We start from the raw sequence: 57,671 nt of genomic DNA, 5'->3' as shown, positions 1-57,671 counted from the left end.
GGAGCTCTGCAGTTCTCGCAGTGTGCCGAGCTCGGTGATCTGCCCGCCATCGAGTACCGCGACTCGATCCGCCAGCGCGAGCGTCGAAATACGGTGCGCCACAACGATGGTGGTGCGCCGCTGCACTTCGGCGGCGATGCGGCCGAAGATCAGCTCCTCCACCTGCGCGTCGATGGCGGAGGTGGCGTCATCGAGCACCAGGATCGGTGCGTCGGTGATGAGTGCCCGCGCCAACGCCAGACGCTGGCGCTGCCCACCGGATAGCCGCTGCCCGCGTTCTCCGATGACGGTGTCGAGGCCTTCGGGCAGTGCGGCGACGAATTCGTCGGCAGCGGCCAGGCGCAACGCGTGCCACACCTGGCCGTCGGTGGCGTCGGGGCGGCCGTAGGACACGTTGGCGCGCACCGTATCCGCCATAAGCGCAGTGTCCTCGAACACCATCGCCACCTGGCCGCGCAGGCCGGGAAATTCCCGGATATCGGTGCCGTCCACAAGGATTCGCCCGGCATCCGGATCGAACAGTCGCGGCAGCAACTGCACGAGAATCGATTTACCGGAGCCTGCCGCGCCGGCGATCGCCAGGGTTTCGCCGGGTTCGACGACGAGATCCAGCCCATCGAGGACGGCCGGTTGCCCGCCGAAACTGAAACGAACGCCCTGGAATTCGATGCGCCCCTCCGCCATTCCGGCATGCTTTCGGCCGGAATCCACCCAATTCGCGGCCGCGTCGCTTCCGGCGGCAGTGGCCTCGGCCGGAACGGGGGCCTCGACCACCTCCCGTACCCGGTCGAGCGATGCTTTCCCTTGCTGGCTCACCGTGAGCAGCATGGAGAACATGCGGATCGGATGGACAAACGACCCGAGATAGGTCATGAACGCCAGAAACGTCCCGAGCGTAATGGACTGCCGCAGCGCGAGTAGCCCACCGACGATCAGCACCAGTGCCTGCCCTGCCGCCGGAATCGCCTGCATAGTCGGAGTGAACCGGCTGGTGATCCTGGCTATCCGCAGCCGTGACCGATACAGGTCCCGCGCCGTGGCCTCCAGCCCACTCAGCTCGTGGGATTCCTGGCCGAATCCCTTCACCACCCGCACGCCGGTCACCGCGGCCTCCACTCGCATGGCGACCTCGGCGGCCCGAGCCTGGGCATCCCAGTTGGCCGGGAACAGTTCCCGCTGGCTGCGCACGGTGACCACCCACAGCGCCGGTATCACCAGCAGCGCGATCGCGGTGAGCAAAGGCGACATGGTCGCCATCAGTGCCAACGACACCACCAGCAGCACAATGTTTCCGGCAACCAGCGGAACCAGTTGCAGGAACATCTGAATCAGCGTCACATCGGTGATGGCGCGGCTGACCACCTGCCCGGTGTAGAGACTCGCTCGCTGCCGCCCGTTCAGCCGCAGCAGCGCGGCGAACAGGTCGCGACGCAGATCGTGCTGGACGTCGAGGGATAAGCGCGAGGAGGCGGTGCGGCGAGAGAATCCCGCCCCGAACCGAATGCCGCCCATCACGAGAAGCAGTGCCACCCAGGGCAGTACCGATGCCGCGGTAATGGTGAGCGTGTCGACCACATGCCGCACGATCAGCGGCAGCACTGCGGTCAGCGCCGAAGCCAGTACCGAGGCGACGGCGGCAATAATCACCGTCCGCCGATGGACGACGCAGCGGCGCACGAGATATCGAATCCACCCGGCGGATGGGGCGGAAGCCGGCGGCACCACCCCATCCGAGGTGGTGCCGCCTGAACAGCCGGAGTTCGAACTCATCCGGCGGTCACCAGCGCTGGCGCGTACTGGTTGGCGGGACGCGCGAGCCCGTAATGCCCACGCAGCGTGGCCTCGGTGTAGTCGGTGCGGAACAGCCCGCGCCGCTGCAGAATCGGCACCACCTCGTCGACGAACCTTTCCAGACCCGACGGCAGCACGGCGGGCATGATGTTGAACCCGTCGGCCGCACCGCGGGTGAACCACAACTCGATCTCGTCGGCCACCTGCTCGGCGGTGCCCGCGAAGGTGTGGTGGCCGCGTCCGCCGCCCAGCCGCCCGATCAGCTGGCGCAGCGTAAGCCGCTCGTGCCGAGCGAGATTCACGATGAGGGTGAATCGGCTCTTGGCGCCTTCGATCTCGTCCTCGGTGGGCAGATCGTCGGGCAGTTCGCTGTCCAGGTCGAGATCCTCCACCGGAAGGCCCCAGGTGCGCGCCAGTTGACGCTTGGCGTACTCGGGGGAAATCAGCCGTTCCAATTCTGCGTCCAGCTCCCGGGCATGCTCCTGCGTGTCACCGATGACGGGCACGATACCGGGCAGAACCTTCACGGTCTCCGGGTCTCGTCCCAGCTCGACCGCTCGCCGCTTGACGTCGTTGTAGAACTCGATGCCTGCCTCGATGGTCTGCTGCGCGGTGAAGATGGCCTCGGCGTAGCGAGCCGCGAACGCCTTACCGTCCTCCGACGAACCGGCCTGCACCAGAACGGGATACGCCTGCGGCGAACGCGGCACATTCAGCGGACCCTGCACTTTGAAGAACTGGCCCTCGTGGTCGATCTTGCGGACCTTGTCCGGATCGGTGTGTACACCGCCCTCCTTGTCGGCCAGCACCGCGTCGTCATCCCAGCTGTCCCAGAGTTTCGTTGCGACCTCCACGAATTCAGCGGCCTTCTCATACCGCACTTTGTGATCGGGAGTGTCGTCGAGACCGAAATTGCGGGCCGCGTCCGCGCCCGCGGTGGTGACGATATTCCAGCCGACCCGGCCGTCGGACACCCAGTCGATGGAGGAGAACCGGCGCGCCAGATTGAACGGTGAGTTGTAGCTGGTGGAGGCGGTGGCGATGAGACCGATGCGGGAGGTCTGCACGGCAATGGCCGACAGCAGCACCAGCGGGTCCAGTTTTCCGGCGGGGCGGCGGCCGGTGTCGCCGAAAAGCACTGGGCCGTCGGCGAAGAAGATGGAATCCAACTTGCCGCGTTCGGCGATCTGGGCCAGCCGGACGTAGTTGCCGATCTTGATGTTCGCGTGCGGATCCGATTCCGGTAGGCGCCAGGACGCCTCATGGTGCCCTGTGGACATCAGAAAGGCGTTGAGGTGCAGTTGTTTCGACATCAGTGTTCCTTTCAGGCAGCGGCCGGGAGAACGCCGAGCGCGCTGAGCAGAGTGCGGCGGATGTGCTGGAATTCCGGGTCGCCCGGATCTCGCTGCGCGGGTAGTTCGATCGGAAGGTCGACGGTGAGGCGGCCCTCATCCAGGACAAGCACCCGCTGGGCCAGGGTGATCGCCTCGTCCACGTCATGGGTGACGAGCAGGACAGTCGGGGTGTGCCGGGCGATCAGATCGCGTAGCAGCTCATGCATTTTGATGCGGGTCAGTGCGTCCAGCGCGCCGAAGGGTTCGTCGGCCAGCAGCAGATCGGGTTCGTCGACCAGGGATCTGGCCAGCGCGACCCGCCGCTGTTCACCGCCGGACAGCTCCGACGGCCAGGCGCGCTCACGCCCCGCCAGCCCGACCTCGGCCAGCCGGGCCTGTCCGGCCTCGCGCAGAGCCCGGGGTTGCCCGAACAGGACGTTGGCCAGCACCCGCTGCCACGGCAGCAGCCGTGAATCCTGGAATACCACAGCGGTTTTCGCGGGCACCCGAAGTGTGCCCGAGCCGTCCACAGTGTGGTCCAGCCCCGCGAGCGCCCGCAGCAGGGTGCTCTTACCGGAACCGCTGCGGCCGAGCAGGGCCACGAACTGTCCCGCCGGAATGTCCAGGGTGATCGAGTCCAGAATGGTGCGTTCGCCGAAGGATCGGACGAGATCCTTGGTCTGGACGCCTAATTCGCGATGGTCCGACGCCATGACAGCACCTTGCGCTCGAGCAGACGAATACCGGCATCGGAGGACAGCCCGAAAATGCCGTAGATGACCAGGCCGACCAGTATCACATCGGCCTGCCCGTAGTTCTGAGCGCTGCTCATCATCTTGCCGAGACCGTCGATGGCATTGACGGATTCGACGACGATGAGCAGCAGCCACGAATTGGTGACCGACAACCGCAAGCCGAGGAAGAAGCCGGGCAGCGAGCCGGGGATGACCACCCGGCGAATGAAGTCCGGTCGCGAGACACCTTGTACTTCCGCCAGTTCCACGAACCGCTTGTCGATGGCGACGAGTGCGGCGTGGAACTGCATATACATAGTGACGATGACACCGAGGGCGATCACCACGACCTTGAACGTCTCACCGATGCCCAGCCACAGGATCAGCAGCGGGATCAAACCCAGCGAGGGGACGGCGCGTTTGACCTGCAATGGACCGTCGACCAGCGATTCACCCAGCCGGGAAAGCCCCGCGATGAGCGCGAGCGCCGTGCCGACAGCGATGCCGATGGCGAGGCCGAGCAGTGACCGATTCAGCGAGGCGCCGACATTTTCGACGAGGGTGCCTGCACGGAACAGATCCCATCCGGTGTGCACCACCGTCCACGGCGCGGACAGTTTACGTTCGTCCAGCAGGCCGAATTCGACGGCACCGGCCCAGGCCACCAGGAGGAGCACCACGCCGAGCAGCCGGGCGAACGGCACGGGCTTACGCAGTCCGAGGCGGCGCAGGTGGCGGCGATCGGCGAAGCCGCCGACGGGCAGCGTTACCGCGGGGCGCGGCAGTGCGAGCGTCATGACTTCTCCTTGGCCCGGTACGACGCGGGGACCGCCTCGGAGGCCAGCTTTTCGAAGCGCCGGTCGAACAGGGTGGCGGCGTCGAAACTATTACCGAAATAGCCGGATTTGGTAACCAGGTCGATAGTTTCCTGTTCCCATTGGATGGCCTCGTCCCAATTCGGCGGATAGTAGGGCTTTTCCAAGGTCTTCAGAATGCGCTGGGCATCCTCGGGTGAAACCTTCTGATCCTTCACGTAATACGCGTCGGCCCATTCCTGTGGATGCTCCCAGGCCCAGATGTCGTTACGCGACCAGATCTTCACGAATTCGGCCACGGCGGCGAGTTTCGCGGAATCCTGCAGGACCGCGGTCGGCGCCCACAGGATGGTCAGCGCGTCGACGGCGGTGGTGTCGATGGCCTTGGCGCCCTGATCACGGTACTGGGCAAGGTATTTCGAGATGACCGGCTCGCCCGACGGGGCGGCGTCGATCTGACCGCCCTGCAACGCGGTCAGGAACTGCGTACTGCTGAGATCCACGAGCTTCACCTGATCGAGGCCGATCCCGGCCTCCTTCAGCGTGCGAAGCACGATCACGCCCTGCGCCTGGCCAGGAGAGAAGCCGATGCGCTTACCACGCAGATCGGCAATGGAGTTGATGTTGGAGCCCGGTGCGGTGAGGAATTTGTACAGCGGAGTCGTGCGTACCTTGACGCCGACGATCTTGGCGTCGACACCCGTCGCTCGGGCGTGGATCGGCGGGATACCGGCGTTGGTAGCGACATCGAGGGCGCCGCCGCGGAATGCCTGCACGACATCCGGGCCTGCCGAGACCACCGGCCAGTCGGAGACGGTGAACGGCAAGGCATTCAGTTGCCCGGTGGCCTGCAACTGCACGCGTGTCGTGTTCACCGAAATCGACAGCTTCGCGCCCGGCGGTACCGAAGTCGGCAGGGCGGCCGAAAGATCGGTATCTCCCCCACTGGTGGCGCAGCCGGTGAGCACCAGCGCCGAAGCCGCCGCGGCAATCGCTAGCCGGTGAAAATTGGTTCGCATAGAGCGGTCCCTATCGGAAAGTGTCGGAGACTGATTCGGAAATCCGGATAAGGGTGACAGGCAAGGTTTTCGCACCGGATCGTCGCGGCGTGAGATTTCATATACAGACTGTCCTGGACGACCTCGCGTCAAGGCAACATTCGTTCGAATTAAAATTACTCGGAATCAAATTCCGGTGGCCAGGACTGCGACCGGGTCGGTGTAGAGCTGCTGTAATACCACGGTGCCCGCGGCCGTCTCGAGTGCGCGCCCGATGAACGAGGATCCGGTGATGATCTCCTCGGGCCGTTCGCAGGCGGAGTAACGGCGCACCACATCGAGGTAGGCCGCGCGCACACCGGGTACCCGCACCAGCCCCGGATCGACGATCACGACGGAATCCGGGTCGAGCAGATCGATGAGTACCGCGACCGTCCGGCCCAGCACCATGGCCCGGGCGGTGAACAACCCTCGTGCCCGCTCATCCCGCGTGGCGAGTTCGATAAGCTCCACGATGCTGTGCGCCGCAAGGGATTCCCGCTCGGCGCGGTGGACGAGCGCGCGATCAGTGCATTCGGCCAGCGCCGCCCCCGCCGCCTCATCCCCCGCCAGCCGGGTGATCGCCCCCGCCGCCGATCGAGGGCCATAGTGCACTCGCCCATGCACCGCGACCGCAACGTCGATCACGTTCCCGGCGAACAGCACAACCGTCGCCGCGTCATCCCGCGCGCGCCCGAACAGCTGCTCTGCGTGCAGCAGCGCCCGAGTGTGGCTGTCCACACTCACCGGCAATCCAATGCGCTCAGAAAAGTACTGTCGCACATCGATATTGCGCCAACCCAGGGTCGGATGCTCGACGATGACGCCCGCCGCGCTGTCGACCCAGCCCCCGACCGCGACGCCGAGCCCGATAACCCGTTCGGTCAGCTCTGCCCGCAACCGCAGCACCTCGGCGGCCGCGTCACCGAGAACCTCGTCCGGCTCCGCGCTGCGGTGCGGCAACCTATGCGAAAGCCGCACCGCCCCAGTGATATCGAGGACTGCGACGGTAGCGTGCTCGGCCGCGATGTGCACCCCGATCACTACATTGCCCGCGCCGTTCAACCCCAGCGGCGAATGCGGCCGCCCCATGCCGTGTGGTCCGGCCGTCTCCGGATATTCGACCAGCAACCCGAGCTGCGCAAGCGCCCGCACCTGCGCGGTCACTGTCGCGGGCGACAGCCCCGCGAACCGCGCGATCGCGCTTCGCACCGTCACCCCCTCGGCCAGCACCGCCCGCAACACCGCCCCCGCACTATTACTGGTCACCGCACGCTCCTCCGCTACAGGGCCCGACCCGGGAACGCTAGCCAGCCACACAACCCCGGACACGGGTTGCGCTCACCGCGATCGGTTATTCCCGCGTCTGCGGTCCAGGCTCTCGTCGAGCGCTTCCTCGATTCATGGGTGGGCTCGCAAGACGCCCACCTCGGCGTATTCGGCGCGGAAACCAGACGACGATGCGGGGGGTGGCCCCTCCAGCCGTGACGAGCCTGCCCTCGTGGGCAGCGGCGTCCTCAGGGTCTATCCGAAGTAGACGTCAAATGCACCTGTTCGCGATGCTCAACCCAGGGACGCTGCCGCTCCTCCCCAGCCGATACCGCGGCGCGACGACGACTGCTCAGGCCATCGACCCGGGCAATCAACGAATCCAACTCGGCCACAATGCGATCCAATACCACAAGTCAGATCTACCAGCACGGACTCAGCCGAGTGCCGTTGCAGCACCAGCCCCCAACCTTGATCAACTTCTACGCGCCCGGGACGCACCTGATCGGCTCGACCACGTTCCGGACGAGCTTGCCCTCCTTGGCCGCCATCGCAAGCGCGGCCCGGAGCCGACAGGCTCGATCAGCCGATCGGTGGTGCGAGGTATTCCAGCGCATAACCATCGCCGGAGGGGGTTACGCGGGCGATGCCGGGTGAGTCGAGGTGGGCGCCGGCTACGAAGTGGTGTGGTTGGGTCAGCTGTTCGAGGAGGGCCGCTCGCGCCGCGCGGGCCTGGGACTGGTTGCCGTCGAACTCCCAAGACACGTTCGGCCGATCGAATTGGAGCGTGGGAACGTGAACGGTGTCGCCCCAGACGAGAAGGTGGCCGGCGCCGCTCCTGACGTCGTAGACGGTGTGACCGGGTGTGTGGCCCGGTGTCGGGATCGCGGTGGTCCAGTCGTTGATCGCGACCTTCTCCGACACGGGAACGACCCGGTCGCGGATCGGCTCGAGCCGCCCCGTGAATACCGAGGTGTCGCCCGCGCCGATCCACACGCGCTCGAGTTTGGTGAACGCCTCTGAGCCGTCCGGCGCGATCAGGCCGCTCACGTGGTCTTCGTGCCTGTGGGTGATGGCCACATCGGTGACATGCGCGCGGTCGATTCCCGCTTCGTCGAGCGCATCGTAGATCAATCCCATGGTGGGGTCGTGCCAGGCGTTGGACGCGCCGGTGTCGATGAGAACCGACCGCGTGCCATCGGTGACGAAGAAGGCGTTGACCGACAGCCGCAAGTTGTCGCCGGCCAGCGGCACGGCGGCTGGCAGCTCATCGAGCGTGCGCCCATCCTCGTCGCGGAGCCGTGTCGGCGGCATGTCGATGTACCCGTCTCGCAACGAGATCACCTGCAGATCGCCGAATTCGAACGTGGCATGGTGCTGGCCACTCGAGATCAAACGCATGGAACCTCCGTCGTGTTGGGCGCATATCGCGCGTCTCCGATAGAAGACTATATCTTCTTTAGGAGATAGTTACACTGTGGGCAGCGAGGTACTCATCGATCGAGGAGCACGGTGGTCGAGCAAGACGGAAACGCGGCCGAACCACAGCACGGTGACGACCTGGCCGGCGCGTTCGGCGGTAACGTGCGGCGACGCCGCGAGGAGGCGGGCCTGACGCTGGAGCAACTCTCCACACAGTCGTCTGTCAGCCGGGCGATGCTGTCCAAGGTCGAACGCGGTGAGAAGAGCCCGACGATCGGCGTCGCGTCCAGGATCGCCCACGCGCTCGACGCGTCGCTCTCGGACCTGATCGGTGGGGCAGCTGCTGCCGCGTCTGGTGTGGCCGTCGTCATGCGCAAGAACGATCGCCCCGTTTTCCGTGACCCGGAAACCGGCTTCGAACGCCACATGGCGTCAGCGGCCCCGGGCGCGGGAGGAGCCGAGATGGTCGTCCACTACCTCCCCGCACAGGTCTCTACCGGGCTGCTGCCCGCGTATCCGCCGGGTACGGAGAAACAACTCGTGGTGCTCGAAGGCACCCTCACCGTCGCGATCGGCGGAATCAGCGAGACCCTGAACACAGGCGACTCTCTGTTCTTCCAGGCCGACGCGGACCACGGCTTCGCCAACCGAACGACCGCTCCCTGCGAATACATCATGGTCATCTCGCGCAGAACCTGATCGGCCGCAGCCATCACCCAAGGAGCACGACGGAGAACGCAAGATCGTCAAAGGAGAAGCGAGCTCGACCACTACCAGGTCCGCAGCTACCGGCCTGGTACGCCCACATCACGCTGCCCATGCTCGCGCCGGCGCGGCTGGCAGCATCGAAAACACTTGCCGCAAAAGGGGACCCGGCGACCACGCTGAGATAGGATCGCTCTAACCCTACCGGAGATCCGGCGCCCCGCCGTCGCATTCGTCCTCACCGCCTCTCATACCGCCGACCACATCTGGGCCTGGTCCCGCTGGCGACGCCGCCGCCAGCACCAAGCCCGCCTCAGCCACTACCGCCGCCGCGGCCACCCACTCGACTGACCAGCGAGTGCCGTTGCAGTCGTAGTACGAGCCGAATGCACCGTAGTGCACTACGAGTTCACGACACGAGGTTCGAAGCCCTCCGCGCACACCACCAAATCACCGGGTCGCCCACGCAGCCCACTTCGAACATTCACAGCCGCACGGTGTCTCGCGAACCTTCGTTTGGTGAGACGTGAAGGTATGCTCTCCTCGACCCAGATCGCTACGGGCCATATATGTTCCGGTGACCCACCGATTCGTTTCCTGCTTGTGTCCTACTCGCCATTGGGGAGGTCGTCGTGTGTGCTGGACGGTTGTGGTCGACCATCGCCGCCACGTTACTCGCCGTGCTCATCGCTGGTGCGGGGCCTGCAGTCGGGCAGGCCGAGTTCCCGCAGTTCGCGCAGGCCGGACTCGAAGCGCACAACACGCACCGGGACCGCCATGGTTCACCGCGGATGACCTTGGTCCGGGATCTGGTCGCCGAGGCCCGACAATGCGCCGAGTACTACGCCGAGAAGGGCACGATCGATCACTCGTGCCCGTACAAGAACGGGGCTGGGGAGAACCTCTTCATGGCAGTGGGCGGCACCCCGGACGCTGTGCACAATGCCGAGGCAGCGACGCAGGTCTGGTACGACGAGATCAGGGACTACGACTACAACAACCCTGGCTTCTCTATGGAGACCGGCCATTTCACCCAGGTCGTGTGGAAGGCCAGCACGCAACTCGGTGTCGGGTTCGCCACAACGAACAACCGGCACGTCGTCGTCGCCCTCTACATGCAGCCCGGCAACGTCTCCGGGCGCAGCAACTTCGAGGAGAACGTGCCCCGACCGCGCTGAGATGTGCCCGTTGCCGGGTCGATGGACGCTGGGGAGAACCGCCCGTTTCCGAACGTTGGCAACCACGACGAGCTGCCGCCGTTCGGCCGGAGGTTTGGTGCTCGCTCGAACGGAGACGGTGACAGTTCGCGCCACTCCGACCATCTCACCGTAGTCGTGAACTCTTTGTTTCGCTGTCGACCTACAGTGGTGCTCAACTCGAGGATTCGCGCGCTGCGGGCGCCGCATACGGGCCACGCTACCGCTTTGACAGGTCCAGGGCCGTCATTTCGTTCTCGATCGCGATCGCGGCGAAATTCATTCCCATGGAACGTAATTCGTACACACGCCGATGCAGCGCCTGAATGCCTCCCGATTGGGCTGCGATATCGGCCACGCTGACCGGTCCCTCGGTGGAAGCCCTTGCCGACAGAAGCTCCATACCTTCTCTCCTTCCTGCCATTCCGCTCGCGTGCAACCAGATGCTTCGGGATCAGGATGCCCCGGTAGGTAGACGCCCGACATCGGTAGTCACCCGGCGCTACCGATGTCAGGCACCTACCTATTGGACAACTCTTACGGCTACCCGCCTCGTGCTCATGCGGCATCGCCAGCGTTCGGAGTGACGAATTTGACCACGCCCCAGCCCACTTCCCCATCGCGGACTTGCCCGGTTGCGCATCACACTTCGCCCGTCGGTACCGATGGCGACCTGGTTCCGCTGTATTCGCCGGAATTCGCCGCGGATCCGCACCGCTTCTACCGGGAGATGCGCCGCCGGTACGGTGCCGTCGCGCCGGTGGAACTCGCACCAGGAGTGCCCGCGACCCTGGTGATCGGATACCGCGACGCGGTGCGAATCCTCAATGATCCCGAACATTTCCCGGCCGACCCCCGTACCTGGCAGCAGACCATTTCCGCCGAATGCCCGGTGCTACCGATACTCGAGTGGCGGCCGAATGCGCTGCGCAGCGCCGGAGCGGAGCATGCCCGTTACCGCCAGGTCATCGCCGACAGCATCAACGGCGTCGACCTGCACGCGCTGCACGCCACCATGGAGGGAATAGCGATACCGCTGATCGATGCGTTCTGCGTGGCCGGTTCGGCCGATCTGATCAGTCAATACGCATTCCCGCTCGCCTTCGATGCGATCAATGCGATGCTGGGCTGCCCATCGGATATCGGACAGCGGGTCGCGAGTGCCACCGCCGCGATATTCGAGGGCAGCGATGCCGCGCGGGGCAACAGGATGTTGTCAGAGGCGTTGCGGGAGTTGATCACTCTCAAACGAGTCGAACCCGGCGACGACATCACCACGCGGCTACTTCAGCATCCGACCGAGCTCGACGAATCGGAATTGATCCATCAGCTTGTCATCCTCTACGGCGCGGGGATCGAGCCGCAGCAGAATCTGATTGCCAACACGCTGCTGCTGATGCTCATCGACACCCGGTTCGCCGGCGATGTCCTCGGTGGCAGTCTGTCGACGCGCGATGCCCTCGACGAGGTCTTGTTCACCGACCCACCCATGGCGAACTTTTGCGTCACTTATCCCCGGCAGCCGATTCTGCTCGACGACATCTGGCTGCCCGCCAACGAACCCGTGGTGGTCAGCATGTCCGCCTGCAACAACGACCCCGCGATCAGCGCAGGCGCACTGACCGGCAACCGCTCGCACCTGGCGTGGAGCGCCGGACCGCACGCGTGCCCTGCCAGATCCGCGGCATACCTGATCGCCCAGGCCGCCATCGACCAGCTCCTCGACGTCTTGCCCGACGTGCGGTTGGCCGTCCCCGCTGAGGAGTTGGCGTGGCGACCCGGCCCGTTCCATCGCGCTCTCACCGCCCTGCCCGTCGTTTTCCCCGGCTCCCCGCCGCAGCACGCGTCGTCCGCGGGGAGATAGTCGTGGTCCTCGACGACGCGGCTACGGGGCGGCAGCTCGGGAGTCTTGTTCGCCGCCAAGGTGTTCCGATTGCGCCACCCGTGAACCAGCCGTGAATCGGGACATATCCGACGGCCGGGCGAAGGTGTCGGCCAGGGCATCCGCCAGCGCGGGGTCATCCTGTGCGGCGACCATCAGCGCCTGCATCTCGGGGGGCGGGGCGAGCAACGCCATCGTCCAGCGTGCGGCGGGGTGAGCGATGTCGGCGAGCCAAGGCTGTGCTGTCGCTTCCATCCAGGCGCGGTCGTAGGGGCCGGCGGGGTCGCCCACAATTGCTTCGCTGTAACGGAAAGCGCAGTGGACAGCGTTGTTGGCGCCTTGCGCGCCGCCCGGGTCCATCCGGCACACGACATCACCGCCACCGAGCACCGGCATGCCGGAGGGCAGGGTGCCGACCGGCTGCCGCATCCTCGGCGCGACCGCGCCGACCAGAGTTGCCCCGCTGTCGGTCACTTCAGCAGCACGGTATCGATCGGCGAGTGCTGCAGGCAGATAGCGCTCGAGCAGCTGCGCGGCCTGCTGCCACCGCTCTGTGGCTGTGCCGTGCGGGTTGAACACGTCGATTTCGCCACCGGGCAGTGCCTCGAAAAGTAGTATTTCGCAGCATCTTTCCTGCCCTGGCGGTCCGGTAAGTGCCGGATAGGCGATCACCTCGCCGATTCCTGGCAGCGACACGTAGGTTCCCACGTTGTCCGGGTCCGGTGTCACCCCGTCGAGGTAGAGCACTGCCAGCCTGCGCTGTGGAGCGTTCGGAACGGTCCACGCGGGGTCAGTGGGGAAGCACGCGGCGAGTTCGGTTGATGCTCGGGTCACGATCGTCAGGTCGTAGTCCGCGCTCCGCCGGTCGAGTTCCGGCAGCGAGAGGTCGGTGATCTCCAGATCGCCACCGGCGGTGAGGAAGTCGGTGAGCCGGCGGGCGAATACAGTCCGCTGGTCGACGCTGCGAGCGGGGCGGCTCAAGCGCCCGGTCCAGCCCGCGACCACAGCGCGGTCGAGCGCGACCGCGAAGCGGATGCCCTCGATCTCGGGGGCTGTGGAATCCCACATGCCCAGGCCGGCTCGAGTTTCGAGGTCCAGTGTCCGAGGGAACTTGATCTGTGTACTCGTCACAGTCCCGGATAGGACCGCTTGGGCGCTGCGATCGGTCACCAGAGTGACCGATGTGCCGTTGTCGCGTAGCAATTGATGGGCAAGTGGTAGTCCGCATTCACCAGCACCGACTATCTGTACTCGTGGCACGTTGGGCTCCTTCCGGTCGGAATCGCTTGTCGATGGGGCAATGTTCGAGCGATAGGTAGGGGGTGCACATCGGTGGGTGCCGTGCAATGTCTTCCGAGGTGGCGCACGCCGTCGACACTCGGCGACTACGCTGCATCAATGTGTCTGTGCGACGGTCATCGAGCATTGGTGCGCTGCCAGCGGCTGCCAGTGATTTCGTCGGGCGAGAACGCGAGCTGGAAAAGATCGCGACGCTGCTGCTCGATTCAGCACGCCTGATCACGCTGATCGGTTCGGGTGGGATCGGTAAAACCCGCCTCGCCACCGAGGCCGTGCACCGCTATCACCGGGCTCGGCGGGTGCCGGTCTATTGGGTGCGGCTGGCCCGACTGACCAAGGGAGCCGACGCGACGGCGATCGAGGACGAGGCCGCGCAGGCGATCGTCGATGCCGACTTCTCCGGGCGCTCGGCGTGGGCCGCGCTGGTAGACACACTTACCCGCTCGGATGCTGTCGGCCGCAAGTGGCAGACGATTCTGGTGATGGACAATTGCGAGCACGTCCTGGACGGGGTCGGCGGATTGATCGCCGACCTGCTCGACGCGGTGCCCGGCCTGACTGTGCTGGCGACCAGCCGTGAGGCGATCGGCTGGGTCGACGAGCAACTGGTGCCTGTCGGTGCGCTGCCCAGGGAGCAGGCGCTGACATTGTTCCGCAAACGAGCGGAGCTGACCGGTCACGCCATCAGGGATGACCAACTCGCGCTTGCGGATTCGATCTGCCGTCATATGCACAACCATCCGCTCTACATCCGGCTGGCCGCGGGCAGGCTGCTGCGCCAACCGCTGCCGACGATCCTGCGCGATCTCAGCGGAGAGGTGACCGATCGACGGCTGCGATGGTCCCACGGTCCTCGAGTCGGCGCCGATGAGCGGCATCAGGGTATTCGCGATGTCATCGCCTGGTCGTTCGATCTGTGCCGAGACGAGGAACGTCTGCTCTTCGAGCGGATGTCGGTGTTCGCCGCGGGCTATGACGTCGATCCGGACGACGAAGGCGGCGCGTCCGCTCTCGATGTGGGCGCCGAGCGAGAGGCAATCGAGGAAGTCTGCGCCGACCTCGACATCGTGGTGAGCGGCGCTCAGGTACACATCGCGAGGGACGAGGTCGAGGATCTGCTGGAGCGTCTGGTCGATCAGTCGCTGGTCTCGGTCCACCTGACGCCGACCGCAGTACGTTATTCGTTGGTGGAGAGTTTCCGGGTGTTCGCTCAGCAACGACTGCGCGAGCGGTCGCAGGGCGCGGAGTGGGTACGGCTGACCGGCCGACATCGTCGCTACTACCGGGACAGGGTCGCCCGAGCGCAGGCCGAGTGGTTCGGCCCGTCGGAGCAGGATCTGCTGGACTGGGCACGCGCGGAATGGGACAACTTGCTCTGCGCAATCGACAGCAGCCTCGAGATACCCGGCGAAGCCGCGATCGGTCTGGAGATCGCTATCGGACTGATCGCCCTGCGTGTTCCGTTCTTCCGAGGCTCGCTGCGTGAGTCCCGCCGCTGGGCCGAGCGCACGCTGGCGGCCACTCGCGACCTCGATCCGCAGCCTGTCGAGCTCCAGATTTCGGCAATGGCTTTGATCGGCTGGATCAGCATGTGCCAGGGCGTACACGACGACGCCGAACGGATGCTCGATGACTGTGTCGCCGCCTGTATCGAGGACCCGGAAGTCAGGGAAAACTGGCGGAACACTCCCGAGCGCGATCTCGATCTTCCCGCGCCGGTGGAGTTCACGCGAGGTGGCGAGCTGCTGCTGGTGCAGTGTGACCCGCGCGCGGTGGCGGTACTGGGACACGCGCGCGAGAAGTTCACCGCCCGAGGCGATCTCGGCGGTGCGGCGATGAGTGAGTTGTTCGAAGCGCTGGCGGCAGGCTTTTGCGGCACCGCAGACCAGGCTATGGACATCGCGCGACGACATCTCGACAACGCCACCGCGTCGGGTGCGGTCTGGGCGAAGTCCTGGGCTGAACTGGCGTGGGCGCTTGCACTGACCAAACATGGTGATCCGCGGGAAGCACTGATGGTAGGGCGTACCGCACTTGCCGATCAGCTCTCGATGCGTGATCAATGGGGTGTCATCTGGGCGGTGCATATTCGGACGTGGACGCTGGCACGAATGCTCGAGGACGCCGAGTCGGCGAACGGCGCCGCATCGGATCGGATCGGATGGGCAGCGGAAATCGCGCAGCTCATCGGTGGGGCATCTACAGTGCGGCAGCGGTTGGGGGTGAACATCGCGAACTTGGGGCCCTTCGATGTCGAGACCGCCAAGGCGATCGAAATAGCCCGTGAGGTGCTCGGGCACAAGGACTTTGCCGCTGCCGAGCGCGAGGGCTCGATGCTGCGCCCTGAACACGACGAGGTAGCCCGGCTGGCATTGGGGACTTTGTCGTTGGACAAGTTGACGGTGGATCATCCGGTCCGGCAAAAGCGCCGGTCGCCATGGCACGAGCTGTCGACCGCCGAGCAGGAGGTCGCCAGGTTCGCCGCGGCAGGCTGGACCAATACCGCGATCGCCGCCCGTCGCGGGAGTTCGTTCAAAACGGTGGACGCCCAGATGGTCGCGATCTTCCAGAAGTTGATGATCACCTCCCGTTCCGACATCGTCGGGCTAGTTCCCGCCGACCAGCGCGCCGAGGTAGCACGGGCAGCCGCGCGTCGACCGGCGGATCAGCGGCAGCGCAAACATCGGCCGTGAGAAGGCGTTTGCAGGCTTCGGCTTGCGCGCCTCATACCTGCGAAGCGATGAGACACTGCGCAGAACTCCCTGCGCAGGTCTCATTCGATGACTGCGTGATGTCGGCTATGCGCCCGTCAGGAACACTGGCAGTTTTCCGTGTCCGTTCGAGATGAAGCTGTTCACCGTGCCCAATTCCGCCGGATCCGCGGCCAAACGCAGGTTCGGGAAACGTTCGAAGAAGGCGGGCAGCGCGACGGTGGCTTCCAACCGGGCAAGCGGGGCGCCCAAGCAGTGGTGGGCACCGTAGCCGAAAGCCAAGTGCTCCTTGGAGGCTCGGGTGATGTCAAAGGTGTCCGCGGTGTCACCGTGCAACTTCGGGTGACGGTTTGCACCGGCGTAGGAGGCAAGGATCGCGTCACCCTTGGAGATATGGACGTCGTCGATGTCGATGTCGTCCACGGCGTATCGCAGCGGCAGGTGCGCTACCGGCGCCTCGAACCGCAATGATTCCTCGACGACGTCCGACCAAGCCGCCCGGCCCTCTACTACCGCGGCGAGCTGCTCGGGGTTGGTCAGCAGCGCGAAGATGGCCTGGTCGAGCAGATTGACCGTCGTCTCGTGACCAGCGCTGATGACCAGGAGCAGCGTGTCGATGAGTTCCTGCTCGGTGAGCCGCGAGCCGTCCTCCTCGTCCACGTGCGAGATCAGCAGGCTCGTCATATCGTCGCCGGGTTCGCTGCGACGGAACTCGACCAGCTCGCCGAGAATCTGGTACATCTCCAGGTAATTGGCGTGCGACTCCTCCGGGCCGAGAGAGGTGTCGAAGATTCCGTCGACACACGCGCGCAGGCCGTCGTTGAGCGACTCCGGAACTCCCATCAGCTCGCTGATGACCTGGATCGGCAGCGGATAGGCGAAACTCTCACGCAGATCGACCGCCTCACCTGCGGGGGTCTGTTCGAGCTTGTCCAGCAGGTTCGCGGTTATGCGGTCGATGAGCGGGCGCATCGCTTTGGTGCGGCGATCGGTGAACGCGGGTGCGACCAGTTTGCGCAATCGCTTATGGTCGGGGCCGTACGCGGTGAACATGTTGTTCGCCACCACCCACAGAAGAAGCGACCAATCCTCCGGCACTTCACCATTGATGAGCGCAGGCCAATGCTGTCTGGCGTCCTTGGACACTCTCTTGTCAACGAGCAGGCGCATGAGTAACTCGGGATCAGTAACCGACCATGCTGTGACACCGCCGGGCAGCTCAACCAAGACAGCAGGTCCAAGTGCTCGAAGGTCCGCGGACTCCCTTTGGATGTCAGTCCCTGTCGGGTTGAGGACGATCAATTGTTGGTCCATCGTTATCTCCTTAGAACACTGGCAACGGTGGTGATGCGGGGAAGAAGACGGGCAGCGAGGCCAGTGCCCGGTGGAAGGGTCCTGGTCGCCACGCCAGGTCTTCGACGGCGGCAGCCAGTTGCAGTTCAGGGAGCGCGTCGAGCAGTTGGTCGATGGCTTCCTGCACGATCAGGTACGCGACGGACTTCGCAGGGCAGGCGTGCGGCCCGAGACCCCACGCCAGATGTGAGCGATTATCGGTGTATTCACCACTGCCGATTGCGGGGTCGTTGTTGCAGCCGGCCATGCTGATAACGACGGGCTGGTTGGCCGGCAGCCACACTCCATCGATCAGGATCGGCTGACGCGGGTAGGACACGCAGTAGTTCGCCAGCGGCGGGTCGGTGAACAGGACCTCGTCGAGGGCGTCGCGAGTGGACCGCGTGCCACCGTGCACACTGTCCGCGAACCGGTCGTCGGTCATCATCAGCAGCAGCGTGTTGACGATCAAATTCAGCTGTGGCTCGATGCCCGCGCCGTACAGGGTGACCAGTTGGTGGATCATTTCCTCGTCATCGAGCGCGGCTGGATCCTCGATCAGCCGCGTGGCGAGGTCGGCACCGGGTTCATCTCGCTTGAGCCTGACCAATTCCAGCAGGCCTTCGGTGAGCATCGCATTGCCCTCGGCCGCGTTGATGCCCTCGAAGATCGCGGCCATGCCGGTGGCGACCTTGCGCCCGATCTCTGGTGTGCAGCCGAGGATCGTATTGAGGACTTCGAAGACGAGGGGATATGTGTACTGCCTGATCAGATCAGCTGCGCCGTCCTCGCAGAACGTGTTGACCAACCGGATGGCGTGCTTCTCTACAATGGTGTGGAGTGCGTGGCCATCAATCTCGGCGATGCCCGCCGTGTTCGCCTGCCGGTAGCGCTGATGTTCGAGGCCAGCGTTGCGCAGCGCGTTCGGCCGCCATCCCAGCATCGGCAGAATCGGGCACTCACTTGGCACATTCTTCTGCCAGCCACGCGGATCGGCGGGGAAGTGATCCGGATCGTTGAGAATCCTCAGGGCGGTGTGATATCCGATCACCAGGGTGGCTGGGATGCCCGGCGACAGTTCTATCGGCACCAGGGAGCCGAACTCCTCGCGCATCTCGCGGTAGGCGCGATGTGGATCTCTTGCGAACTCTTCGGAATACAGGGAGATGCGGGGTCCACGGGCATCGAGTGGTGATCCGTGCACAACCGGGCAGCCGCTGCCTGATGGCTGCAACGCTTCCGGCGGCTGAGGGTGAGTCACAGGCACTCCGAACGATTGAAGTAGGTGAGGAAAGGACCAGGCGAACTGGTGGGCGCCACCGATTCTGGTGAGGAATTGCTTCGGTGGAGATCTGCCTGTTCGACGGACACGGTGCCGATGACCCGGGTGCATGTACTGCGGTGGCGGTGGCCCGAACCGCGAGTCTGTTGCTGCCTGATGTCGGCAACCGGAAATGCGTGGTGACCGCGCCGCGCATCGTGGAATCGGACGAGCAGATCGCGGTCGCGACTGTCACGTTTTCCTCCCCTGTAGCTCGAAGTGTGTCTAACAGGTTGGGCCAGAGCATATTTCGAGCACGGCGCTCGATGATACCTGCCGACCCGAGGAAGCGCAGGTTGACGGATATGGCCGGAGGCCGCTGAGCCGAACAATTACAGCGCACAAAACGATGAGCGGAGCTAGGTCCTGGTGTTCGAGTCACAGTGGCCGGTGTCGGTTGTTCTCGCTACGGCGACCGGCCGTTGAATGCCATTCCGGCAAGAACGCCGAGCGCGAGGAACTGCGGGCGTGCCTGCGCGAATGCGCATATCGCGGTACACATGGTCGGTTGACCGGTAAACCTCGTCAGGTGTCGCGGAGAGCGTGGCGACGACCTCCGGTGCCGGATCCAGCACGTGACGTTGGCTAGCCACTGCCGGGGTGCTCTCTTGACCTGCGTGCGACGATCATGCGCAAGCACCGGTGTCGGCCCCTCAGAGGTTGCGCCTCGCGCCGCAGGCCGGGCCGACGACTGCGGGGATACCACGGCACCTGCAATGCGAAGCCGCACCGGATGCGCCGCCTTCATCATCAACGGCACCGAGCGCGCGCAGCGGCGAGGCGTGCGCCTACCAATCTTTTGCCCATCGGCGAGGTATGGAAACGCACTGGGGGTGGCCCGAACACCTTCACAGAGTGTATTCGAGTGTGAGGATCTCTCGTTGTGCCTCTTCGGCGCGGCCGGAGATGGCGGTGAGTTCACCCGTCCCCGAGCCTGGGACGATAGTGCCGAATGTGCGTTGGGTGGCGCCCTCGGCCAAGCCGCCGTGCTGGATGACGAAAGTGCCGCGGCGTCCGTCCAAGGTTCCCTCGACGCGCTCGCTGGCGACATATCCGGCGCCATCGTGGCCTTGTGCGGTGAGCACGTCGACCACACCGGCGCCGTCGATCACCCCGCGGTAGCGCTTGTGGATGCGGACCCGGGTCAGCGTGGGGCCCTCGGCGGGTTCGTCGTAGACGGTCTCGTCGAATTCGGTGATCTCGAAATGTGCGTCGATAGTGTGGGTTTGCTGTTGATCGTCCATCGGTGGTTCCGGGTCTGCGGTCCAGATCCCTTGTCTTCCTTTCAATTTCGTTAGGCTGCGAGGCGTGCGAGGGTGCCGATTTCCAATGCTGCCCATATCGCGCCGTCCGGGCCCTTGGTGATGCCGTGGGGTTCTGCCCGGGCGGTCGGCAGCTCGTGTGTGGTGATTACGCCGTCGATGGTGATGGCGCTGATGCGGTTGGCGCCCCACTCGGTGAACCAGAGGGTGCCGTCGTCACCGGCTGTGATGGCGTGCGGTCGGGCGGCTCGGTCGGGCAGCGGGAATTCGGTGATCACACCGTCGGTGTCGATGCGGCCGATCTGGCCTGCGCCGATCTCGACGAACCATATTGCGCCGTCCGGTCCGGCGGTGACGCCGACCGGTGCCGCGGCTTCGGTCGGTAGTGGGTACAGGGAGATGGCCGGGTTCGTGCCCACGGATATGCGGCCGATCGCGTTGCCGGCGTTCAGGGTGAACCACAGTGCGCCATCGGCACCGGCGGCAATCGCGGCGGGAAACATGCCCAGGGTGGGGAGCGGGAACTCGGTCACCTGGCCTTGCGGAGTGATCCTGCCGACCCTGTCGGAATTGGTCTGGGTGAACCACAGGGCACCGTCGGGTCCTGCGGCGATGCCGAACGGCCCGCACTCGGCCGTGGGCAGCGCGAACTCCCGCACCGAGCCGTCTGTAGTGATCCGGCCGATCCTGTGGGCCCGGTTTTCGGTGAACCACAACGCATCGTCAGGTCCGACGGCGATGATCGTCGGGCCGCAGTCCGGGTCGAGTTGGTGGATTGTGGGCTGCCGGCCAGGAATCAGTCGCCCGATCCGGCCGCTGTGGACCAGCGTGTACCACAGTGCGCCATCGGGGCCTGTGACGATGGCGTACGGACCCTCGTCGGCGCCGGATACCGGATTTTCTTCGACGGTCGTCATCGGCCGCTCGCTCCACGATGCTCGGAGGCGATGCGTTCGATGTCGGCCGGGGCGCCGGCCATGATCGTGCGGGCGTGCTCGGTGACCAGCTCGACCGGCCAATCCCACCAGGCCGCATGCAGCAAGCGGTCGACGTCGGCAGGGTCGAAACGACGGCGGATCGGCGTCGCCGGATTACCACCAACGATGGTGTAGGGCGGAACGTCCGCGGTGACCAGCGCACCGGCCGCGATAATCGCACCGTCACCGATACGCACCCCGGGTAGCACGGTCGCGCCGTGACCGAACCACACATCGTTGCCGACGACGGTGTCACCCCGGCTGGGCATCCCGGTGACAATATCCAGAGTCTGCTCGGCCCACCGGCCGCCGAACATCGTGAATGGGAACGTCGAGACGCCCATCGTCGGATGTTCCGCCCCTGCCATCAGGAACCGGGTTCCCGCCGCGATGGCGCAGTACTTGCCGATGATCAGCCGTTCCGGCCCGAAGGCGTAGAGCACGTTGCGCTGCTCGAAACCGGTCGCACCGTTGGGATCGTCGTAGTAGGTGTAGTCCCCCACAACGATTTTCGGCGAGCTGATCAGCGGCCTGAGGAACACCACGCGGTCATGAGCGGGCAGTGGGTGCACGGTCATCGGATCGGGCGACAAACCAAAAGTCCTTTCCTGATACCGCCGGAGAGCAGCGGCCCAGCAATTATGCATGCGCCGCAGGTGCAGGGCGGCATCGAGCCGGCTCGGTAACTCTCAGCCCAACCGCAGCCGCCCGGACCACTACAACCTGGGAGCACCAGGGACGGCACACAAATGTTCGGAGGCTCGAACAGCCGAGAAGCTCGAGAAAATGCAGGAGCAGGTCGGGCACGCGCATGCGGCGACGACCGCGATCAGCCGGCTGCGGGATCTGATGGCCGATCAGTAGATGTTCCAGACCTTAACCTGGTGCTGCTGGCCGAAAGCGGCATTACCTTTGTCGCGAGAACAGGTCTATCGGCTGGTGACCCAGCTGCCGCAACGGCTCAGCAGTCGCTACGCCCCATTTCGAGCGACCTGCAAGCGCCCGCCAGCGCCTCATTTCGAGCCATGGCAAGCGGTCGCCATCGCCAGTGTTTGTCAATACCCTTTCGGCGCGCTCGGCAACGGTTCAGACTGAACTTGCCGTCGCGTGTGTGCAGCGGCGAGTACTACCCCACCGGTAGCTACACCGACGGTCGGATGCACGCCGAACCCAGCGCCGATTCGTCAGGACACAGGTCTGCTTATGCATGAGCCATCCGCGCCATACGCTGTCACCGGTAGCACCGCGCCCGACGGCGCGTTCCCGCTCTCGGCCGCCCAGCGCGGTATCTGGTTCGCCCAGCACATTGCGGGCGACACTCCCATCTCGATCGCGCAATATGTCGAACTGATCGGCCCGCTCGATCTCGATACATTGGCCGACGCCGCCCGCCGGACCGGGCGCGAATTCGGCACCGGCTACCTCCGTCTGCTCGACGTCGACGGTCAGCCGTTCCAGTTCGTCGACACTACGCTCGACGATGACCTGGTCATCATCGATTTCCGCGGCAAATCCGATCCAGAGGCCGCCGCGCACGCCTGGATGCGCGCGGAGTATTCGGCGCCGCTGGATCTGTTGCGAGACCGGCTGGTCGCGGTGACCATGCTGCAACTCGCCGATGATCGCTGGTTCTGGTACTCGCGCATGCACCACATCGTGCTGGACGGCATGGGCGCGCTAGCCCTGGTGCAACGCACCGGCGAGCTCTACAATGCGGCCGTCGAGGGTCGGGAGGCGCCCGCCGGCAAGGCCGAACCATTGCAGAAGATCGTCGACGCCGATCTGGCCTACCGCAGCTCGGACCGTTTCGAAGCCGACCGCGAATATTGGCGCGGCCATCTCGCCGGGATGGCCGACCCGGTGAATCTCGCGGGCCGCGATGCCGAGGTCGACGCGCATCCGAACCGTGTTTCGGGCGCGCTGCCCGCGACCACGACAGAGTTGCTCGACACCGTCGCGAAGGCGGCCTCCTCGGGCGCCGCGCCGACGGTCGTCGCCGCGTTCGGCGCCTATCTCGCCGCGATGACCGGTGCCCCCGAGGTGATCTTGAGCCTGCCTGTCTCGGCGCGCACGACGGCGTCGCTGCGCCGCTCCGGCGGCATGGTCGCCAATGTCGTCCCGCTCCGCCTTACTCTGGATCCGACCACCACGGTCGGTGACGTGATCCGGGCCGCACAGAGTGAACTGACCGGTGCGCTCCGGCGGCAGCGCTACCGGCAGGAGGATATCGTCCGCGATCTCGGCTGGGCGATGGATGAGGCCGCATCGTTCGGTCCGGCCGTGAACTTGATGATGGTGGACACCAGGATTCAGCTCGGCTCGGTCACCGGACGACTGCACGTGCTGACCTCCGGGCTGATCGATGATCTGTTCGTCAACCTGTATCCCGGCGTGGGCGGTGAGAGCACCCATATCGATCTGCAGGGCAACGGAAACCTCTACAGCAATACTGAATTGGCAGCGCACCACACCCGGTTCCTGTTGTTCCTGCATCGTTTCCTCGCCGCCGGACCGGATGCGCCGCTCTCCACCGTGCAGGTCGTATCCGAGGACGAACGCATCCAGCTGGTACCGGCGCAGGGACCGACGGGCGTACTCCCACACACACTTCCCGAAATACTCAGCGCCGGTGCGGCAATCAACCCGGGCGCCATGGCATTGCAGTGGGGTGATACCAGCCGCACATACCGCGAGCTCGACGAATATTCGAACCGGCTTGCCAGGGTACTGATCGTCGCGGGCGCCGGACCGGAACGGACCGTGGCGATTTCGATCCCGCGCTCGGCCGAGTCCGTGCTGGCGATGCTCGCGGTGGCGAAAACAGGTGCGGCATTCGTGCCGATCGACCCGACCTATCCCGCAGACCGGATCGAGCACATGGTGGGCGACAGCGGTGTCGTCATCGGCTTGACTGTGTTGGAGGCGCGAAAGTCGTTGCCGGAGTCGGTGAACTGGCTGCTCATCGACGACGAGACGATCGGCGGGACGATAGCCGCGCAGGAGGCGGCGCCGGTCACCGATGCCGACCGGCGCTCACCCATATACCTGGACCAAATCGCGTACATCATCTACACCTCTGGGTCGACGGGTCTGCCCAAGGGCGTGCTGGTGTCGCATCGAGGACTGGCGAACCTGGTCGCGAGTTCCGGCGGCGGGTTCGGCGTCGATGCCGATTCCATTGTGGCACATGCTGTGTCGCCGAGCTTCGACATCTCCGTCGAGGAAATTCTCGTCACGCTCGCGGCGGGTGCGACGCTCGCTGTGGTGCCACCGGCGGCGTATGCGGGCGAGGAGCTGGCAGCGGTCCTGCGCGCACAACGGGTCACCCATCTCAATGTGACGCCGACAGTCGTCGGCTCGCTCGACCCGGCAACACTGCCGGACCTGCGCACGATCGTCGTCGGCGGTGACGCGTGCCCGCCCGAACTGGTGGCGAAATGGTCCGATCGCACCCTGCTGAACGGCTACGGGCCTACCGAAACCACCGTCACCGTGACCCTGAGCGGCCCCATGACCCCTGGTGGTCCGGTCACGATCGGCAGCCTCGTCCGCGGCGTCAGCGCCGTCGTGCTCGACCCCTGGCTGCGCCCGGTTGCCACGGGCGCCGTCGGTGAGCTGTACCTCGCGGGCACGGGGGTAGCGCGCGGGTATCACCAGCGCAACGGGCTGACCGCAAGTCGATTCGTCGCGAACCCGTATGCGCCTGGTGCGCGGATGTACCGCACCGGCGATCTCGTGCGCTGGACCGCGAGCAATGAGCTGGAGTACCAGGGCCGCAGCGACTTCCAGGTGAAGGTGCGCGGCTTCCGCATCGAGCTCGGCGAAATCGACGCCGCGCTGCAACGACACCCGGACGTCGACTTCGCACTCACCATCGGCGCCGAAACCGGTACCGGTGTCACCGCGCTGGTGTCGTACGTGCTGTCCAAGCCCGGGGGCGAGGTGCACCCCGAGGCGCTCAAAGCGGCTGCCGGGGAGACACTTCCGGCTTACATGGTGCCCGCCGTCGTCATGATGCTGGACAGCATCCCGCTGACGCCCCTCGGCAAGGTGGATCGAAAGGCATTGCCCGCACCAGATTTCAGCGCCAGAACCATTCTGAGCAGGCCGCCGTCTACGCCGCGTGAAGCGGCGCTTGCCGCATTGTTCGCCGAGGTGCTCGGACTGGATGCGGTCGGCGTCGACGAGAGCTTCTTCGCGCTCGGCGGCGACAGCATCGTTTCCATCCAGTTGGTGGCCAGGGCGAAGGCCGCGGGGATTCGCATCAGCGCGCGGGATGTGTTCGAGCGCAAGACCGTTGCCGCGCTGGCGGCGGTCGCCACTGACGTGAACACCCACGTGGTGCATGAACTGCCCGGTGGCGGTATCGGTTCCGTAGAGTTGACGCCCGCGGCGCACGCGATACTGGACCAAGGCGATACCTGGCGTCGGGTCGGCCGTGCGGCGTTGATCGCGCTGCCCACGGGCTTCGAGCAGGCTCGGCTCGGCGCTGCCGTGCAGGCATTGATTGATCACCACGATCTGCTGCGCTCCTCGCTGCGACGCGCGGATTCCGGCTGGGAATGGGTTGTCGCCGAACATGGTTCGATCAATGCCGATACCCTGCTGCACGCGGTGTCGGCTGGTTCCGAAGACGTGGACGCGATCTGTGCACAGGAACTGCGGCGCGCCCGCGACCTGCTCGATCCGGAGAACGGTGTCGTCGCGCGCTTCGTACTGATCGAACGGGTGGACGCCGATCCACTGTGCTGGCTTGTGCTGCACCAGTTGGTGATCGATGACGCCTCCTGCCACATCCTGCTCACGGATCTGGCCACCTCGGCTGCGGGCGATCCGCTCGAACCGGTCGGAACCTCGTTCCGGCGCTGGGCGCACGGCCAGCTCGAACAGGCGCCCGAACGCGGTACTGAACTGCCTGTCTGGCAACAGATCCTGTCCACGCCGGACTCGCCGATCGGGTCCGGCACCCTCGATCCAGCCGAGGACATCGCGTCGACCGGCGCGAGCTCGCGGACCGTCATCCCGCCGGACGTGGTGGCGGCCGTACTCACCACGACACCAGATCGATTCCATTGCAGCGGCGACGATGTGCTGATCGCTGGGCTCGCCATGGCGGTAAGTCGTTGGCGCGACCGGAAATCCACTGTGCTGACATTGACCGGCAACGGTCGCGCGGCCGCGACCCTGCCCGGCGCTGATATCGCACGCACCGTAGGCCGGTTCGCGAGCGCGTATCCAGCGGCCCTCGACCTCGACGGCATCGACCTCGACGACGCGTTCGCCGGCGGCGCCGCGGCAGGCACCGCGATCAAGACCACGAAAGAGCAGTTGCGGGCGCTGCCGGACCGGGGAGTCGGCTTCGGCATCCTGCGGTATCTGAACGCCGACGGCATCGTCGCGCTCGCCGACGCGCCCACTCCGCAGATCACCTTCACCTATCACGACCGGACGGCGTCGGTGCACGGCGAAACCTGTCCGACGCAGAGCTTCTCGGCACTCATCGATGATCTTGCGCCGCTGGCCGCTGTCGTCGACATCGACGCCACCCTGACCGACACCGGCCTGGAGGTGAGCTGGGGCTATGCTTCCCGCCTGCTCGGCGCCGCCGACATCGGCGAGCTCGCCGCACTCTGGGCGGACGCATTGGGCGCAATCGCCGGCCATATCCGGTCGGCCGAGGCGGGCGGCCACACGCCGTCCGACTTCGACCTCGTCCCGGTGACCCAGCCCCAGATCGACAACTGGGAGCGGACCTACCCGAACCTCATCGACGTCTGGCCGCTCTCGCCGCTGCAATACGGCATGTTCTTCCACGCGCTATACGACTCCGACACCGCGGACGGTTACACGGTGCAGTCACTGCTCACGCTGGCAGGCACCGTCGATGCCGCCCGATTGCGCACCGCGGCAAAGACATTGGTGGCACGGCAGGAGAACCTGCGGGTCGCGTTCGCGGAGACCGACGACGGTCCCCGCCAGCTCGTCCTGGGCGACGTCGAAATCCCTTGGCAGGAGGTCGATCTGACCGGCATCGCCGACGTGGAGGCACGCGGGCGCGAACTCGACCGCATGCTCGCGCTCGACGCGCGGACCCGCTTCGAGCTCGCCCGTCCCCCGTTGCTGCGCTGCACGCTCATCCGGATCACGCCCGACGAATACCGTTTGGTGCTCACCAACCACCACATCGTGCTGGACGGCTGGTCCGGGCCGCTGCTGGTGCGCGAATTGCTGGCACTGTACGTCACTTCGGGCGACGACAGCGCGCTCCCGCCGGTGCACTCCTATCGCCGATTCCTGGGCTGGCTGGGTGAACAGGACGACGCCGCGTCGATAGCGGCGTGGCGGCAATCCCTGGCCGGCATCGATACCGCGACCCGGGCGATACCGACGCTGGCCGATATCGAATCGACCGAGACCGGCACGATCTCCGTCGACCTGTCTCGCGATACGGTCGCCCGATTGGAGACGGCCGCACGCGAATCCGGCGCGACGGTCAACACCATGGTGCAGGCGGGCTGGGCGATGCTGCTGGCCATGCTCACCGGCCGCACCGATGTGGTCTTCGGCGGGACGGTCTCGGGCCGGCCGCCAGAGCTGGCAGGTGTCGAAGAGATGATCGGGCTGTTCATCAATACGCTGCCGGTGCGTGTACACCTCGATCCCACCGAGAATGTGACCGACCTGCTCGCCCGCGTGCAGTCCGAGCAGGCACGGCTGATGGACCATCAGCATGTCGGGCTGGCCGCCATCCATCAGGCCATCGGCCTCGCCGAATTGTTCGACACACTCACCGTATTCGAGTCGTTCCCGATCGACCGCGAAGCGTTGTCGCAAGCACTCGACATCGCGGGCATGCGGGTACTCGACGTCGACACCACCGACGCCACGCCATATCCGTTGAGCCTCATCGTCATTCCCCTGCGCGGTAGTGACGGACAGGACACGCTGCGAATCACTCTGAAGTTCATGGCAGACCAGCTGGAAACAGCTGCGGCGCAACCCTTCCTGAATCGCTTCGTCAGACTGCTCACGCAGCTCGCCGAGAACCCGAACGCCCTGGTTTCGCAGCTGCAGTACTGCGACGACACCGAACGCGCCGCGCTGCTTCCGGTGCGCGGACCCGCGTCGGTGCCACTGCGCACCCTGCCCGAAATCCTCGCCGCCGGCGCGGCTATCGACAGGGACGCCATCGCGGTCAGCGCGGGCGAACTCACCATGTCCTACGGCGAACTGGACGCCTGGTCCAACCGCTTCGCCCGGATACTACTCGGCCGCGGTGTAGGCCGTGAGATCTTCGTCATCCTGGCCCTCACCCGGTCGCTCGAGTCCGTGGTGGCGCTGTGGGCGCTGGCCAAGACGGGTGCGGCCTTCGCGCCGCTGGATCCCAACTATCCGGTGGAACGGATCGAGCACATGCTCAGCGATTCGAAGGCGCCGATCGGGGTGACGGTCACCGCGACCGGTGAGACGCTGCCCGGCAGTATCGACTGGCTGCTGCTCGACGACCTCAACACCATTCGCCGGGTCATGATGGTCTCCGATGCCCCCATCACCGATGAGGAGCGCGGCGGACCGATCGATATCGACCAGACCGCCTATTTGATCTACACCTCGGGCTCCACCGGCAAGCCGAAGGCCGTACTGCTCAGCCATCGTGGTGTGGCGAATCTGGTCACCTCCCAGCAGGAGACCCTCGCGCTCGACCACACCGCACGGACCTTGCAGGTGGCCTCGCCGAGCTTCGACGCCTCGGTGTTCGAACTACTGACGGCGCATGGGATGGGCGGCAGGCTTATCGTCTCACCGCCCGACGTCTACGGCGGCACCGAATTGGAGCGGCTGCTGCGCACGGAACGGGTCACGCACGCCGTGATCACACCGTCCGCGCTGGCCACCATGGATGCGACGGACCTCGAGCACCTGCGCGTGCTCGCGGTCGCGGGTGAGGCCGCGACACCGGAGTTGATCGAGCGTTGGTCGGCGGGGCGCCGGATGGTGAATCTCTACGGTCCGACAGAATTCAGCATCTGGGCGAGCGGGCCCGGCGAACTCGTCGCGGACGAACCGATCACGATGGGCGGGCCGATTCGCGGCGCCGCGAATATGGTGCTCGACAGCTGGCTGCGCGCGGTACCAGTGGGCGTGCCGGGTGAGCTGTACCTGGCGGGTCCCGCGCTCGCACGTGGCTACTTCAACCGGTTCGAGATGACCGCGGGGCGTTTCGTCGCCAACCCGCACGGCGAACCCGGTGAGCGGATGTACCGGACCGGGGACATGGTGCGCTGGGTCCTCGGGCACGACTCCGGATATGAGTTGGAGTACCTGGGCCGCAGCGACTTCCAGGTCAAGATTCGCGGACTGCGGATCGAACTCGGCGAGATCGACGCGGTGTTGTCCCGGGACGTGGAGGTCGAATACGCGGTCACGATCGGCCGCGCCGGACCGGCGGGCGCGACGGTGCTGGTGTCCTATGTCCTGCCCCCCGAGGGCGTGCGGCTCGATACCGAACGGCTGCGTGCGCAGGTGGCCGCGGAGCTGCCCGGGTACATGGTGCCCGGCTACCTCATCGTGTTGGACTCCATCCCGCTCACCCCGGTCGGCAAGCTGGACCGCAAAGCCCTTCCGATCCCGGACTTCTCGGATACCGGGCGGCCGTATCTCGCCCCGCGCACGGCCGTCGAGCAAGCCGTCGCCGAGGTATTCGCCGAGGTGCTCGGCACTGCGCGGGTGAGTGTCGATCAATCGTTCTTCGAACTCGGGGGAAATTCGCTCAGCGCCACAAAGGTTGTCGCCCGGGTCAATTCGGCCCTGGGGTCGACCATCGCGCTGCGCGACCTGTTCGACGCGCCTACCGTCGCACAGCTGTCCGCACGCGTCGTCCCGGCCACCGACGACAAACCGGGACGCTTCGCGCTCGCCCGGCGGATCCGGCCGGACCGAGTTCCGTTGTCTCCCGCGCAACAACGGATGTGGGTGCTCAACCGGATGGATCCGACCTCGCCGGCGTACAACATCGCCGTCGCGCTGCGGCTCACCGGAGACCTCGATGTCGACGCCATGCGGCTGGCATTGGCCGATGTCGTCGATCGACACGAAAGTCTGCGCACCCTCTATCCGGTGGATGCGGAGGGGCCACGCCAGGTGGTGATCGGCACCGCGACGGCCGCGCCGCCGATGCCGCTGATCGACACCGAAGACGGTGCGCCGCTGCGGGATCGGATCAATGATCTGGCCGGCACGGGATTTGACCTCGTGACGGAACCGCCGCTGCGTGTCGGGCTGTTGCGGCTCGACGGTTCCGCTCCGGTTCATATCGTGGTGCTGGTGGTGCATCACATCAGCGCCGACGGCGCGTCGATGGCGCCGCTCGCCGCCGATCTGGTTGCCGCGTATTCCGAGCGCGCCACCGGCGCCGACACCACCCGTGTCCCGCTCGCCGTCCAGTACGCCGATTTCGCGCTCTGGCATCGGGAACTGCTCGGCAGCGAATCCGATCCGGAATCGACCGCCGCACAGCAGATTCGATTCTGGACCGACTCACTCACCGGTGCGCCGGACGTGCTGGAATTGCCGGCCGACCGGCCACGCCCGGCCGTGCAGACAATGCGCAGCACCGAATTCGAATTCCATATCGAAGCCGAAATGCACCGGGCCCTGATCGAATTCGCTGCCGCACACAATGTCAGCCTGTTCATGGTGGTGCACGCCGCGCTCGCGGTGCTGCTGGCCCGGCTCGCAGGCACCGACGATGTCGTCATCGGCACCCCGATCGCGGGCCGCGGCGAGGAGGCGCTCGACGAACTCGTCGGCATGTTCGTCAATACGCTCGCGCTGCGCACCCCGGTCGACCCGGGTGGCGCATTCGCCGAGTTTCTCACCGCGGTGCGGTCGGCGGATCTGGACGCGTTCGCCAACTCCGATGTCCCCTTCGAGCGGCTGGTCCAGGTTTTGAACCCGAGCCGGTCCACCGCGCATCACCCGCTGTTCCAGGTGTCGCTGTCGCTGCAGAACTTCGCCGAGCCGGTGCTGGAGCTGCCCGGATTGCGCTTCGAAGTAGAGGACTTCGACCGTGACGCATCGCAATTCGATCTGATGCTGGACCTGCGTGAACGTTTCACCGACACCGGACCGGCCGGGCTGGACGGTGTGCTGACCTACGCGACGGACCTCTTCGACGTGGCGACGGTCGCATCGTTCGCGACCCGGTGGCGGCGGGTGCTCACGGCGGTCCTGGCGCAGTCCGATGTGTGCCTGACTGATATCGACATCCTCGACGATGCCGAGCGCGCGGCGCTCGTTCCGGTGCGTGGTCCCGAAACCAGTGGCACGACAACGCTTCCGCAACTCCTCGCCGACTCTGTCGCGCGGTATCCGGAGCATCCCGCGCTGGTCGTCGATGGAAAGACCACGACCTACCGAGAACTCGATATGCACGCCAACCGACTGGCACGGCTGCTGCTCGAGGCGGGCGCCGGCGCGGAAACGGTGGTTGCGCTCGGCCTGCCCCGGTCCGCCGAACTGCTCACCGGGATGTGGGCCGCCGCCAAGATCGGGGCGGCCTTCCTGCCCGTCGACCCGAAGCATCCGGTGGACCGCATCGATCACATGCTCACCGATTCCGGTGCCCGCGTCGGCCTCACCATCGGCGCTTATCGCCCGACACTGCCCGACAGCACGCACTGGCTAGTCCTCGACGACCTCGCCTTCGTCGAACGCTGGTGTCACGCGGGTGGTCGAGGACTGCGCGACCAGGAACTGCCGAGCCCGATCCGGCCGGACAGTCCGGCATGGATGATCTACACCTCCGGGTCGACCGGAACGCCCAAGGGCGTCACCGTTTCCCACCGCGGCATCGCCGATCTCGTGGCGGCACAACGCGAGTTGCTCGGGATGGATGCGACGTCGCGGGTATTGCAGGTGGCCTCGCCGAGTTTCGACGCGTCGGTATTCGAGGCGCTGATGGCGTTCGGGTCCGGCGGCGCCTCGGTGGTCGCACCGCCCGAGGTATTCGGCGGCAGCGCGCTGGCCGAGTTGATCGACGCCGAACAAGTCACCCACATGGTGATCACCCCGTCGGCGCTGGCCACCATCGATCCCGCCGAGGTGTCGAGCGTGCGGGTGCTGGCGGTGGCAGGCGAGGCCGTCGGCGCCGAACTCGTCGACCGGTGGGCCGCGGATCGGACGATGATCAACCTGTACGGTCCGACCGAATTCACCATCTGGGCAACGGCTTCCACGCCACTTGTCGTTGGCGAGTCGGTCGCTATCGGCAAGCCCGTCCGCGGCGCATCCGCCCTGGTGCTCGACGATCGGTTGCGTCCGGTGCCCGTCGGCGTCGCGGGCGAACTCTACCTCGCCGGGCCCGCCCTGGCGCGCGGTTATCACGCCCGGCCGAGCTTGACCGCCGCCCGCTTCATTGCGAATCCCTTCGGCGGACCGGGCGAGTCCATGTACCGCACCGGCGATCTGGTCCGCTGGACGCGCACGGTGTCGGGGCTGGAGCTGGAGTACCTCGGCCGCACCGATTTTCAGGTCAAGGTGCGCGGACAGCGCATCGAGCTCGGCGAGATCGACGCCGTGCTCGGTCGCGCCGAGGGCGTCGATTTCGCGGTGACGCTGGGCGTACCCGGCCCCGCCGGATCGACCGCGCTGGCGGCATATCTGGTGCGCGCCTCCGACGTCGAACTCGACCTCGCGCAAGTGCGTGCCGTCGCGGCAGACACCTTGCCCGCGTATATGGTTCCGGCCGCCTTCGTCGTCCTGGACTCGATCCCGCTCAACGCCGTCGGCAAACTCGACCGCAAGGCCCTGCCCGCGCCGGAATTCACCACCGATCGCACCGAATACCGGGCGCCGTCGACCCCGACCGAGGAGACATTCGCGCAGATCTTCGCCGAGCTGCTCGGTATCGACAAGGTCGGCGCCGATGATTCGTTCTTCGCGCTCGGCGGTGACAGCATCCTGGCGATCCAGCTGGTGTCGCGGGCGAAACAGCAGGGCCTCAATTGCACGCCGCTGCAGGTTTTCGAGCACCGCACCGTTGCCGCGTTGGCCGCGGCGACCGATGCCGCGGGCACCGTGGTGACGCTCGACGAACTGCCCGGCGGTGGCACCGGCGATATGCCGTTGCCGCCGATCGTGCACTACATGCTCGAGCGTGGCGGCAACTACAACCGATTCGCCCAGACCGCCGTGTTGGAACTTCCGCTGGGCATCGACCGGGGCCGAATCGTGGCGACCCTGGCGGCCGTCCTCGACCGACACGACATTCTGCGTGCCCGGCTGACGCAGGCCGAGGACGGCGAATGGCGGCTGCTGGTAAGCGAACCGGGCTCCGTCGAGGTAGACACGCTGCTGCATCGCATCGAATTCGACGCGGCCGCCGACTCTGTCGACCTGCGTGAGTTCGCGGTGACCGTCTTGGATTCCGCGGCGAACCGGCTGGACCCGGCGAACGGAATTGTGCTGCAGTTCATCTGGCTCGACCCGATCGGCGATGCCGGAGCCAGAGCGCGGCCGGGTCGGCTGATCGTACTCGCGCACCACCTGGTGATCGACGGCGTCTCGTGGCGCGTCCTGGTACCGGATCTGGTCGCCGCCTGGGCACAGGTGTCCGTCGGCAACAGCCCGGTGCTCGCCGAGACGGGCACCTCGATGCGACGGTGGGCGTACGCGCTCGCCGAGGAATCCCGCACGGATCGACGGGTTTCCGAACTCGGATACTGGCAGGGCGTGCTCGAGGGCCCGGATCCGCTGATCGGTGCCCGTGAGCTGGACTCGGCGATCGATCAGGCACACACGTTGCGCATGATCGACCGCCAGGTATCCGCGGAAGTCACCAACACACTGCTCACCACGCTCCCTGGCCTCTTCCAGGGCGGCGTCAACGACGCCTTGCTCACCACGCTGGCGCTCGCGCTGGTGCGCTGGCGGGCACGCCGGAGTATCGCCGAGGCGACCGCGCTGGTGCGGCTGGAAGGCCATGGCAGACAAGAGGAAGTGGTCCCCGGCGCTGACCTTTCCAGGACGCTGGGCTGGTTTACCAGCATCTATCCGGTGCGATTGAACCTCGATGGAATCGATGTCGACAATGCGCTCGCCGCCGGCCCGGCCATGGGCATGGCGATCCGTGCGGTGAAACATCAACTGCTCGCGGTGCCGGACAAGGGCATCGGGTTCGGTCTGCTGCGCTATCTCAATCCCGATACGGCAGCGCAACTTCCGCGGCGGCTGCCCGGTCGAATCAGCTTCAATTACCTGGGCCGGTACTCCGCCGGCGCCGGCCCGGCTGGGCTGGAGGGCCTCGGCTGGCTGCCGACCGACGAGTTCGGCGAACTCAACGCGGCCGAAAGCCCGGACGTGCCACTGCAGTCCGCGATCGATGTGAACGCGGTGGTCGTCGGTGACCGGCTGGAAGCAAGTTTCGGCTTCCCCGAAGCACTGCTGCATCACGACGATGTGACCGAGCTGGCCGACCTCTGGGTCGAGGCGCTCGGTGCGGCCGCGGAATTCGCCCGTACGCCGGCCGCGCAGGCCGCCGCCGACGAGGAGGCCGTGACCATCGCCGCGCAAGTAGCTGCGGCCGAGATCACCACCGCTCCAACGGGACTCGGACTGGATGTGCTGTTGCCGATCCGGCTCGGCGGCACCGAACCCGCGTTGTTCTGCATCCACCCGTCGTCCGGAATCTCCTGGACCTACCTGGGATTCGCGGACGCACTGCAGCCGGGACGACCGATCTACGGACTGCAAGCACCGGATCTCGGTGGCCACGAACCACCGGTGCGTTCGATCGAGGAGTTCGCCGACCGGTACATCCGCGAGATGCGCGCGGTACAGCCGACCGGGCCGTACCACCTGCTCGGTTGGTCGTTCGGTGGGCTCATCGCACACGCGATCGCGACCAAACTTCAGCAGGCCGGTGACACCGTCGGTGTCGTCGCACTACTCGACGCCGATACCACCGATATCGATGGCGACAGCATCGAGCGGCTCACCGCGGGCGGCTTCGTCAACGCCTTCGGCTCGGTCTTCGGTATCGACGACGTGCCGGCCGACGCCACCGCTGAAGCCGCCGCCGAGCTGATTCGCGAACGGCTGGGCGGTGTTTCGCTCATCGACGCGGACACCATCGAGCGGATGGCCGGATCGTTCAACGCATCGGCGCAGACCAGAACCGGCTACCAGCGCCCGGTATTCGACGGCGACGTCGTGTATTTCAGCGCAACCGTCGACGCCTCCGACATCTTCGGCCCCGGCGGCTGGCGGCCCTATGTGACCGGCCATATCACCAACCACGACATCGAGGTCACGCACCTCGAGCTGACCGGACCACATGCGTTGCCCATCATCGCGCGCGTGCTCGACGCAGAATATCTGGGAGCAAACCGATGAGTCGTTCGGCGCCGTAACGGCCTTGCGCGGCGTCGATTCGCGGCAGCCATGCTCGCGGTCGTGTCGTGGCCGAGGTTACGCCGGAGGTGTCTGTGTGAGCGCTCGGACGTGGCCGAGGACATCGGGGCGGCCGCTGCGTCCCAGGGGAGTGTTTTCCAGGTAGTCCTCGGTCAGGCCCGGCACCAGTGCGATTCCGGCTACCAGGGGTGTGTCCACCAGCCCCGGAGAGATCTTGGCTACCTCGACCGTGTTGGCGAACTGTTCGGCATCGCGCTTGCGTTCGAAACCTTCTTTGTCCGTTTGTTTTCCGTCCGGTTTGCGATCCACGCGAAATGTCGCGGCGTGCTCACGAAACCTGACCCACACACGCTCGTCGCGAGTGGCGAAGCCTTTCAGGATCCGCCCGGCCCGGCGAAGCCGCCGATCAGCCATGTCGAGCCGCGCAGCGTGCGGTAGGTATCGGTGAGTCCGAGGTCGTGGAACATCGCACCGACATAAAGCAATTCGGGGTCGGGGATGACGATGCCTGCGATTTGATCGTTCATGACGCGCGGACCTCCTGCTCAATGCGGTCGCCGAGGTCTTTGTCGACGTTGCACCAGTACTCGAAGGCGCGTTGTAGGGCCGGCTCGGTGACGCCGTCGCGGAGGTGGCCGACGATATTGCCGACCAGCCGGGCGCGTGCCGCGACGTCCAAGACGTCGGGCATGAGGGTGCCCGCTTGCACCCAAACCGATTGAGTTTCCGTCATTTTCATGCCTTTCGGTTGCGGACGCGGATGGTTCATTTGTCGTCGGGATCGAGAGCGAGGAAGACGACGCCAGCCGCCGCGCCCGCGACAAGTTGAGCGGCCGGATACACCCACAGCGTCGGCCAAGCGAACATCCCCATTACGGCGGCGCCCACGGCCACCGATGGATTGAAAGCGCCGCTCGAAATCGCACCTACCGCGAAAGCTACTGCCACGACGGTGAATCCGATGGCCAGCCCGTAGACCGGGTTGTCCGGATGACTCTTACTGGTGGCCACCTTGAGCACCACATAGCAGAGGGCGAACGTGAACAGGGCCTCCACGACGAGGACGGCCCCCACGGTGCGACCGCTCAGCGTCAGTGTCGACGTGGTCCCCGCCCGCGCCGGATCGATGATCTCGCGGACCACTACCGCGGCCAGTAACCCGGCAACTACTTGCGCGACCCGGTACCCGATGGCGGTGCGCACTCCGATCCGGTGTCGCACCAGCACCGCCAGGGTCAGGGCCGGGTTGTAGTGACCACCTGAAATATGTCCTCCGGCGTAGACCATCACCATCAGCGCGGCGCCGACGGCCAGCGGCGCGAACGGGCTGCCGCCGCCGGCGGCGGTGCCGACAGTAAGAACCAGGAAGAAGGTACCGATCAGTTCAACGGCATACGTCGTATCGACCCGGTGAGCAGCAGTGGTCACCGGACCGGCATCGGGGCGGGTGGGGGTTGCGGTGATTTCTTGGGATGTGACCATGTCACGACTCCTCGAATTGCGCTGGTTGTCGAATTACGCTGTGGCACGTTCAGAATCGCTCCGGACCGCACCGATGTCGTCAGTGCTGGCGGCCGTTGCCCCTGCCCGCCAGCCCCAGACCTCGCATACCTGCTAGCTGCAACTCGCCCCGCGACGGTGCTGCGAACGCACTGCGCGGGCCGGACCGGGACGTGGCGGCGTAGCGGATATGCTCGAGAAGTAGCCAGGAGGTGACTGGATGGCGGCGACAACGGCCGGATCCGACGATGCGAGGGCAGCCGCGACCCGCTTGCGGGTGATTCTGATCGAGGACGATGTCCTACTGCGCGAAGGCTTGGCGAGCCTGCTCGAGCGCTCGGGATTCGAGGTCGTCGCCCAGGCGGGCGACGCCGTGCAACTGCTGAATCTGGTTCGGGACCAGACACCCGAGCTGGTCGTGATCGATATTCGGATGCCCCCGACCAACACCACCGAGGGCCTCGACGCCGCCCGCGCGATCCGCGAGGAATTCCCGGAGACCGGCATCCTCGTTCTGTCCGCGCACGCCGATGTCGTGCACGCGATGGAACTGCTGGCCAGCGGCCGCGGGATCGGCTACCTGCTCAAGAGCCGGGTCACCGATGTGGAGGATTTCGTCGACACGCTGCATCGCATTGCCAAGGGTGCGGCAGTTGTTGACCCGGCGCTGGTCACCGAGTTGGTGTCCGCGCAGCGTCGCAACGATCCGCTCGCCGCGCTCAGTGTGCGTGAACGCGAGGTGTTGGCATTTGATGGCCGCGGGGCGTTCCAACGCCGGGATCGGGCGGCTGCTGTGGGTCACCGAGGGCACCATCGAAAAGCACGTTCGCAGCATTCTGACCAAGCTCGACCTGCCCGAGACCGGTGACGATCATCGGCGAGTGCTCGCGGTGGTCAGGTTCCTGGAGTCGCGCTGAGCTGATCCTCGCCGCCGCGGAGCAGATCGTGGACGGCTGCAGACGACAGCGCGGACTTGGACAGGAACCCCACCGCCGCGCTCTCGGCGACCAGGTCGGCGAAGTCCAGCCCGGAGTGGGTGGAAATCAGTATTACCGGCACGGCGAGGCGCTCGGCGAGGTCTAAACCGCTCTCGGCACCGAGATCGACATCGACCAAGGCGACATCGGGCCGCGCCTGCACGACCTTGGCCTGCGCTTCGGTGCCGGTCGATGCCACACCCACGACGATAATTCCTTGCTGCTCGAGCAGACCACGAGCGGCAGCCATGAAATTCGGGCTGTCATCGACGATGAGGCAGCGTAACGGCGAATCCCGCGTCATCATGTCAGCTTGCCCACGCGCACGCGGGGATCGCATTGCTGCTACCGGGAATCGTCTGGGTTTTGCAGCTGGCGAGTAGCCCGGGTTACCGCTGGCCGGAAGGAGCGATGGCCGCCAGCAGTGGCGACAGGCGCCCGACTGCGCGCGAGGGTGGTTGCTATGAAAACAACAACCTTGGGAACCAGCGGACTCCATGTCTCTCGAATCGCCTTCGGCACCTGGCAACTCGGCGGCGACTGGGGCCATTTCGACGAAGATGCGGCGATCACGGCGATCCGCCGCGCCCGCGAACTGGGCGTCAATTTCTTCGATACCGCGCAGGCATACGGTTTCGGCGCGTCCGAACGGCTGCTCGGCAATGCCCTGCGGCACGAACTGACTACCGCCCGAGACGAACTCGTGATCGCCACCAAGGGCGGCCTGCGCCGGACCGAGTCCGGCATGGTGCGCGATGCGAGCCCGGACTGGCTGCGCCGCGGTGTCGATGCCAGCCTCACCGCGCTCGGCCTCGACTACATCGACCTCTACCAGGTGCACTGGCCCGATCCGGCCGTTCCCGTCGCCGAGACGGCGGGCGCGCTGGCCGATCTGGTGACCGCGGGCAAGATCCGCCACGTGGGCGTCTCCAACTACGACGTGGGACAGATCGCGGAATTCTCCGCGACCCTGCCGGTGGAGACCGTCCAGCCCCCGTATCACCTGTTCCGGCGCGAGATCGAGGACGAACTGCTGCCGTACTGCCGCGCACACCACGTCGGCGTGCTGGTGTACGGCCCGTTGGCGCACGGCCTGCTGACCGGAACGCTCAGCACCTACTCGACATTCGCCGAGGACGACTGGCGCAGCGGCAGCTCGGCCTTCACCGGCGAGGTCTACGAACGCAATCTCGCGACGGTGCAGGTGCTCGAGGACTTCGCGACCGAGCGCGGAATCACCGTCAGCCAGTTGGCGATTGCCTGGACCCTGGCCAACCCTGCGATCCACGTCGCGATTGTCGGCGCCCGGCACGCGAGCCATGTCGAGGACAGCCTCGCGGCAGCGGAGGTATCACTGTCCGATACCGACCTCGACGAGATCGACAAGATCATGGCCTGGGCCACCCCGGTCGCCGGACCATCACCGGAGAGTGTCTGATGAGCGCCGCAGCTCGCCCGGTCGCCGGGCTCGGCACCGGGAGGAGGGTCGCGGCGACCGCGGATCTGGGGCTCGTGATCGGATAGCCGGATCCGCCGACCGGTTACGATCGAATCGTTGCGTCGTCCGCGGTTGTCGACAGTCGATGTGAGCTCTGCGTCATGAGGCGGAACCGGTCCCGAACATGCGGCTGGCTGGCAGCCACGCCAGGCGCGGTTACCGCACGCCACCGGACCGATATCCCACCGAGCTCGATGCGCGGGCGCTTGGTGTCGTTGTCCCTGCGCCCCACCTCCCCGCCCTGCTGGCTCGGGTTCGCGGTCGCGACCATTTTCATCGCGGCGGAATCGGTTCTGGTCTTTTGGCTCAAACAGATCTCGCCCGGGGAGGCGTTCGGTGTGGTCTATCTGCTCGGGGTCCTCGTGGTCTCGACAATATGGGGACTCGGGGTGGCGGTGGTGACATCGGTGGCCAGCGCTATCGCCTTCGCCTACTTTCGCAACTGGCCTGCGCCCTTCGGCGCCGAGGCCGACGATTTGGCGGCCATTGCGGTCTTCCTGGTCGTCGCTTTGCTGGCGAACACCCTCGCAGGCTTGGCCCGAGCCCATGCCGCCGAAGCGGATCGACGGCGCGTACAAGCCGATCTGGTCGCCGAGCAACAAGCCGCACTACGCCGGGTAGCCACGCTAGTCGCGCGCGGGGCGGCCTCGTCGGAGGTGTTCTCGGCGGTGGCCGAGGAATCGGCCCGCTGCCTCGGCGTATTGAACGCGACACTGTTCCGCTATGAGCCCGACGGCTCGGGAACGATCGTCGCGGCCCGTGACGAGCCCGGACTACAGAAGATGCCGGTCGGTGAGCGCCTCACGCTGGAAGGCGACAACATCGCCGCGATGGTGCTACACAGCGGCAGCACGGCCCGGATGGACAGCCACGACCACGCCGTCGGCTCCGCCGCAGCGCGCATCCGAGAGCTGGGGCTGCGCGCGGGAGTCGGCGCGCCGATCGTCGTCGATGGCCAGTTGTGGGGGGCGATCATCGCGGGCACATCGCGCCGCGAACCACTGCCAACAGATACCGAAGCGCGCTTGGCCGAATTCGCGGACCTGGTTGCGACCGCGATCGCGAATGCCGAAGCGCGCGCACAACTGACCGCGTCCCGTTCTCGGATCATCACCGCCACCGATGAGGCTCGGCGGCGCCTCGAACGCGACCTGCATGACGGAGCGCAACAACGTCTGGTCTCGCTCGGACTCGCACTCCGTACCGTGGAGGCAGCGGTGCCTTCCGAACTGAGCACGTTGCAGACCCAGCTGTCGGGAGTGGTGGAAGGCCTGGTCGACGTCTCGGCAGATCTACGCGAGATCTCCCGCGGAATTCACCCGGCGATCCTGTCCAAAGGTGGGCTCGGACCTGCACTCAAGGCGCTGGCGCGCCGCGCAACCGTCCCGGTCGAACTGGGCCTGAACTTGACCGAGCGAGTGCCCGAGTCCGCCGAAGTAGCCGCGTATTATGTTGCGGCAGAAGCACTCACGAATGCGGCGAAATATGCGCAGGCATCCGGGATCGACATCGACGCCTGGACCGAGGGCCCGCACCTTCGACTCTCGGTTCGCGATGACGGAGTCGGTGGCGCCGACCCGGCCGAAGGGTCAGGCCTCATCGGCCTGATCGACCGCGTCGAGGCCCTCGGCGGTCATCTGCACATCACGAGCCATCCCGGATGCGGGACGACCCTGTTCATGCAGATCCCGATCGTCCCTGATCACCGATGACCAGCTGACAGCCCGAATTACCCAGTATCACTACGTCGTTGTTGGCGGATGGCGGCGGTAGAGGTCGGTGACGACCGAGATGTCGGCATCCGCATGACGGAACGCCGCCTCATAGAGGTGCCACACCACCTCGGCCTCCGGCAACTCCACACCGGCGGCACGTGCTAATTCGAGCGCCAATCCAGCATCCTTCGCCCCGAGCGCCGTGGTCCACCACCGATCAGATGTACCGGTCAGCACACTGTCGAACCGGTTGTGCAATCCGGGCGCCACGACGGGACTCGTGCGGAGTAGATCCCGCAATTGATCGTCCCCGAGGCCTCCCGACCGGCCCACAGCGAACGCCTCGGCCAGCCCGACAACTCCCGAAAGCAACAAGAGGTTCGTCGTCAGCTCGGCGGCGAGGGCAAGCGCGCCGTGTCGTAGCGCCGGACCGTATCCCAAAGCGACAGTCTGGGTGCAGTTGGTCCCCAGCAGCGGCTCCGCTTACCGTTCAGCCCACGCAACCCACCGAGCACTTGCCCTGACCTCGACACCCCGACTCCCCTACCCCGCTGCCGGGTGGAGCTGTTCGCGATGCTCAACCCACGGACGCTGCCGCTCCTGCTCCGACATCGCCAACAACTCACGCAACTTCGCCCACGCCACCTCATCAACCGGGGTATAAATCTGCATCCACGCATGCGGAACCGACGGCAGAGACATACTCGTCAAAAACATCTCCAACTCCCCCACCGCCAAATTACGAACCTGCTTGGTCCGACTCACCGGAACAGCAACATCGTTACGAGCCCACAAAGCCTCGAAATTCGGGCTCTCCGAACACAACTCGACGATGAACTCCTCCCAATACGGATCGCCCAGGTTCTTGGCGTAGGCACCACGCAGATAGCCGACCATGCGGCGCAGGTCATCCCAATTGTGTTGGTAGGTATTGCAACACTGCGGGGTAAGGAACACCCTGCGAGCCACGTTACGTTCCCCGGTCAGGAAACCAGGACACAACGCCTCATACGGCTCGTTATGAGCCAACACGTCATACCGCGCACTCAACACCACCCCCGGCAACGGCTCCAAATGATCCAAAATCACCTGAAGCTCCTCCGGCAGAGCAGTACCCGCATGCGCCGTCGGCACCGTCGGCACATCCGCCAAACGATACAAATGCGCCTTCTCCGCAGCATCCAACGACAGCGCCCGCGCGACCGAATTCAACACCTGCACACTGACATTGATACTGCGACCCTGCTCGAGCCACGTATACCACGTCACGCCCACCCCCGACAGCTGTGCCACCTCCTCCCGACGTAGGCCAGGAGTGCGCCTACGCGGCCCAGGCGGAAGCCCCACGTCCTCCGGTGAGATTCTGGCGCGACGGGACTTCAGGAAGGCCGCCAGCTCAGAACGTCGAGCTTTGCGCACAGCCTGAACATCAACAACACCGGTCATATGATGATCGTCCCGCACTTCAGTCGCAGTATCCAGGTGCTACCAATACCCGTATCAGCGGGCACATGATCCGCCCCGCCACAGAAGGCTGGTGGCCTCTTATGCCTGTGCTGCTGGTACCCAGTTTTGTCGATCCCCTCCTACTGGTGTCGACCGAAGCGGCCACCACCGGATCACCTGCCCCGCTGGACAACCGGATCGAACCCGGCCCTCGTCACCGCAGCAGCGAAAGCTCAGCCCTCATCAAACCGAGCCCCTCGTGGTAAACACCCCGATCGAGCGACTTCTGATACTCGCCCATATCGGGAAACAATCGCCGCTGCTCTTCTTCCGCATAAGGGTTGCGACTCAGCCAAGCTTCATGGATCTCGCTATATGCGTGCCCGACGAATCCAGGGCGACCTGGATCGCGTCCTGCCCCTAGCTCGGCGAGTATCAGCTCCAAGGTCACCCGTGCCGATTCCTGATTGTTCCACTGCCAATCTTTCGGCAGTCCTCGATGCGGCACAACGAGTTGTCGCGCAGATCCAACCCGAGGTAGGCGGTCGGTACAAAGCACGCTACACACCGTGGGCGGGAAGACCGACGTGGGCACCTACGCCCGTCAGGAACGAAGCCCAGACATTTCGACGTATCCAGGTGCTGCTGATACCAGTTTTATTGGGCTCCTGTTACTGGTGTCGAATCCGCTGCAAGCTCAGTGCATGACCCAGACGTTGTCACCGGGTTCGGCCAAAGCGTCACCCGCCACGCCGGCTCCCCCAGCACCTCCCGCGCACGGCGCGCGGCGCACCATTGCGATCCTCGCCGTCATCCTGACCGGGCAGTTCATGGCGGTGCTCGACGCCTCCATCGTGAATGTGGCTATTCCCTCTATCCGCACCTCGCTGCACACGAGCGGATCGGCGCTGCAGCTGATCGTCGCCGGGTACGTCATCGCCTACGCCGTACTGCTGGTCACCGGCGCCAGGCTGGGCGACAGGTTCACCCAGCGTCGCGCCTTCATCGCCGGCCTCGCGCTGTTCACCGTGGCCTCATTGGCCTGCGGGCTGGCATGGAACGAAGTCACCTTGATCGTGTTCCGATTCCTGCAGGGCGTCGGCGCGGCGGCCATGGTCCCGCAGATCATGACCCTCATCCAACGGAATTTCACCGGCAATGCCAGAGCAAAGGCGCTCAGCACATACTCCGCGATCATTTCCGGCGGCATGGTGGTCGGTCAGGTCGTGGGCGGTCTGATCGTCAACGCCGACCTTTGGGGTAGCAGTTGGCGCGGCGTATTCCTGGTCAATGTGCCGATCGGTGCGGTGCTGTTGCTGGTCGCACCGCGGGTATTGCCTTCGGACACCGCACGATTCGACCGCAAGCTCGATCTGGCCGGACTGGCGATGCTGACCGTTTCGGTGCTGCTGCTCGTCCTTCCTATGGTGCTCGGCCACGAACAGAACTGGCCGCTGTGGACATGGATCACCCTGGGCGCCAGCGTGATCGGTATCGCGGTGTTCGTCGCCATCGAACGAGTGGTCGCGGCGCGCGGCGGCGAACCACTCTTCGCGCAACGGGTGTTGCGGGCCCCCGGGTTGGTGCTCACCGCGGCAACACTGTTCGTGATCATGGCGACCTTCGGCGGCTGGATGTTCGTGATGGCCATCCACCTGCAGAGCACTCTCGGCTACACCGCACTGCATGCCGGGCTGCTGTTCATCCCGATGGGCGTCACGTTCGCGCTGGCCAGCCTGAACTGGGAGCGCGTTCCACACCGGTTCCACGCCGCCATGATCCCGCTGGGGCTTGTGCTCGGCGCGGCGACGATGGTGACGCTCGGCACGCTGCTGCGCGGCGGCGCCGACTTGGGCCCGCTGCCGCTGATGATCTTCGGCATCCAGGGCATCGGCTTCGGACTCGCGTTCAGCCCATTGATGACCAGGACCCTTGCCAAGATCCCGATGTCGCTTGCCGCGGACGCGAGCGGAATCCTGGTCACCAGCGTGCAGCTTGGCATCGTCGTCGGCATCGCCTGCTTCGGCACCATCTTCCTCGAACTGGTCGGCGCCACCGCTTTGTCGGCGGCCCACGCACTGGGCAACACCGCGATCGCCGAGGGTGTGACGGTACTGGCCGCCGCCGCGCTCGCAACCCGGGCAGCGCGCTGAGCACCGACCACACTTGATTCGCCGGAAACCCACCGCTGCCCGGCAGCGGTGGGTTTCCGGCGGTTTGCTGTCCAGATTTCCAAGAAAGTGAACCCGCGGCCGCCGGATACTCGTATGTTTGCCCTACGCAGTGTGGATCGGAGTGGGACAGTGCAGACAGCTGGGATAACCGCGGACTACGTGATCGTCGGCTCGGGATCCGCCGGTGCGGTCCTCGCCAACCGGCTCAGCGACGACCCAGGCACCACCGTGGTGCTGCTCGAGGCGGGGCCGCCCGATAGAAACAAGTTCACGCACATTCCCGCTGCCTTCTCGAAACTGTTTCGCACAGAAGTGGATTGGGACTATCTCACCGAGCCGCAGCCGGAGCTGAACAACCGGCAGATCTATTGGCCGCGCGGGAAGATGTTCGGCGGATCGTCGTCGATGAACGCGATGATGTGGGTCCGCGGATTCCGCGCCGACTACGACGAGTGGGCCCTGCTGGCCGGCGAGGAGTGGGGATTCGCCGCCGCGGTGGAGCAGTACCGGCGCATCGAGAACGTCGAAGAAGCTCAGTACCCCGACGAGGGGGCGGCCGGACCGCTGCACATCTCGCGGCAGCGCAGTCCACGGGCGTCGACAGCGGCCTACCTGACCGCGGTGCAAGAAGCCGGGTTCGCGGTGGAACCGCCGAACCGCCCGCAGCCGGACGGGTTCAGCGAAACCATGGTCACCCAGCGGGGCGGTCGCCGATGGAGCACGGCAGACGCCTATCTGCGGCCCGCGCTGCGGCGGACGAATCTGACCATTCGGACCGAAGCGCTCGTCTCCCGTGTCCTCTTCGAACGTGATCCGGCAGGCGCGCCGCGCGCGGTCGGTGTGGAATACCTGCAGGGTGACGCCTCGCACACGGTCACCGCGCGCCGCGAAGTGATCCTCTGCGGCGGCGCGATCAACAGCCCACAGCTGCTCATGCTGTCCGGCATCGGCGACCGGGACGAGCTCACCAGGCAGGGCATCGAGGTTGTGCACCATGCCCCGGAGGTCGGTGCGAATCTGCAAGACCATCTGGTCTCCGGCATCGGCTACAGCGTCGAAGCGGACTCGCTGTTCACCGCGGAGAAGCCGCGCCAGCTGTTGGATTATCTGATCCGGCATCGCGGCATGCTCACCTCCAATGTCGGCGAAGCCTACGGGTTCGTGCGCAGCCGCTCCGATCTCGACCTGCCCGATCTGGAAATGATCTTCGCACCGGCACCCTTCTATTACGAAGGGCTGCTCGACCCCACCGAGCACGGCGTCATCCTGGTGACGGTACTGCTGCGGCCGCACAGCCGCGGCCGCATCACCCTCGCCTCCGGCGACCCGACGGCGAAGCCGGTCATCGATCCCCGATATCTCTCCGACAGTGCGGGCGCCGACCGCGCCGCGATCATGTCGGGGCTGCGGATCTGCGCCGAACTGGCGGCGTCGCCTGCGATGAAAGCCATACTCGGGCCGTTGATCTATCCGCCGCGAGCGCCGAGCGAGATGGAAGCAACTCTCGAACTGGCGCTGAACGGCTACTCACACACCCTCTACCACCCGGTGGGCACCTGCCGGATGGGCACCGACGAATCAAGCGTGGTCACACCGCGACTGGAAGTCCGTGGCGTGCACGGACTTCGGGTCGCCGACGCGTCGGTGATGCCACTGCTCATCCGTGGCCACACCCACGCGCCGAGCGTGTTCGTCGGCGAACAGGCGGCCAAGTTCATCAGCGCAGGGCGCTGACCACTTCGGCACCGGGGAGCTCGATTCGGCGCGGAGCATCCGCGTCCATCTCGGCGAACGAGCCAGACGAACGTACCGACGTCCTCGACGAATATCTCCGGCAACCCGAAGGCGGCGGCCTGGTCGGCGTGCGGTGACTCGTTCCCGTTGGTCCGCGCCGAGAGTCTCTCGATGAGCGGGGCACACAGTGCCGCAGGCGAACCCACCGCGTCGTAGGCGGCCGGTCTGCGGCCCAGTGGTATGCAATCGGGAGTGCCCGATTTCCTGACCAGCGGCCTGCTCGAGAGGGCGCGCTCGCGCGGCATGAAGTCGGCGAACGCGGCCGGATCGGGTGGCCGGCGTCGGGTAGGAGGTGTATCCCGAGGCTGTCACCTGGTGGCTCGCAACCGAGCTCACCGGTGGGCAAGGTCCCGATCGGGCAGCTGGATCCGGAGCGGGCGCAGCGGGATCGGCGACCGCTCGCGCGGCATCGGTCGCAACGCTGGTGGCGGAATCGTCGCCCATTCCCGGCGCCGGGGATTCCCCTCGTGGACCGAAACAACGTAATGAAGTAATCATTATCCTGTTGGACCGCTAGACAGAGAAACAGGAGCAGGAGTGCACAACGAACTGGAGTCCTTGCTGACCCGGGCCCTGACGCTCGACCGGCACTTCGCCAAGCTTATGGAAGGCCACCCGGCAGGAAGCGCTGCGCCCCTGCAAGATTCGGTGATACGACCGCTGACGGAAGCGTTCACCGAGATGACCGGCCGGGCCCCGGACGTCAACGCCGCCGACGAAACCGCAGAAGAAACCACAGACCAGGTGTGGCAGCTGGCGCGCGACATCACCCGGTTCCGCGGCAACCCCGGGCTACCGACCGGGGTCCAGGAGGCCACCGCCGCCCTTCAACATCTGGCCATCCTGTCCGCCGACGACCCGGACGCTCGCCTGGCCGAGCTCACCGCGCTCCAGTCGGGCCTGGAATCCCAGATCCAGGTCGCCCCCGACGGGCCGTACCTGGTCACCAACGCCACCAAGGTCACCGACTGGCTCGGGGTGGCCATCCGAGCGCTCCCACAGCTGGCCCTGTGCCGGTGCGGAGCTTCGGAGACGAAACCGCTCTGCGACGGCAGCCATGCCCGCATCGGATTCAGCGGAGCCAAAGATCCGCAGCGGGTGCCCGACAGCCGCGAAACCTACGAAGGCGTTGCGGTCACTGTTCTCGACAACCGCGGACTGTGCGCCCATTCCGGGTTCTGCACCGATCGGTTGCCCACCGTATTCCGTGCTAGCGCAGAACCTTTCGTCGCACCGAGCGGCGGACGGATGGACGAGATCAAACGGGCGGCACGAGCCTGCCCCTCCGGCGCTCTCGGTTACGCGATCGATGGCAAGGAGGGCGACGCCCCGGCCAGGGAACCCGCGATCGAGGTATCGAAGGACGGCCCGTACCGGGTCACCGGTGGCATTCCGCTGGTCGACTGCGGCCAACGCAACACGGGCTCGTCGAGCGAGCACTACAGCCTCTGCCGGTGCGGGCACTCGCAGAACAAGCCGTTCTGCAGTGGCATGCACTATTACGTCGGATTCACCGATCCGGTGCCTTCCGAGGAGCCGACACTGTTCGAGTGGGCAGGCGGCCTCCCCGCGCTGACCCGGATGACGCATATCTTCTACGGCAAGTACGTCCCCGAAGATCCGCTGCTCGCGCCACTTTTTGCCAGCATGTCACCCGATCATCCCGAGCGTGTGGCCGCCTGGCTCGGCGAGACCTTCGGCGGACCGAAGCTGTACACCGAGATGTACGGCGGCTACCAGCACATGGTCGCCGAGCATGCCGGCAAGGCGCTCACCGAGGAGTGGCGGGCGCGGTGGGCGCAGCTCATCTCTCGTGCTGCGGATGACGCCGGGTTGCCGACCGACGCGGAATTCCGGGCCGCGTTCGCCGCCTATATCGAGTGGGGATCGCGTATCGCACTGGAGAATTCGCAGCCGGGCGCGACTCCCCCGCCGAATATGCCGGTGCCGCGGTGGTGGTGGGTATGCAACGCCACACCCGGCTCCCGGGTTTCCGCCCTCGCACCCCCCGCCGAAGCCGACCACACCATCGAACTCCCCGGCCCGGACGAACAGGTCGCCTTCGACCGGCACATCAAACCGCTGTTCCGAGCGATGGACCGCAAATCGATGAGCTTCGTCTTCGATCTGTGGTCACACGCCGACGTCGTGCAGCACGCCGCCGGCATCCTCGACCGACTCCAGCAAGGATCCATGCCCTGCGACGGCCGCTGGCCCCAAGACCACATCGATGTCTTCGCCCGCTGGATCGCCGACGGCACTCCCGAATAACACCCGCCGCTGCTCCGCTCTGCCCGATCGGGGTAGAGCGGACCGCGGCCAGTGGGGTCCGACCCCGTTCATCGGTGGTGTCGGGCTCGGGTTCCGCGCTAGCGTGACGGCCTCGAAAGGAGACACTGTGACGCTGCCGAAGAAGGGTGCCCGGTGCATCGTCGTCGATGGGGCCGCGTACCGATGGCGCGTCCGGCGACGACCGACCTATATGCAAGGAATCGCGTTGACGCGCTTGAACTTTGCAGTCGAGCACGCCGACCATCCCGGCACCACGTTGGTCGTCGACACCGGCCACGCTCATCCCCGCAACTGGATGGACATTCCCCCGGTTTCCGTCCGTCCTGCTGACGTTGCCGCGAGCATCCGTCTGGGACTGGCACGCGGATGGAAGCCATCTTCCCCCGGCTCACCTTTCCTGCTGGACCGGTCCGGCAGCGCCACCTCGCCATGATCGCGGTCCAGAGCGCTCGAGACCATAGATCGTCACCCGCGAATTCCTTGGCGCCGACGACTGTGTCCCTGGCGCTAGCGCCTGCACTCCCAGCCGGGCGTCGGGAAGGTCTGGTCGGGTCTCCGTAGCGTCCCGATGTCGGCATCGGCATCGGCATCGGCATCGGCATCGGCATCGGCATCGGCATCGGCAAACATGCCGGATTGGCATGGCGTGCACCATTACTCGCGCTGCACCAGTGCGCAGCGCGCATCTCCGCATCAGTCGCCTTTCACCGGTTCTACGTCGTTGTGGGCGGCGGGCTCATGTGGCCACGAAGAGGCCGAGAGATCCGGCTGCAAGCATGAGCCACGGCAGCGGGTAGGCGATGTCGGAGTACATGCGGGCGCGCACGATGGTGACGACGGCACCGAGGAAGTACAGAACCAAGCCGATAGCGGCAGCCAGGCCGATGGGCGGGATGGCGAGGCCGACCAGGAGGCCGAGCGCACCGATGGCTTTGATGACTCCCAGCAGGCCGAGCATCTGCGCGGGGATCCCGTAGTTCTGCATGTTGTCCAGCAGCCACTGCGGCCGGACAACATCGATGGCTGCCGCGACCGCGGCTGCCACCGCGGCGAGAACGGTGACGACGATGTAGGCGATATGCATGGGAAATACCCTCCTGTTGGATGGCACCCGACGTCTGCGATCGTGATGGACGCGCGAAGCGCCGCACCCGCGGTCACTCGGGCGGTGTTGAGTTCGTCATCCAGATGACGGACGGCGACGAGGAAAGGTGACCGATGCACGCACAGGATGTGCTGGCGCAACGATTCGAAACGCATCGCGGCCATCTGCGGTCGGTCGCCTATCGGATGCTCGGCTCCGCCGGCGAAGCCGAGGATGCGGTTCAGGAGGCATGGCTGCGGCTGGCGCTGTCCGACACCGACGATGTGGAGAATTTGGCGGGCTGGCTGACGACGGTCGTTTCACGGATCTGTCTGGACATGCTGCGATCGCGGGCCGCGCGGCGCGAAGAGCCCATGGACTCCCTGGCCCATCTCGGCGACGTGGCCTACGACAGCGACCCGGAACACGAAGCCGTGCTTATTGATTCGGTGGGGCGCGCGCTTCTGGTGGTGCTAAACACCCTCGGCCCCGACGAGCGGGTGGCGTTCGTGTTGCACGACATGTTCGCGGTGCCGTTCGATCAGATCGCGCCGATCGTGGGGCGCACGACCGCCACGACCAAGAAACTCGCGAGCCGGGCCCGATCGCGCGCACACGGTGACGCGGCCGCGTCCAGCACCGCACTCGCCGAGCAGCGCGATGTCGTCGAGGCGTTCCTGGCCGCCGCACGTAGTGGTGACCTCGGTGCTTTGCTGGCGGTACTGGCACCGGACGTGGTGCGCACCGCCGATCCCGCAGCGCTGCCCGCCGGAATGGCCTTGGTTACCCGTGGCGCGGATGCCGTGGCGAAAGAGACTCTGGTGCTGCGCAGGCGCTCGCAGGTCGCCGCCCTCGCCCTCGTCAACGGCGCAGTCGGCATCATCGTCGCGCCGCGCGGTCAACTCCTGCTCGCGCTCACCGTCACCGTCGAAGGCGATCGGATCGCGGCCTACGAGGTGTACGCCGATCCCGCTCGCCTGCGGCAGCTCGAGCTGGCGGTGCTTCCGGACTGACCGTCGAACCGATTCACGCAGTGGTGATACGCAGCACAAGTGCGACGATCGCGAGGATCAGAATGACCATGGGTACCGGCATGCTCTTCCAGTCCTTTGCCTTCACGTGGAAGCCGATACCGCCGAGAAAGTAGAGAATCAGCCCGACCGCGGCAGCAATCCCGACCGGCGCGAACCACAGGCCGATGAGCAGACCCACCGCACCGGCGAGCAGCAGTGCGGCCAACGGATTCAGCCAGCTCTCCGGCACCCCGATGGCGGCGTACCCCTCCACGAACTGCGGGCGCCGAGTGATCTTGAAGAACGCAGACATGGACAACATGACCGCGAGCACTACAGAAATAATGACGGTCGCAACGAACATAATGCGCCTCCTCGAATGTCACTGCCGGTGACTGCGTTCAATGTAGATCGTCGCGACGACCAACGGAATACTGGCGTCGCGAACGTATGTCGATCCGCAATCATGTATTCCCGCGCATCACAGATCTTCACATCGCGCGACATCGCCACCGAAAGGTGTTGGCTTCCATGGCCGCGATATGTCCGTCGGCAGCTCTGGACCAACAGTGGTCGGCAAGTAACGAAATGCCTCCGCCGCCATGCGGTCCGGTGCCCTACCCGGCCTTACGGCCGACGACGAACACCCGGCGGAAGGGTAGCCAGGTGAGGCCGTCGGAGTGGCTCGGGTATTCCGCCCGCAGGAGTGGGGCGAGTTGTGTGGTGAATTCCTGCCATTCGGCGTCGTCGAGTGCGTCGCGAACGGGGCGTAGGGCAGTTCCGGTGAGCCATTCCAGTACCGGGTCTGCACCCACGAGGCGCTGGAGGTAGGTGGTCTCCCATGCGTCGACCTCACAACCCGTGAGTAGCCGGGCGTATCCATCCGGGTCGAGTACCGCTCGCGGTTCGAGGATCCCGGCCGGAGCAAGTTCAGCGCGCCACTGATCCCGGGACGCCAGTTCGCGGATTGTTCGGTGGGACGGCGCGTCGAAGTTGCCGGGAACTTGGAAGGCCAGCCAGGCTCCCGAAGGCATGTGGTCGACCCATCGAGGCAGCAGGGTGGTGTGGGTCGGCACCCATTGCAGGACGGCATTGCAGATCACGACGTCGGCGTCGGGGGCGGGGTGCCACTGCTCGACCGCGCCGAGGGTGGCGTCGATACCGCGATCTCGTGCGGCCGCGACCATGTCGGGTGAGGAGTCGGAGGCCTCGATGACCGCTCCCGGCCAGCGCTGCGCGAGTGCGAGGGTCAGATGGCCCGGCCCGCATCCGAGATCAACTACCCGGCGCGGCTGTTCGGCGGTCACGCGGTTGAGCAGATCGAAGAACGCGCGTGAACGGTGGTCGTCGAACACGAGGTACTTCTCGGGATCCCACATCGGCCCTCCAAGTCACTGGATTGCACAAAACCGTACGGACGTACTGTAAAGCACGGTCGGCAATACGGCCAGCATCTATCGCGGGGATTCCGTCGCAGCTGGCTTCGTCGACGTGGTCTACCTCGACAGAACCGACCCGATGCCAGGCCCGCCGATGCCCGATCAGGCGCCCGCACACGATGTCGAATCGGCTCCACAGGCGCCCGCATCGTTGGTCGAGTTGTTCGAGAAGTTCGAAACCGCACGATCGAACACTGACCGACGCGACCCGAATCACTATTTCATAGTGATCTCTCACACATCACGTAACAATAACTAACAATTGTACTATCGCATTCCCCCAGCGCTATCCAGGAAAACAACGACACCCTATCTATAGAGTTCAGGCAATTCGGACGTGATCTCGACGTGATCCTCCGCGACTTCTCGGTTAACGTCGCTGGCGGCCCGGATCAACGTCCGGTTCTGACTCGAATCGCCGAACACCGGCAACCCTGCCCCACGGTTCGAGGATCCCCGAGATTCCTGGGGGCAGGGACCCGTGTGCAGCTTCCACGGGCCGGTAGGGCACAGGCAGGGAATCACTATGTTCAAGAACCGTAAGTTCACCACCCGCGCACTCGGCACCACCGCTGTCATCGGCGCCCTCGTTGCCGTCCCGTTCAGTGTCGCGACCGCTACCGCTTCGGCCGAAGGCCACAACTGGGACGGCGTCGCGCAGTGCGAGAGCGGCGGCAACTGGGGCATCGAGACCGGAAACGGCTTCTCCGGCGGCCTGCAGTTCACCCAGAGCACTTGGGAGGCCAACGGCGGCTCGGGCAGCCCGAGCGGCGCCAGCCGGTCCGAGCAGATCCGCGTCGCGGAGAACGTGCTCGCCACCCAGGGCCCCGGCGCATGGCCGGTGTGCGGCGCCTACCTGTAAGACCGCAACCCCTGTTCCACCAGCACGGCCCTGTCACGCGGATTCCGCCGACAGGGCCGTTCTGCGTCAAAAGCCGGGACGCGCTCTTGCTTACTTGCTCCGACACTGATGGCATTACTGAAACCTGTGTCAGTTCAAGGAGGCGCGCATGCTGTCGTTGCAGGAGATTTCGGATCGTCTGGAGATCCAGGACCTGATGGTCCGCTACTCGCACGCGGTCGACACGCGGCAGTGGGATCTGCTCGACGACGTCTTCACCGCGGACGCGCACATCGACTACTCGGCAATGGGCGGCGCGATCGGCGACCTCACGTCGACGAAAGCCTTTCTCGCCCAGGTGCTCCCCAACTTCCCGGCATTCCAGCATTTGGTCGGCAATTCGTCGATCACCGTCGACGGCGACACCGCGACCGGCCGTACGATGTGCCACAACCCGATGCTCGTCGCGAACGGCGAAGGACAGCAGAGCGTCATGTTCTGCGGCCTGTGGTACCTCGACACCTTCGTCCGCATCGACGGCCGATGGCGCATCGAGCGGCGCGTCGAGGAGAAGAGCTACATGTATCTCTCGCCCGCGACGCCGAGCATGGGCTGAATGCCGGGGACATCAGCGTGAGCGGCAGCAGTGCCACCGAGCTGGCGCTGCCCCGCCCGAACCGGCGGGGCAGCTGCGCTCATTCAACGGGCCGGTCCTGAGATCAGAGCGCGGGTTTGGTGAGAGTTTCCTGAGAACGCCGGCACATCGCCTATTGCGCATAGGCCCGCGTCACCGCGGAGGTCAACATATCGACGACACCGCCTACCTCGCCGGGCTCGACCCCGCTTTCCCAGGTGCACGCCACCGGCTCCCCGACCGAACCAGCGTGGGCCAGAGCGGTTTCCACGCTGTCGCGCACGGCGTCGTGCACCGCTTCGATGGGAATTCCCGCCGCAGCGCAGCGGGCGGCGGCGTGCTCGAACCATGACATCGCCGTCGAACCCGAGGCCTCGGCCGCATCCACGAGGACAAGTGCGAGCTCGAAGCCTGCCTTGAGCAGCGCGTCGGGGCCGGTCGCCCAGGCCTCGTCGTGTGGGCGCATCGTCATGGGACTCCCTCCGCGTAACGCCCTTATCCGATTCCGACGCTACGGGCTGACGTACCGGCCTTCGAGCTGGCGAGCCCGTTTCGGCGAATGGACGAACCCGGGTGCGGATTGATTGTGAAATATCCCTACGCGGCCCGAGCCGACCCGAAACGCTGCCGCCTCGCGGCGGTTGTTGTCCCTCATATCGAAGCGGCGCGCCGCCGTCGCCGCGACGCGGCACCCGCCCCGAAAAACTCGGACAATCGACCAGCTCAGCAGCCGTGGACGATCTCGCACCTTCTCACACTGTGAACCCTCACAGGTATGCCTCGCCAGGTTCGGAACATGCCCGGAACCGACAGCAGCCCCCTTGTTCCGCGAGGTCTCCGCGTTACCGTGGGGTGCTTCGCCACGTTGCGACGCCGGAAGGGAGTCACGATGACCGTCACCAGTTCGGATCGACCGGATCTGACCGTATCGGGCAGGCCGGTGACGTCCTCACTGCAGGATGTCCGGGCATTGTCACAGCAGATGGTCGGGCACTTCGTCGAGAACGTCGTCCCGTGCCGGACACTGCCGGGCGAGGCGCTCAACGGCGACATCACCACCATCACCCGGGTCTGCCTGGAGTTGGCGGTGAGCATGTTCGACGGCGCCGATATTCCGGAGAAGACCCAGCAGCTGCAGAAGGTCGCCGCGGGATGGGCCCGCGAGGGTATCCCGATCGACACGATCCACCACGCCGTGCACGAGGGCTTCAAGCTCGGTTTCGACCTCATCCTGGCCAATGCCACCGCCGAGGACTTCGACAATCTCAAGCAGATCAGCCGGCGATTGCTCGAAATCCTCGACACCATCACCTCCACCGTCTCGCAGGCCTATGTCCGGGAACTGCGGGCGGTGGTCAGTGAGCACCACACCGCCGCACACACGCTCACCTCGGCACTGCTCGGCGGCCACCCCACCTCGACCATGGCGCGCGAGTGTGGGATCGAGATCTCCGAATCGTATTCCGTTCTCGCCGTGTCGATTCCGCAACACCCCGAGGAACGCAATCCCAGGGTCGACAGCACGGTGGTCGCCCGGCGCAAGCTGCGCCGCGTGCAGGCCGAGCTCGCGACCCGATGCGGCGAAAGCGCGCTGTCGTTGTTGAGCGTCGACGGCGGCACCATCCTGCTGCCCACCGCGCTGTTCGAGGACGACGCCCTCGACTCGCTCGTCGGCCAACTCTCCCACGCCGCGCAGGTCCCGATCACCGCCGCGGTGGTGCCCGCGCCCCCGGCCCAGGTGCCCGCCGCCGCCGAGCAGGCACACGAGCTGCTCGACATGGTGGCCCGGCTGCAATCGGTCCACGGGCTGTATCGCTTCGACGATCTCGCCCTGGAATACCAGCTCACTCGGCCGGGCCCCGGCCTCGACCACCTGCGCACGCTGCTCGACCCGCTCGACGAACACCCCGAACTGCTCGAAACCCTGCAACGCCACATCAGCAACAACCTCAATCGTCAGCGCACCGGACGCGCCCTGCACGTACACACCAACACCGTCGACTATCGGCTCAAACGCATCGGTCAGCTCACCGGCTTCGACCCCGCCCAAGCCTCCGGCGTCTGGTACCTCAGATCCGCGCTGATCGCTCGAAGCTACAAGCAACCGAGGCCGGGCCCACAACGAGAAGCAAGCTAGGCCACCGGCAAAGACCAGCGCCTGGGGGTCCAGTTCCCTCCGACTGGATCACGACAAGTCGGGTGGCGCACTCGTAACGTCTGCAGATGTGGACCAGAAACTTGCCGACGATCTCACCGAGCTGCCCGCGCTGCTCGAGGTAGTCCGCCATGCTGCCGAACAGGTGTTGACCGGAATCGCCGAACGTGCGGTGGCGCTGCCGCGGGACCCGGTTCCGGCTGCGCCGCTGCCGGAACGGGGAATCGGTCTGCGCCAGGCTCTTTCGGAGTTCCAGCACCGTTGGGAACCGAACTTCTCGGGTAGCGCGGGCCCGCGCTATCTCGGCTTCGTCACCGGAGGCGCGACGCCTGCTTCGATCGCAGGCGACTGGCTGACCAGTACATTCGACCAGAATGTCATGTCCGGCGGCGATTCCGCGGCGATCGATCTGGAGCAGGAGACCGTCGGCTGGATCAGGCAGCTCTTCGGTCTGACGCAGCACACCGGCGCATTCGTGAGCGGAGCGACCACCTCGAATCTGGTCGGGTTGGCGATCGCGCGGGAATGGCTGGGCGAACAACTCGGGGTTTCCGTGGCCACGGCGGGTGTCGGTGCGCTCGGGGCCGTCCATGTGTTGTCCGGAACGCCGCACTCGAGCGTCACCAAGTCGTTGTCGATGCTCGGCATCGGCCGCGATCGGCTTCAACGGGTGCCCACGCTGCCGGATCGGGAAGCCGTCGATGTAGACCACCTCGCCGCGGCGCTCGCCGCATTGGACGGTCGGCCAGCCATCGTGGTCGCCAACGCCGGAACCGTGAATACCGTCGACTTCGACGATCTGCGTGCCATTGCGGCATTGCGCGAGCGGTTTCCGTTTTGGCTACACGTCGACGGCGCTTTCGGAGCGTTCGCCGCGCTTTCGCCGCGGCACGCGCATCTGGTCGACGGTCTCGCCGAGGCCGATTCGGTGTGCGTCGATCTCCACAAATGGCTCAACGTGCCCTACGACGCCGCGGTCCAGTTCACCCGGCGCCGCGACCTGCAGGCCAGGGTCTTCCAGAACTCCGGCGCCGCCTACCTCGGCACACCGACCGCCGAACCGGGATTCGGGGATCTGGTACCGGAGAACTCACGGCGACTGCGTGCGCTCCCCGCGTGGTTCACCCTGTCGGCCTACGGTCGCGACGGACACCGAGAGATCGTGCAGCGCAACATTTCCTGCGCGGGCCGCCTCGGCGATCAGCTCGCCACGAGCGGTGTGATTCGGCTGCTCGCCCCGGTGCGTCTCAACGTCGTCTGCTTCACCCTCACCGACCACCCCACCTCAGAACGGGTGCACGCACTGGCCGAGGCGATCGCCAGGACCGGGGAGGCGTTCGTCACTCCAACGGTGTACGAGGGGCAACCGGGGCTTCGCGCTGCCATCAGCAACTGGCGCACCACCGACTCCGACATAGACCGGGCGTGTCATGCCATCACCGCCGCCGCCCGCGCACTCCCCTAGGTTCTCATCGCGGTTCTGCCGGCGGGGGGGCCCCGGGGGGGGGGGGGGGGGGCCCCCCCCCCCCCCCCGGCGCGCCCGCGGCGCGCCCCCCCCCCCCCCCCCCCCGCGGGGACACACCCACCCCCACCGCGGCCGCCCCAGACGC

At 65.9% G+C, this 57,671-nt stretch carries 41 protein-coding genes and 3 pseudogenes (1 of these 44 running past the window's edge); 17 read left to right on the top strand and 27 right to left on the bottom strand.

The genetic code is table 11. From position 1 onward, the window contains the following. The 7 genes from ACFU4Z_RS33425 to ACFU4Z_RS33395 all read right to left on the bottom strand — a co-directional run. A protein-coding gene (locus ACFU4Z_RS33425) for an ABC transporter ATP-binding protein (protein WP_379071422.1) crosses the window boundary here: on the bottom strand, nucleotides 1–1,770 show its 5' end (the start). It extends 2,064 nt beyond the left edge of the window; the window shows 1,770 of its 3,834 coding nt (coding positions 1–1,770); its start codon is at nucleotides 1,768–1,770; the stop codon falls past the left edge of the window. Next, nucleotides 1,767–3,104 carry an LLM class flavin-dependent oxidoreductase gene (locus tag ACFU4Z_RS33420; protein WP_379071419.1) on the bottom strand — a complete coding sequence of 446 codons (1,338 nt, stop codon included), beginning with the start codon at nucleotides 3,102–3,104 and terminating at the stop codon, nucleotides 1,767–1,769. The genes ACFU4Z_RS33425 and ACFU4Z_RS33420 overlap by 4 nt, the downstream gene beginning before the upstream one ends. Nucleotides 3,105–3,115: 11 nt before the next feature. Beyond that, the gene (locus tag ACFU4Z_RS33415) at nucleotides 3,116–3,838 is read right to left on the bottom strand and encodes an ABC transporter ATP-binding protein (RefSeq protein ID WP_379071416.1); all 723 of its coding nucleotides are present in this window, start codon (nucleotides 3,836–3,838) and stop codon (nucleotides 3,116–3,118) included. Continuing rightward, complete coding sequence (locus tag ACFU4Z_RS33410; protein ID WP_379071414.1) at nucleotides 3,814–4,656, bottom strand: ABC transporter permease; 843 nt, start codon at nucleotides 4,654–4,656, stop codon at nucleotides 3,814–3,816. The genes ACFU4Z_RS33415 and ACFU4Z_RS33410 overlap by 25 nt, the downstream gene beginning before the upstream one ends. After that, complete coding sequence (locus ACFU4Z_RS33405; RefSeq protein WP_379071411.1) at nucleotides 4,653–5,693, bottom strand: ABC transporter substrate-binding protein; 1,041 nt, start codon at nucleotides 5,691–5,693, stop codon at nucleotides 4,653–4,655. Before ACFU4Z_RS33405 ends, ACFU4Z_RS33410 begins: the two co-directional genes overlap by 4 nt. Nucleotides 5,694–5,858: 165 nt before the next feature. Beyond that, nucleotides 5,859–6,980: an ROK family protein gene (locus ACFU4Z_RS33400; RefSeq protein WP_379071408.1), complete on the bottom strand. Its 1,122-nt coding sequence runs from the start codon at nucleotides 6,978–6,980 to the stop codon at nucleotides 5,859–5,861. A 582-nt stretch (nucleotides 6,981–7,562) separates the two neighbouring features. Beyond that, the gene (locus ACFU4Z_RS33395; RefSeq protein WP_379071406.1) at nucleotides 7,563–8,381 is read right to left on the bottom strand and encodes an MBL fold metallo-hydrolase; all 819 of its coding nucleotides are present in this window, start codon (nucleotides 8,379–8,381) and stop codon (nucleotides 7,563–7,565) included. Nucleotides 8,382–8,492: 111 nt separating this feature from the next. On the opposite strand from ACFU4Z_RS33395, the gene ACFU4Z_RS33390 reads away from it, so the two are divergent. Together ACFU4Z_RS33390 and ACFU4Z_RS33385 are read left to right on the top strand one after the other, a co-directional pair. Continuing rightward, nucleotides 8,493–9,101, top strand: coding sequence for a helix-turn-helix domain-containing protein (locus ACFU4Z_RS33390; protein ID WP_379071402.1), 609 nt, complete (start codon nucleotides 8,493–8,495; stop codon nucleotides 9,099–9,101). A 638-nt stretch (nucleotides 9,102–9,739) separates the two neighbouring features. Beyond that, nucleotides 9,740–10,285 carry a CAP family protein gene (locus ACFU4Z_RS33385; RefSeq protein WP_379071399.1) on the top strand — a complete coding sequence of 182 codons (546 nt, stop codon included), beginning with the start codon at nucleotides 9,740–9,742 and terminating at the stop codon, nucleotides 10,283–10,285. A gap of 238 nt (nucleotides 10,286–10,523) precedes the next feature. On the opposite strand, the gene ACFU4Z_RS33380 is transcribed toward ACFU4Z_RS33385, so the two are convergent. Then, entirely contained in the window at nucleotides 10,524–10,706 is a 183-nt protein-coding gene (locus tag ACFU4Z_RS33380; RefSeq protein WP_379071396.1) for a hypothetical protein, read from the bottom strand. Nucleotides 10,707–10,895: 189 nt separating this feature from the next. Between ACFU4Z_RS33380 and ACFU4Z_RS33375 the strand changes: the two genes are divergently transcribed. Further along, nucleotides 10,896–12,167, top strand: coding sequence for a cytochrome P450 (locus ACFU4Z_RS33375; RefSeq protein ID WP_379071393.1), 1,272 nt, complete (start codon nucleotides 10,896–10,898; stop codon nucleotides 12,165–12,167). A gap of 21 nt (nucleotides 12,168–12,188) precedes the next feature. Here ACFU4Z_RS33375 and ACFU4Z_RS33370 read toward each other — a convergent pair whose 3' ends face one another. Then, nucleotides 12,189–13,445, bottom strand: a complete 1,257-nt coding sequence (locus ACFU4Z_RS33370) for a styrene monooxygenase/indole monooxygenase family protein (RefSeq protein ID WP_379071390.1) — start codon at nucleotides 13,443–13,445, stop codon at nucleotides 12,189–12,191. Between the two features lie 140 nt (nucleotides 13,446–13,585). Between ACFU4Z_RS33370 and ACFU4Z_RS33365 the strand changes: the two genes are divergently transcribed. Further along, a complete protein-coding gene (locus ACFU4Z_RS33365) occupies nucleotides 13,586–16,177 on the top strand; it encodes a LuxR C-terminal-related transcriptional regulator (protein ID WP_379071387.1) in 2,592 nt (863 codons plus the stop codon). Between the two features lie 105 nt (nucleotides 16,178–16,282). Here ACFU4Z_RS33365 and ACFU4Z_RS33360 read toward each other — a convergent pair whose 3' ends face one another. The 5 genes from ACFU4Z_RS33360 to ACFU4Z_RS33340 form a co-directional block, all read right to left on the bottom strand. Further along, the gene (locus tag ACFU4Z_RS33360; protein WP_379071384.1) at nucleotides 16,283–17,509 is read right to left on the bottom strand and encodes a cytochrome P450; all 1,227 of its coding nucleotides are present in this window, start codon (nucleotides 17,507–17,509) and stop codon (nucleotides 16,283–16,285) included. A gap of 10 nt (nucleotides 17,510–17,519) precedes the next feature. Continuing rightward, on the bottom strand, nucleotides 17,520–18,788 hold the full coding sequence (locus tag ACFU4Z_RS33355; RefSeq protein ID WP_379071381.1) for a cytochrome P450: 1,269 nt from the start codon (nucleotides 18,786–18,788) through the stop codon (nucleotides 17,520–17,522). Nucleotides 18,789–19,696: 908 nt separating this feature from the next. Next, nucleotides 19,697–20,092 (bottom strand): DUF3224 domain-containing protein, encoded by a 396-nt coding sequence (locus ACFU4Z_RS33350; protein ID WP_379071378.1) that lies wholly within the window; start codon nucleotides 20,090–20,092, stop codon nucleotides 19,697–19,699. 50 nt (nucleotides 20,093–20,142) lie between these two features. Beyond that, nucleotides 20,143–21,027, bottom strand: a complete 885-nt coding sequence (locus ACFU4Z_RS33345) for a virginiamycin B lyase (protein ID WP_379071376.1) — start codon at nucleotides 21,025–21,027, stop codon at nucleotides 20,143–20,145. Continuing rightward, complete coding sequence (locus tag ACFU4Z_RS33340) at nucleotides 21,024–21,665, bottom strand: CatB-related O-acetyltransferase (RefSeq protein ID WP_379071499.1); 642 nt, start codon at nucleotides 21,663–21,665, stop codon at nucleotides 21,024–21,026. Before ACFU4Z_RS33340 ends, ACFU4Z_RS33345 begins: the two co-directional genes overlap by 4 nt. Before the next feature lie 625 nt (nucleotides 21,666–22,290). On the opposite strand from ACFU4Z_RS33340, the gene ACFU4Z_RS33335 reads away from it, so the two are divergent. Further along, nucleotides 22,291–35,481, top strand: coding sequence for an amino acid adenylation domain-containing protein (locus ACFU4Z_RS33335; RefSeq protein ID WP_379071373.1), 13,191 nt, complete (start codon nucleotides 22,291–22,293; stop codon nucleotides 35,479–35,481). A 75-nt stretch (nucleotides 35,482–35,556) separates the two neighbouring features. On the opposite strand, the pseudogene ACFU4Z_RS33330 reads toward ACFU4Z_RS33335, so the two are convergent. From ACFU4Z_RS33330 to ACFU4Z_RS33315, 4 genes and pseudogenes are all read right to left on the bottom strand, one after another. Further along, nucleotides 35,557–35,727, bottom strand: a pseudogene (locus ACFU4Z_RS33330) (short-chain dehydrogenase); the annotation flags it as partial. Between the two features lie 146 nt (nucleotides 35,728–35,873). After that, a complete protein-coding gene (locus ACFU4Z_RS33325; protein ID WP_379071371.1) occupies nucleotides 35,874–36,026 on the bottom strand; it encodes a hypothetical protein in 153 nt (50 codons plus the stop codon). Next, entirely contained in the window at nucleotides 36,023–36,232 is a 210-nt protein-coding gene (locus tag ACFU4Z_RS33320) for a catalase-related domain-containing protein (protein ID WP_379071368.1), read from the bottom strand. The genes ACFU4Z_RS33325 and ACFU4Z_RS33320 overlap by 4 nt, the downstream gene beginning before the upstream one ends. A 32-nt stretch (nucleotides 36,233–36,264) precedes the next feature. Then, nucleotides 36,265–36,981 carry an MIP/aquaporin family protein gene (locus ACFU4Z_RS33315; protein ID WP_379071365.1) on the bottom strand — a complete coding sequence of 239 codons (717 nt, stop codon included), beginning with the start codon at nucleotides 36,979–36,981 and terminating at the stop codon, nucleotides 36,265–36,267. A 238-nt stretch (nucleotides 36,982–37,219) separates the two neighbouring features. Between ACFU4Z_RS33315 and ACFU4Z_RS33310 the strand changes: the two are divergent. Further along, nucleotides 37,220–37,916, top strand: a pseudogene (locus ACFU4Z_RS33310) (response regulator). Here the strand turns inward: ACFU4Z_RS33310 and ACFU4Z_RS33305 are convergent. After that, nucleotides 37,894–38,226: a response regulator gene (locus ACFU4Z_RS33305; RefSeq protein WP_379071362.1), complete on the bottom strand. Its 333-nt coding sequence runs from the start codon at nucleotides 38,224–38,226 to the stop codon at nucleotides 37,894–37,896. The pseudogene ACFU4Z_RS33310 and the gene ACFU4Z_RS33305 sit on opposite strands and share 23 nt — an antisense overlap. A 213-nt stretch (nucleotides 38,227–38,439) precedes the next feature. Between ACFU4Z_RS33305 and ACFU4Z_RS33300 the strand changes: the two genes are divergently transcribed. Then, nucleotides 38,440–39,414: an aldo/keto reductase gene (locus tag ACFU4Z_RS33300; RefSeq protein ID WP_379071359.1), complete on the top strand. Its 975-nt coding sequence runs from the start codon at nucleotides 38,440–38,442 to the stop codon at nucleotides 39,412–39,414. Between the two features lie 269 nt (nucleotides 39,415–39,683). After that, nucleotides 39,684–41,186: a GAF domain-containing protein gene (locus ACFU4Z_RS33295; protein WP_379071496.1), complete on the top strand. Its 1,503-nt coding sequence runs from the start codon at nucleotides 39,684–39,686 to the stop codon at nucleotides 41,184–41,186. 30 nt (nucleotides 41,187–41,216) lie between these two features. On the opposite strand, the gene ACFU4Z_RS33290 is transcribed toward ACFU4Z_RS33295, so the two are convergent. From ACFU4Z_RS33290 to ACFU4Z_RS33280, 3 genes are all read right to left on the bottom strand, one after another. Next, nucleotides 41,217–41,630: an NAD-binding protein gene (locus ACFU4Z_RS33290; protein ID WP_379071356.1), complete on the bottom strand. Its 414-nt coding sequence runs from the start codon at nucleotides 41,628–41,630 to the stop codon at nucleotides 41,217–41,219. Between the two features lie 102 nt (nucleotides 41,631–41,732). After that, on the bottom strand, nucleotides 41,733–42,635 hold the full coding sequence (locus ACFU4Z_RS33285; protein ID WP_379071353.1) for a helix-turn-helix transcriptional regulator: 903 nt from the start codon (nucleotides 42,633–42,635) through the stop codon (nucleotides 41,733–41,735). 214 nt (nucleotides 42,636–42,849) lie between these two features. Continuing rightward, nucleotides 42,850–43,086, bottom strand: a complete 237-nt coding sequence (locus tag ACFU4Z_RS33280; protein WP_379071350.1) for a hypothetical protein — start codon at nucleotides 43,084–43,086, stop codon at nucleotides 42,850–42,852. A gap of 253 nt (nucleotides 43,087–43,339) precedes the next feature. Between ACFU4Z_RS33280 and ACFU4Z_RS33275 the strand changes: the two genes are divergently transcribed. The 4 genes from ACFU4Z_RS33275 (at nucleotide 43,340) to ACFU4Z_RS33260 (ending at nucleotide 49,328) form a co-directional block, all read left to right on the top strand. After that, on the top strand, nucleotides 43,340–44,788 hold the full coding sequence (locus tag ACFU4Z_RS33275) for an MFS transporter (protein WP_379071347.1): 1,449 nt from the start codon (nucleotides 43,340–43,342) through the stop codon (nucleotides 44,786–44,788). 150 nt (nucleotides 44,789–44,938) lie between these two features. After that, nucleotides 44,939–46,543: a GMC family oxidoreductase gene (locus ACFU4Z_RS33270; protein WP_379071345.1), complete on the top strand. Its 1,605-nt coding sequence runs from the start codon at nucleotides 44,939–44,941 to the stop codon at nucleotides 46,541–46,543. A 597-nt stretch (nucleotides 46,544–47,140) separates the two neighbouring features. Next, nucleotides 47,141–48,874 (top strand): CDGSH iron-sulfur domain-containing protein, encoded by a 1,734-nt coding sequence (locus ACFU4Z_RS33265; RefSeq protein WP_379071341.1) that lies wholly within the window; start codon nucleotides 47,141–47,143, stop codon nucleotides 48,872–48,874. 127 nt (nucleotides 48,875–49,001) lie between these two features. Beyond that, complete coding sequence (locus ACFU4Z_RS33260; RefSeq protein ID WP_379071338.1) at nucleotides 49,002–49,328, top strand: hypothetical protein; 327 nt, start codon at nucleotides 49,002–49,004, stop codon at nucleotides 49,326–49,328. Nucleotides 49,329–49,402: 74 nt separating this feature from the next. On the opposite strand, the gene ACFU4Z_RS33255 is transcribed toward ACFU4Z_RS33260, so the two are convergent. Together ACFU4Z_RS33255 and ACFU4Z_RS33250 are read right to left on the bottom strand one after the other, a co-directional pair. Continuing rightward, the gene (locus ACFU4Z_RS33255) at nucleotides 49,403–49,525 is read right to left on the bottom strand and encodes a hypothetical protein (protein ID WP_379071335.1); all 123 of its coding nucleotides are present in this window, start codon (nucleotides 49,523–49,525) and stop codon (nucleotides 49,403–49,405) included. Nucleotides 49,526–49,631: 106 nt separating this feature from the next. After that, nucleotides 49,632–49,979, bottom strand: coding sequence for a DoxX family protein (locus tag ACFU4Z_RS33250; RefSeq protein ID WP_379071332.1), 348 nt, complete (start codon nucleotides 49,977–49,979; stop codon nucleotides 49,632–49,634). Nucleotides 49,980–50,113: 134 nt separating this feature from the next. Between ACFU4Z_RS33250 and ACFU4Z_RS33245 the strand changes: the two genes are divergently transcribed. Then, nucleotides 50,114–50,992: a sigma-70 family RNA polymerase sigma factor gene (locus ACFU4Z_RS33245; protein WP_379071329.1), complete on the top strand. Its 879-nt coding sequence runs from the start codon at nucleotides 50,114–50,116 to the stop codon at nucleotides 50,990–50,992. Nucleotides 50,993–51,005: 13 nt separating this feature from the next. Here ACFU4Z_RS33245 and ACFU4Z_RS33240 read toward each other — a convergent pair whose 3' ends face one another. Beyond that, entirely contained in the window at nucleotides 51,006–51,356 is a 351-nt protein-coding gene (locus ACFU4Z_RS33240; RefSeq protein ID WP_379071326.1) for a DoxX family protein, read from the bottom strand. 253 nt (nucleotides 51,357–51,609) lie between these two features. Next, a complete protein-coding gene (locus ACFU4Z_RS33235) occupies nucleotides 51,610–52,371 on the bottom strand; it encodes a trans-aconitate 2-methyltransferase (RefSeq protein ID WP_379071324.1) in 762 nt (253 codons plus the stop codon). A gap of 586 nt (nucleotides 52,372–52,957) precedes the next feature. On the opposite strand from ACFU4Z_RS33235, the pseudogene ACFU4Z_RS33230 reads away from it, so the two are divergent. Together ACFU4Z_RS33230 and ACFU4Z_RS33225 are read left to right on the top strand one after the other, a co-directional pair. After that, nucleotides 52,958–53,290 (top strand): annotated as a pseudogene (locus tag ACFU4Z_RS33230) (transglycosylase family protein); the annotation flags it as partial. 151 nt (nucleotides 53,291–53,441) lie between these two features. Beyond that, nucleotides 53,442–53,888, top strand: coding sequence for a nuclear transport factor 2 family protein (locus ACFU4Z_RS33225; RefSeq protein ID WP_379071321.1), 447 nt, complete (start codon nucleotides 53,442–53,444; stop codon nucleotides 53,886–53,888). 151 nt (nucleotides 53,889–54,039) lie between these two features. On the opposite strand, the gene ACFU4Z_RS33220 is transcribed toward ACFU4Z_RS33225, so the two are convergent. Continuing rightward, complete coding sequence (locus ACFU4Z_RS33220) at nucleotides 54,040–54,378, bottom strand: hypothetical protein (RefSeq protein WP_379071318.1); 339 nt, start codon at nucleotides 54,376–54,378, stop codon at nucleotides 54,040–54,042. Nucleotides 54,379–54,795: 417 nt separating this feature from the next. Here ACFU4Z_RS33220 and ACFU4Z_RS33215 point away from each other — a divergent pair, with 417 nt between their 5' ends. Together ACFU4Z_RS33215 and ACFU4Z_RS33210 are read left to right on the top strand one after the other, a co-directional pair. After that, entirely contained in the window at nucleotides 54,796–56,043 is a 1,248-nt protein-coding gene (locus tag ACFU4Z_RS33215; protein WP_379071315.1) for a PucR family transcriptional regulator, read from the top strand. Between the two features lie 88 nt (nucleotides 56,044–56,131). After that, entirely contained in the window at nucleotides 56,132–57,526 is a 1,395-nt protein-coding gene (locus tag ACFU4Z_RS33210) for a pyridoxal phosphate-dependent decarboxylase family protein (RefSeq protein ID WP_379071312.1), read from the top strand. The last annotated feature ends 145 nt before the right edge of the window (nucleotides 57,527–57,671 follow it).

It is taken from the genome of Nocardia sp. NPDC057440 (assembly GCF_042802915.1).
Taxonomy (GTDB): domain Bacteria; phylum Actinomycetota; class Actinomycetes; order Mycobacteriales; family Mycobacteriaceae; genus Nocardia.
The sequence above is the reverse complement of the archived record's forward strand: the minus strand, read 5'-3'. Positions and strand labels throughout refer to the sequence as shown.

Excerpts from the sequence above, each read along its gene's own strand:
- ACFU4Z_RS33255 (WP_379071335.1), bottom strand. The coding sequence starts at position 49,525 with ATGTTTGCCGATGCCGATGCCGATGCCGATGCCGATGCCGATGCCGAT.
- ACFU4Z_RS33275 (WP_379071347.1), top strand. The coding sequence starts at position 43,340 with ATGACCCAGACGTTGTCACCGGGTTCGGCCAAAGCGTCACCCGCCACG.
- ACFU4Z_RS33380 (WP_379071396.1), bottom strand. The coding sequence starts at position 10,706 with ATGGAGCTTCTGTCGGCAAGGGCTTCCACCGAGGGACCGGTCAGCGTG.
- ACFU4Z_RS33245 (WP_379071329.1), top strand. The coding sequence starts at position 50,114 with ATGCACGCACAGGATGTGCTGGCGCAACGATTCGAAACGCATCGCGGC.
- ACFU4Z_RS33300 (WP_379071359.1), top strand. The coding sequence starts at position 38,440 with ATGAAAACAACAACCTTGGGAACCAGCGGACTCCATGTCTCTCGAATC.
- ACFU4Z_RS33235 (WP_379071324.1), bottom strand. The coding sequence starts at position 52,371 with ATGTGGGATCCCGAGAAGTACCTCGTGTTCGACGACCACCGTTCACGC.
- ACFU4Z_RS33420 (WP_379071419.1), bottom strand. The coding sequence starts at position 3,104 with ATGTCGAAACAACTGCACCTCAACGCCTTTCTGATGTCCACAGGGCAC.
- ACFU4Z_RS33250 (WP_379071332.1), bottom strand. The coding sequence starts at position 49,979 with ATGCATATCGCCTACATCGTCGTCACCGTTCTCGCCGCGGTGGCAGCC.
- ACFU4Z_RS33320 (WP_379071368.1), bottom strand. The coding sequence starts at position 36,232 with ATGACGGAAACTCAATCGGTTTGGGTGCAAGCGGGCACCCTCATGCCC.
- ACFU4Z_RS33405 (WP_379071411.1), bottom strand. The coding sequence starts at position 5,693 with ATGCGAACCAATTTTCACCGGCTAGCGATTGCCGCGGCGGCTTCGGCG.
- ACFU4Z_RS33350 (WP_379071378.1), bottom strand. The coding sequence starts at position 20,092 with ATGGACGATCAACAGCAAACCCACACTATCGACGCACATTTCGAGATC.
- ACFU4Z_RS33225 (WP_379071321.1), top strand. The coding sequence starts at position 53,442 with ATGCTGTCGTTGCAGGAGATTTCGGATCGTCTGGAGATCCAGGACCTG.
- ACFU4Z_RS33410 (WP_379071414.1), bottom strand. The coding sequence starts at position 4,656 with ATGACGCTCGCACTGCCGCGCCCCGCGGTAACGCTGCCCGTCGGCGGC.
- ACFU4Z_RS33325 (WP_379071371.1), bottom strand. The coding sequence starts at position 36,026 with ATGAACGATCAAATCGCAGGCATCGTCATCCCCGACCCCGAATTGCTT.
- ACFU4Z_RS33335 (WP_379071373.1), top strand. The coding sequence starts at position 22,291 with ATGCATGAGCCATCCGCGCCATACGCTGTCACCGGTAGCACCGCGCCC.
- ACFU4Z_RS33285 (WP_379071353.1), bottom strand. The coding sequence starts at position 42,635 with ATGACCGGTGTTGTTGATGTTCAGGCTGTGCGCAAAGCTCGACGTTCT.
- ACFU4Z_RS33305 (WP_379071362.1), bottom strand. The coding sequence starts at position 38,226 with ATGGCTGCCGCTCGTGGTCTGCTCGAGCAGCAAGGAATTATCGTCGTG.
- ACFU4Z_RS33345 (WP_379071376.1), bottom strand. The coding sequence starts at position 21,027 with ATGACGACCGTCGAAGAAAATCCGGTATCCGGCGCCGACGAGGGTCCG.
- ACFU4Z_RS33395 (WP_379071406.1), bottom strand. The coding sequence starts at position 8,381 with ATGCGTTTGATCTCGAGTGGCCAGCACCATGCCACGTTCGAATTCGGC.
- ACFU4Z_RS33315 (WP_379071365.1), bottom strand. The coding sequence starts at position 36,981 with ATGGTCACATCCCAAGAAATCACCGCAACCCCCACCCGCCCCGATGCC.
- ACFU4Z_RS33360 (WP_379071384.1), bottom strand. The coding sequence starts at position 17,509 with ATGGACCAACAATTGATCGTCCTCAACCCGACAGGGACTGACATCCAA.
- ACFU4Z_RS33415 (WP_379071416.1), bottom strand. The coding sequence starts at position 3,838 with ATGGCGTCGGACCATCGCGAATTAGGCGTCCAGACCAAGGATCTCGTC.
- ACFU4Z_RS33240 (WP_379071326.1), bottom strand. The coding sequence starts at position 51,356 with ATGTTCGTTGCGACCGTCATTATTTCTGTAGTGCTCGCGGTCATGTTG.
- ACFU4Z_RS33340 (WP_379071499.1), bottom strand. The coding sequence starts at position 21,665 with ATGACCGTGCACCCACTGCCCGCTCATGACCGCGTGGTGTTCCTCAGG.
- ACFU4Z_RS33220 (WP_379071318.1), bottom strand. The coding sequence starts at position 54,378 with ATGACGATGCGCCCACACGACGAGGCCTGGGCGACCGGCCCCGACGCG.
- ACFU4Z_RS33215 (WP_379071315.1), top strand. The coding sequence starts at position 54,796 with ATGACCGTCACCAGTTCGGATCGACCGGATCTGACCGTATCGGGCAGG.